53 protein-coding genes and 3 pseudogenes are annotated in these 53,226 nt (G+C 59.8%); 38 read left to right on the plus strand and 18 right to left on the minus strand.

The window, feature by feature from the left end; all coding sequences use genetic code 11:
* Positions 1–125: 125 nt before the first annotated feature.
* The 4 genes and pseudogenes from D4754_RS22195 to D4754_RS22210 all read right to left on the minus strand — a co-directional run.
* A pseudogene (locus tag D4754_RS22195) lies at positions 126–335 on the minus strand (transglutaminase-like domain-containing protein); the annotation flags it as partial.
* Between the two features lie 86 nt (positions 336–421).
* Positions 422–1,048, minus strand: coding sequence for a cation efflux transmembrane domain-containing protein (locus tag D4754_RS22200; protein WP_121068228.1), 627 nt, complete (start codon positions 1,046–1,048; stop codon positions 422–424).
* A 113-nt stretch (positions 1,049–1,161) separates the two neighbouring features.
* A complete protein-coding gene (locus D4754_RS22205) occupies positions 1,162–1,488 on the minus strand; it encodes a YnfA family protein (RefSeq protein ID WP_121068230.1) in 327 nt (108 codons plus the stop codon).
* On the minus strand, positions 1,485–1,913 hold the full coding sequence (locus tag D4754_RS22210) for a MerR family transcriptional regulator (RefSeq protein WP_024099356.1): 429 nt from the start codon (positions 1,911–1,913) through the stop codon (positions 1,485–1,487). Before D4754_RS22210 ends, D4754_RS22205 begins: the two co-directional genes overlap by 4 nt.
* 178 nt (positions 1,914–2,091) lie before the next feature.
* Between D4754_RS22210 and D4754_RS22215 the strand changes: the two genes are divergently transcribed.
* The 11 genes from D4754_RS22215 to D4754_RS24160 all read left to right on the plus strand — a co-directional run bounded on the left by D4754_RS22215 (position 2,092) and on the right by D4754_RS24160 (position 9,728).
* The gene (locus tag D4754_RS22215; RefSeq protein WP_420837228.1) at positions 2,092–2,700 is read left to right on the plus strand and encodes an SCO family protein; all 609 of its coding nucleotides are present in this window, start codon (positions 2,092–2,094) and stop codon (positions 2,698–2,700) included.
* Between the two features lie 38 nt (positions 2,701–2,738).
* Positions 2,739–3,140 carry a disulfide bond formation protein B gene (locus tag D4754_RS22220; RefSeq protein ID WP_121068275.1) on the plus strand — a complete coding sequence of 134 codons (402 nt, stop codon included), beginning with the start codon at positions 2,739–2,741 and terminating at the stop codon, positions 3,138–3,140.
* A complete protein-coding gene (locus tag D4754_RS22225) occupies positions 3,137–3,799 on the plus strand; it encodes a DsbA family protein (RefSeq protein ID WP_121068232.1) in 663 nt (220 codons plus the stop codon). The genes D4754_RS22220 and D4754_RS22225 overlap by 4 nt, the downstream gene beginning before the upstream one ends.
* A 70-nt stretch (positions 3,800–3,869) precedes the next feature.
* Positions 3,870–4,301, plus strand: coding sequence for a copper chaperone PCu(A)C (locus D4754_RS22230; RefSeq protein ID WP_121068277.1), 432 nt, complete (start codon positions 3,870–3,872; stop codon positions 4,299–4,301).
* A gap of 8 nt (positions 4,302–4,309) precedes the next feature.
* Entirely contained in the window at positions 4,310–4,933 is a 624-nt protein-coding gene (locus tag D4754_RS22235; RefSeq protein ID WP_093734376.1) for an SCO family protein, read from the plus strand.
* 29 nt (positions 4,934–4,962) lie between these two features.
* Entirely contained in the window at positions 4,963–6,279 is a 1,317-nt protein-coding gene (locus tag D4754_RS22240; RefSeq protein ID WP_114276235.1) for a M23 family metallopeptidase, read from the plus strand.
* A 20-nt stretch (positions 6,280–6,299) separates the two neighbouring features.
* Positions 6,300–6,752 (plus strand): DUF411 domain-containing protein, encoded by a 453-nt coding sequence (locus tag D4754_RS22245; RefSeq protein WP_114276236.1) that lies wholly within the window; start codon positions 6,300–6,302, stop codon positions 6,750–6,752.
* A gap of 10 nt (positions 6,753–6,762) precedes the next feature.
* The gene (locus tag D4754_RS22250; RefSeq protein WP_090270173.1) at positions 6,763–7,545 is read left to right on the plus strand and encodes a ZIP family metal transporter; all 783 of its coding nucleotides are present in this window, start codon (positions 6,763–6,765) and stop codon (positions 7,543–7,545) included.
* A gap of 3 nt (positions 7,546–7,548) precedes the next feature.
* A complete protein-coding gene (lspA, locus tag D4754_RS22255) occupies positions 7,549–8,025 on the plus strand; it encodes a signal peptidase II (protein WP_114276237.1) in 477 nt (158 codons plus the stop codon).
* A 45-nt stretch (positions 8,026–8,070) separates the two neighbouring features.
* Entirely contained in the window at positions 8,071–9,564 is a 1,494-nt protein-coding gene (lnt, locus tag D4754_RS22260; protein WP_240453980.1) for an apolipoprotein N-acyltransferase, read from the plus strand.
* A complete protein-coding gene (locus D4754_RS24160; RefSeq protein WP_163026031.1) occupies positions 9,564–9,728 on the plus strand; it encodes a hypothetical protein in 165 nt (54 codons plus the stop codon). The genes lnt and D4754_RS24160 overlap by 1 nt, the downstream gene beginning before the upstream one ends.
* Before the next feature lie 25 nt (positions 9,729–9,753).
* Here D4754_RS24160 and D4754_RS22265 read toward each other — a convergent pair whose 3' ends face one another.
* Positions 9,754–10,254 (minus strand): L,D-transpeptidase family protein, encoded by a 501-nt coding sequence (locus D4754_RS22265; protein WP_047998128.1) that lies wholly within the window; start codon positions 10,252–10,254, stop codon positions 9,754–9,756.
* A gap of 61 nt (positions 10,255–10,315) precedes the next feature.
* The gene (locus D4754_RS22270) at positions 10,316–12,667 is read right to left on the minus strand and encodes a heavy metal translocating P-type ATPase (RefSeq protein ID WP_240453981.1); all 2,352 of its coding nucleotides are present in this window, start codon (positions 12,665–12,667) and stop codon (positions 10,316–10,318) included.
* Positions 12,668–12,883: 216 nt separating this feature from the next.
* Here D4754_RS22270 and D4754_RS22275 point away from each other — a divergent pair, with 216 nt between their 5' ends.
* The 4 genes from D4754_RS22275 to D4754_RS22290 all read left to right on the plus strand — a co-directional run bounded on the left by D4754_RS22275 (position 12,884) and on the right by D4754_RS22290 (position 20,715).
* Positions 12,884–15,211 (plus strand): heavy metal translocating P-type ATPase, encoded by a 2,328-nt coding sequence (locus tag D4754_RS22275; protein WP_047997978.1) that lies wholly within the window; start codon positions 12,884–12,886, stop codon positions 15,209–15,211.
* A 487-nt stretch (positions 15,212–15,698) separates the two neighbouring features.
* A complete protein-coding gene (locus D4754_RS22280; RefSeq protein WP_205589693.1) occupies positions 15,699–16,136 on the plus strand; it encodes a FixH family protein in 438 nt (145 codons plus the stop codon).
* A complete protein-coding gene (locus D4754_RS22285; protein ID WP_007120879.1) occupies positions 16,133–17,569 on the plus strand; it encodes an efflux RND transporter periplasmic adaptor subunit in 1,437 nt (478 codons plus the stop codon). Before D4754_RS22280 ends, D4754_RS22285 begins: the two co-directional genes overlap by 4 nt.
* Complete coding sequence (locus tag D4754_RS22290; protein ID WP_114276240.1) at positions 17,566–20,715, plus strand: efflux RND transporter permease subunit; 3,150 nt, start codon at positions 17,566–17,568, stop codon at positions 20,713–20,715. Before D4754_RS22285 ends, D4754_RS22290 begins: the two co-directional genes overlap by 4 nt.
* Positions 20,716–20,765: 50 nt before the next feature.
* Here D4754_RS22290 and D4754_RS22295 read toward each other — a convergent pair whose 3' ends face one another.
* The 9 genes from D4754_RS22295 to D4754_RS22340 all read right to left on the minus strand — a co-directional run bounded on the left by D4754_RS22295 (position 20,766) and on the right by D4754_RS22340 (position 29,204).
* Positions 20,766–22,007: a sialidase family protein gene (locus tag D4754_RS22295; RefSeq protein WP_233501511.1), complete on the minus strand. Its 1,242-nt coding sequence runs from the start codon at positions 22,005–22,007 to the stop codon at positions 20,766–20,768.
* Positions 22,008–22,102: 95 nt separating this feature from the next.
* Positions 22,103–22,528 (minus strand): c-type cytochrome, encoded by a 426-nt coding sequence (locus D4754_RS22300; protein ID WP_338031164.1) that lies wholly within the window; start codon positions 22,526–22,528, stop codon positions 22,103–22,105.
* A gap of 29 nt (positions 22,529–22,557) precedes the next feature.
* Positions 22,558–23,862, minus strand: a complete 1,305-nt coding sequence (locus D4754_RS22305) for an ABC transporter transmembrane domain-containing protein (protein WP_121068234.1) — start codon at positions 23,860–23,862, stop codon at positions 22,558–22,560.
* 9 nt (positions 23,863–23,871) lie between these two features.
* On the minus strand, positions 23,872–24,405 hold the full coding sequence (locus tag D4754_RS22310; protein ID WP_121068236.1) for a cupredoxin domain-containing protein: 534 nt from the start codon (positions 24,403–24,405) through the stop codon (positions 23,872–23,874).
* Positions 24,406–24,514: 109 nt separating this feature from the next.
* A complete protein-coding gene (locus D4754_RS22315; protein WP_037929554.1) occupies positions 24,515–25,231 on the minus strand; it encodes a copper-binding protein in 717 nt (238 codons plus the stop codon).
* Between the two features lie 46 nt (positions 25,232–25,277).
* Positions 25,278–26,636, minus strand: a complete 1,359-nt coding sequence (locus D4754_RS22320) for a multicopper oxidase family protein (protein WP_007120886.1) — start codon at positions 26,634–26,636, stop codon at positions 25,278–25,280.
* Positions 26,637–26,647: 11 nt separating this feature from the next.
* Positions 26,648–28,111, minus strand: a complete 1,464-nt coding sequence (locus D4754_RS22325; protein WP_121068238.1) for a TolC family protein — start codon at positions 28,109–28,111, stop codon at positions 26,648–26,650.
* Positions 28,112–28,405: 294 nt separating this feature from the next.
* On the minus strand, positions 28,406–28,822 hold the full coding sequence (locus D4754_RS22335) for a hypothetical protein (RefSeq protein WP_037929545.1): 417 nt from the start codon (positions 28,820–28,822) through the stop codon (positions 28,406–28,408).
* A gap of 172 nt (positions 28,823–28,994) precedes the next feature.
* On the minus strand, positions 28,995–29,204 hold the full coding sequence (locus D4754_RS22340; protein WP_114512829.1) for a heavy-metal-associated domain-containing protein: 210 nt from the start codon (positions 29,202–29,204) through the stop codon (positions 28,995–28,997).
* Positions 29,205–29,342: 138 nt separating this feature from the next.
* Here D4754_RS22340 and D4754_RS22345 point away from each other — a divergent pair, with 138 nt between their 5' ends.
* The 8 genes from D4754_RS22345 (at position 29,343) to D4754_RS22380 (ending at position 38,023) form a co-directional block, all read left to right on the plus strand.
* On the plus strand, positions 29,343–31,853 hold the full coding sequence (locus tag D4754_RS22345; protein WP_121068242.1) for a heavy metal translocating P-type ATPase: 2,511 nt from the start codon (positions 29,343–29,345) through the stop codon (positions 31,851–31,853).
* Between the two features lie 19 nt (positions 31,854–31,872).
* A complete protein-coding gene (gene cueR, locus D4754_RS22350) occupies positions 31,873–32,292 on the plus strand; it encodes a Cu(I)-responsive transcriptional regulator (protein WP_037239910.1) in 420 nt (139 codons plus the stop codon).
* A 108-nt stretch (positions 32,293–32,400) separates the two neighbouring features.
* The gene (locus tag D4754_RS22355; RefSeq protein ID WP_121068244.1) at positions 32,401–33,270 is read left to right on the plus strand and encodes a DUF305 domain-containing protein; all 870 of its coding nucleotides are present in this window, start codon (positions 32,401–32,403) and stop codon (positions 33,268–33,270) included.
* Positions 33,271–33,292: 22 nt separating this feature from the next.
* Positions 33,293–34,057, plus strand: coding sequence for a MauE/DoxX family redox-associated membrane protein (locus D4754_RS22360; RefSeq protein WP_205589694.1), 765 nt, complete (start codon positions 33,293–33,295; stop codon positions 34,055–34,057).
* A gap of 86 nt (positions 34,058–34,143) precedes the next feature.
* Entirely contained in the window at positions 34,144–34,362 is a 219-nt protein-coding gene (locus D4754_RS22365) for a permease (RefSeq protein WP_240453983.1), read from the plus strand.
* Between the two features lie 112 nt (positions 34,363–34,474).
* On the plus strand, positions 34,475–36,109 hold the full coding sequence (locus D4754_RS22370; protein ID WP_121068248.1) for a Mu transposase C-terminal domain-containing protein: 1,635 nt from the start codon (positions 34,475–34,477) through the stop codon (positions 36,107–36,109).
* Between the two features lies 1 nt (position 36,110).
* Positions 36,111–36,992, plus strand: a complete 882-nt coding sequence (locus tag D4754_RS22375; RefSeq protein ID WP_054540544.1) for a TniB family NTP-binding protein — start codon at positions 36,111–36,113, stop codon at positions 36,990–36,992.
* Entirely contained in the window at positions 36,989–38,023 is a 1,035-nt protein-coding gene (locus D4754_RS22380) for a TniQ family protein (RefSeq protein WP_082386774.1), read from the plus strand. The genes D4754_RS22375 and D4754_RS22380 overlap by 4 nt, the downstream gene beginning before the upstream one ends.
* Here the strand turns inward: D4754_RS22380 and scpB are convergent.
* Positions 38,007–38,606 (minus strand): SMC-Scp complex subunit ScpB, encoded by a 600-nt coding sequence (scpB, locus tag D4754_RS22385; RefSeq protein WP_054540543.1) that lies wholly within the window; start codon positions 38,604–38,606, stop codon positions 38,007–38,009. The two genes, D4754_RS22380 and scpB, sit on opposite strands and share 17 nt — an antisense overlap.
* A gap of 2 nt (positions 38,607–38,608) precedes the next feature.
* A complete protein-coding gene (locus D4754_RS22390) occupies positions 38,609–39,499 on the minus strand; it encodes a DUF1403 family protein (RefSeq protein WP_121068250.1) in 891 nt (296 codons plus the stop codon).
* 126 nt (positions 39,500–39,625) lie between these two features.
* On the opposite strand from D4754_RS22390, the gene D4754_RS22395 reads away from it, so the two are divergent.
* The 8 genes and pseudogenes from D4754_RS22395 to D4754_RS22430 all read left to right on the plus strand — a co-directional run bounded on the left by D4754_RS22395 (position 39,626) and on the right by D4754_RS22430 (position 46,941).
* Positions 39,626–40,765, plus strand: a complete 1,140-nt coding sequence (locus D4754_RS22395) for a tyrosine-type recombinase/integrase (RefSeq protein WP_230802312.1) — start codon at positions 39,626–39,628, stop codon at positions 40,763–40,765.
* A gap of 88 nt (positions 40,766–40,853) precedes the next feature.
* Positions 40,854–41,456 (plus strand): annotated as a pseudogene (locus tag D4754_RS22400) (recombinase family protein); the annotation flags it as partial.
* Between the two features lie 293 nt (positions 41,457–41,749).
* A complete protein-coding gene (repA, locus tag D4754_RS22405) occupies positions 41,750–42,895 on the plus strand; it encodes a plasmid partitioning protein RepA (protein WP_157801980.1) in 1,146 nt (381 codons plus the stop codon).
* Complete coding sequence (locus D4754_RS22410) at positions 42,885–43,808, plus strand: ParB/RepB/Spo0J family partition protein (RefSeq protein WP_121068252.1); 924 nt, start codon at positions 42,885–42,887, stop codon at positions 43,806–43,808. Before repA ends, D4754_RS22410 begins: the two co-directional genes overlap by 11 nt.
* A 203-nt stretch (positions 43,809–44,011) precedes the next feature.
* Entirely contained in the window at positions 44,012–45,145 is a 1,134-nt protein-coding gene (locus tag D4754_RS22415) for a helix-turn-helix domain-containing protein (RefSeq protein ID WP_121068254.1), read from the plus strand.
* A gap of 113 nt (positions 45,146–45,258) precedes the next feature.
* Positions 45,259–46,113, plus strand: a pseudogene (locus tag D4754_RS22420) (ParB/Srx family N-terminal domain-containing protein); the annotation flags it as partial.
* 149 nt (positions 46,114–46,262) lie between these two features.
* Entirely contained in the window at positions 46,263–46,532 is a 270-nt protein-coding gene (locus D4754_RS22425; RefSeq protein WP_121068256.1) for a type II toxin-antitoxin system prevent-host-death family antitoxin, read from the plus strand.
* Positions 46,525–46,941 (plus strand): hypothetical protein, encoded by a 417-nt coding sequence (locus D4754_RS22430; protein ID WP_240453984.1) that lies wholly within the window; start codon positions 46,525–46,527, stop codon positions 46,939–46,941. The genes D4754_RS22425 and D4754_RS22430 overlap by 8 nt, the downstream gene beginning before the upstream one ends.
* A 28-nt stretch (positions 46,942–46,969) precedes the next feature.
* Here D4754_RS22430 and D4754_RS22435 read toward each other — a convergent pair whose 3' ends face one another.
* Positions 46,970–47,263 (minus strand): hypothetical protein, encoded by a 294-nt coding sequence (locus tag D4754_RS22435; RefSeq protein ID WP_099828099.1) that lies wholly within the window; start codon positions 47,261–47,263, stop codon positions 46,970–46,972.
* A 337-nt stretch (positions 47,264–47,600) separates the two neighbouring features.
* Here D4754_RS22435 and D4754_RS22440 point away from each other — a divergent pair, with 337 nt between their 5' ends.
* From D4754_RS22440 to D4754_RS22470, 7 genes are all read left to right on the plus strand, one after another.
* A complete protein-coding gene (locus D4754_RS22440; RefSeq protein WP_121068258.1) occupies positions 47,601–48,086 on the plus strand; it encodes a hypothetical protein in 486 nt (161 codons plus the stop codon).
* Positions 48,087–48,126: 40 nt separating this feature from the next.
* A complete protein-coding gene (locus D4754_RS22445; protein WP_121068261.1) occupies positions 48,127–49,065 on the plus strand; it encodes an ArdC family protein in 939 nt (312 codons plus the stop codon).
* A gap of 20 nt (positions 49,066–49,085) precedes the next feature.
* Positions 49,086–49,295, plus strand: coding sequence for a DUF6330 family protein (locus tag D4754_RS22450; protein ID WP_121068264.1), 210 nt, complete (start codon positions 49,086–49,088; stop codon positions 49,293–49,295).
* An 87-nt stretch (positions 49,296–49,382) separates the two neighbouring features.
* Complete coding sequence (locus D4754_RS22455) at positions 49,383–49,772, plus strand: DUF3768 domain-containing protein (protein ID WP_121068265.1); 390 nt, start codon at positions 49,383–49,385, stop codon at positions 49,770–49,772.
* 156 nt (positions 49,773–49,928) lie between these two features.
* Complete coding sequence (locus D4754_RS22460) at positions 49,929–51,911, plus strand: ParB/RepB/Spo0J family partition protein (RefSeq protein ID WP_121068267.1); 1,983 nt, start codon at positions 49,929–49,931, stop codon at positions 51,909–51,911.
* A 72-nt stretch (positions 51,912–51,983) separates the two neighbouring features.
* On the plus strand, positions 51,984–52,577 hold the full coding sequence (locus D4754_RS22465) for a regulator (RefSeq protein WP_121068269.1): 594 nt from the start codon (positions 51,984–51,986) through the stop codon (positions 52,575–52,577).
* Complete coding sequence (locus tag D4754_RS22470) at positions 52,577–53,197, plus strand: DUF6927 domain-containing protein (RefSeq protein WP_121068271.1); 621 nt, start codon at positions 52,577–52,579, stop codon at positions 53,195–53,197. Before D4754_RS22465 ends, D4754_RS22470 begins: the two co-directional genes overlap by 1 nt.
* Positions 53,198–53,226: the final 29 nt, after the last annotated feature.

Genomic DNA, 53,226 nt, shown 5'->3' on the forward strand with positions numbered 1-53,226 from the left:
CAATTCCACAGAATACATCTCCCGACCCTCAGCTTCCGCCTCGGGTGTCAGAATGGCGGAATTTTACTCCGCGACGGTCAGGTAATCCCACCGTTTCCGTGGCCCAGTTTGCCTCCGAGATTCACATATCTGTCTTCGAGCACTTCGGAGGCAGGAATGTCGTCGGCGCGGTTATAGCCAAAGTCGATCTCGTTTCGCACGAAGTCGTAGATTGCACCAATTCGATCATGCAGCGGCAAGGTTCCCCAGCCCCGGTCGGCGATCAGAGTGGCAAGTGAAGGATGCCTGAAATCCAAGAGTGGCGTGGACGAAAGCAGCGGGTCAACAGGGGTCACGAGCGTTTCCTAGAATCAACTATGCAAAGATGATAGTTTCTACAGTCACTGTAGCTTCAACCTTTATCTTGTCGCGACGCGAGAGACTATTCTGGTTGGTGATTGTGAACTGCCTTGTGATGCTCGTCATGCTCGTCATGCGCGTCCCGCAGGATGCCTATGCCGCCCCACGCAGCGATGCCGGCCACCGCGACCCCGACAACGAGGTCGGGCCAGTTGCTGCCCAACCACCAAACGAGACCGCCCGCGATCAGGATGCCGCCGTTCGATGCGAAATCGTTGAGGCTGAAGGTGTTGGCGGCCCGGATGTTCACGTCCGGTTCCTTCAGTCGCCCGAGCAGCCAGATGCAGGCGAGGTTGACGACCACAGCGACCAGCGACATTGCGATCATCAGAGTTCCGAGCGGTTCGGAACCGCCAACATAGCGCCGCCAAGCGTCAATCAGAATGCCAACCGCAAAGATCAGAAGCAATCCGCCGGATACGTTTGCGGCACCCCGCTTCCACTTCGACGACCGGGACAAGGCCAGAAGGCTGATGCCATAGACGAGGCTGTCGGATGTGTTGTCGAGACCATTGGCGATCAGGGCGCTGGAATCGCCGATGGCTCCCGTGGCGAAGAACCCCGCAGCGATTGCGAGATTGAGACCGAGAACAATCCAGAGCGTCTGGCGCTCTTTTTCATTCTTCCCGCTGAATTCGCTTTCGACCATCGAACTGGCAAACCTTCCGATTTCTAAGAAAGGGGGCAGAAACGCCCTCTTCGGATGCCGCTATCAAAAAGATATATAGAACCTCTAGCGACTGTAGATCCAAGAGAATTTATCTACGTCTCTCTCGGCACCGAAAGAATAATCGCGGCACCGATCAAACAGATAGACGTCCCTATGAAGTCCCATCTGTCAGGTCGCTGGCCCTCGACGAACCACATCCAGAACATGGAGGCCCCGATGTAGATGCCGCCGTAGGCTGCGAAAGCGCGGCCCGCTGCGCTGGTTTCGACCTGCGCCAGCAACCAGCCGAAAAGCGCGAGCGCGAATATGCCAGGTACGAGCCAGAGCGGTGATGCCCCAAGACGCCACCACGCCCAGATGGCGAAACACCCGCTGATCTCCGCGACAGCAGCCAGCGGATAGGCAATTGCGGCGTTCAAGCCCCAATCTCGTCGTGCTCGGTGAGACATTCCGCATGGTCTCGAAGGACCTCCAGAACCTTGCACTCCGCAACGCTGTCACCGTCGCACTCGGCGACCATGCGTTTCAATTCCTTCTTAAGCGCTTGCAGACGCTTGATCCGCTGTTCGACTTGGTGGAGTTGCCGACGCGCGATCGAATCCGCCTCCGCGCAGGATTGGGACGGGTTGTCCGAGAGGTCCAGCAGCTCCCGGATGGAGTCGAGCGAAAATCCGAGCTGGCGTGAGTGCCGGATGAAAGCCAGCCGGTCGAGGTCCTTTTCAAAGTACCGGCGCTGGCCGCCTGCGGTCCTTCCGGCCTCGTTCATCAAACCGATTTCTTCGTAGTAGCGGATCGTCTGAACCTTGGTTCCGGTTCTCCGCGAGAGTGTTCCAATTGCCAGCATGTGCGATCCTTCAATCTACAAAGACTGTAGCTTACTGAAGAGCCAACTCCATTGAAAAGACAAAGGTTTCACTTTGGTGTGACTTCGGACAACAAAAAGTAACTTTTCGCTTGAACCTCTATCTGCTGTAGCTTGTAGCCCGCGCACAGACAAACTGAACAGGTGGGTAGCGCAAGCAATGAAGAAGGTCCGGATAGTTCTCTGGTCGGCAGTGGTTTTCGCTGCGGCGGTGTCAGCCACGCTTTGGATGACTGAACGCAATCAGGGACCGGTCGCCGCGCGTGTCGATCCTGAGGCCGAGAGTTTCACTGCGGATTTTGAGCTGACGGACCATACCGGTATGGTGCAGACCGACGAGGATTTCCGAGGGCGCTGGATGCTCGTCTTTTTCGGATTTGCGAACTGCCCCGACGTGTGTCCCATGGGGCTCGCAACCATCGCGCAGGTCATGGACGAGCTCGGCACCCAAGGTTCCGCCGTCCAGCCCCTGTTCATCACGGTCGACCCTGAAAGGGATACGCCAAGCGCTCTGGCCAACTACGTTCCCCAGTTTGGTCAGGGAATCCTTGGGTTGAGCGGACCGCCGGACCAAATCGAACGCACTGCCGAGACCTTCAAGATCTACTACCAGAAGATCGAGGAAGCCTCGGCGCCCGACGGCTATACGATGGGGCATACGTCGTCCTTCCTCCTGTTCGATCCGGAAGGCGAATTTGTCCGCATCTACGAATACGACGAGGAACCCGGACTGATCGTTACTGATCTTCGCGAAAGGATCGGCGCGTGACAGCTGGCCCAGACGCAACGCCACGCGCCGCGAGCCCGATGGCTTTCCTCTTTGCGGCATGGTTCGTCGCCTTGTCCGCGTCGCTTGCCGTGCTCTTCATCGGAGAGGTTCTGGGGCAGACTCCCTGCAATCTATGCTGGTTCCAGCGTGCCTTCATGTTCCCGCTCGCGGTCATCCTGGGGGTGGCGGCGTGGCGCGCCGACCTCTCGATCTGGCGCTATGCCGCGCCTCTCGCGGTTCTGGGCGGTGCCGTCGCCCTCTACCATTCCCTGCTTTACGCCGGGATCGTGCCTGCGCCGATCGTGCCCTGCACCGCGTCCGGGCCCTCCTGCACCGATGATGCAATGCTGCTCGTCGGTATCCCGATCCCTCTGCTGTCCCTGCTGACGTTCGGGGCGATCCTTGTCCTTCTCATTCAACTTCGACGGATATCAATATGAACCGAAAGACACTTCTGCTCGCGATACTCACTCTGCTAATGGTCGTTTTCGTGGCTGGTGCTTGGTTCGTATCGCGTCCCGATCCGACCCCCGTGGCGACAGCCGCTCCACTGGAACAACAGGATCGTCTTGTTCGGTCCTATTCTCCCATACTCGGGCGTGAGGATGCGCCAGTGACCATCGTGGAGTTCTTCGACCCAGCCTGCGAGGCCTGCCGCGCCTTCCATCCCATCGTGAAGCAGATACTGACGCAATACCCCGACGATGTGCGCGTCGTCATGCGCTACACGCCGTTCCACGGCGAGGGGTCCGAGCTGGCAATCAAGGTGCTGGAAGCGGCCCGGTTGCAGGACGTTTTTGTTCCCGTGCTGGAAGCGCTGCTTGAAAATCAGCCCGCCTGGGCCTCTCACGGCGCTCCGGCAGCTGAGCGCATCATGGAGATCGCCGGAGCGGCGGGCTTGGACACAGACGCCGCCGCAAATCAGATCATGTCACCCAGCATCGTCGGCGTCCTCAATCAAGACCGGGCAGACGTCGAAGCTGTCGGAATCCAAGGCACACCGACGTTCTTCGTCAACGGTAAGCCTTTGCCAGAGTTCGGTGCGGAGCAGCTCTTGTCGCTCGTCCAAGCCGAAGTCGAGGCTGCGGCAACAAACTAGAACGAACAGGAGACCCAACGTGTTCAAAACCTTCGCAAAGGCAATCCAGAGCCTGTCTGTCGCTCTTCTGATGGGCTTGCCAATGGCATCCTCAGCGCAGCAGTTGTCAGAGAACGCATCGATTGTGGTCGAGAGCCCCTGGGCGCGCGCGAGCCTTGGAATGTCGCGGCCCGGCGGGGCCTATCTGACCGTTCGGAACGAGGGCAGCGATCAGATCTCCCTTATCGGTCTTCGCGCGGAGATCTCCGGCATGGCTTCGATCCACGAAACCAGAACCAATTCTGAGGGCGTCAGCATCATGGCTCCGGCGGACAATATCGTGATCCCGCCCGGGGGTATGTTCGCCCTTGAACCCGGCGGATATCACGCCATGCTGATGCAACTGCAATCTCCGCTCGTCGAGGGGGAGACCTTTCCGCTGACCCTGCTCTTTTCCGATGGAACAGAGCTTGAAATCACCGTCCCGGTCCTTGGCATCGGCGCACGCGGCCCCGAAGGCTGATCCGGCTGATGATGAGGGTGGCCAAAATCGCAGCGATCGGAGCGGCGGCGGTCTTTGCCGCCCTGTTTGTCGGCTGGTGGCAGGTAGATGGGCCTGGCGCTGACTCCGCGCCGGGCAAGCGGTCTCTACCGCTGACTGCTATGGAATTCAGCCTGACGGATCAGGATGGTCGGGATGTCGGCCCGGAAACCCTCATCGGCGAGCCGAGTCTGGTCTTCTTCGGATTCACCTATTGCCCCGACGTTTGCCCGACGACCCTCTCGGACATTTCCGGATGGCTCGACGAGATTGGGCCGGACGCCGAAGACCTGAATACCGTTTTCATCACCGTAGATCCGGACCGCGACACGGTCGAGGCCATGGCCGAGTATGTCTCGTATTTCCATCCGCAGATACAAGGATGGACGGGCTTGCCAGACCAGATCGCGGCCATCGCCGATGGTTTCCGTGCCACCTATGAGAAGGTTGAGGGGGAAAACGGCGAATATACGATGAACCACACGGCGGGTGTTTTCTTGTTCGATGCGACAGGTCGCTTCGTCACCACCATCGACTATCACGAACCACGCGAATTCGCCGTGCCGAAGATAAGGCGCGCGATGCAGAACAGAACCGAGAGGGCAGAATCTTGAAACTGAGACATATCGTTCTGGGAACGACAATGGCCGCGGCAGCGGTCAGCACGATAGCGAGCCGGGCTTTGATCCTGGAGGCGCCGTCCGAGTACATCTTTTCCGAGGCTCCGGTAGCCTTGGACAGTCCACCCGAACCTCTCGATGGACCAGGCGTCAACGCATCTGGCGAGACGATGCCGAATATGCTTCCGGCCGCTTTTCAGCCGCCTGAGTTTCCCGCACTCGAACGGGCCGAGCCAGATAATCTGATGGCGCTTGTTCAGGCCCTCGCCACGCCGCCTTGGGAGGCGACGGTCGAGGCGGGTGACACATTGGACGTGCTTCTCTCTCTCGCGGACATGGATGCGCAAACACGGACCGAAGTCGCACTGGCACTGACGGTTGAATACGACCTGCGCCGCCTTCGACCGGGCCATCGTCTCAGCGTCGACTTTCGCCCGGACGGAACGCCATCCGTTGTGACGTTGGCTGTCGATGACGGTGTGCGGATCGAAGTCACCCTGGACGACACCATTGCGAGTCGGACGGTAACGCCGAGCGCGTTGACAGTCGAGCGTGCGAGCCAGCTGCTGGTAAACGGGTCGATCTACGCTTCGCTGGATCGAGCAGGCGTCCCGGCCCGTTTTGCCGTCGATCTCGCACAAATCCTCGGGGAAACGGTCGACTTTCGCAGGGATCTTCAAGGCGGAGAGACCCTGAATATCCTTTGGGGTCAGACCGTCCTTCGCGATGGTTCAGAGGTCGGTCAACCGTCAATCTCCTATGCGGCCCTCGATCTGGCCGACGACCGCTTCGAAATCCTCTGGTCAGCCGAAGACAGCGGGCGGGCAACGGTCTATTTGAATGGTGAAATCCTGCGGACGGTCGCGCCGCCGGTGGAAGGCGCACGACTGTCGTCGGTCTTCGGGCAGCGCAAGCATCCGATCTACGGCAATATGCGGATGCACACAGGTGTCGATTATGCCGCCGCTGCGGGGACACCGATTGCAGCGACCGCACCCGGACGGGTCTCCTTCATCGGATGGCGGAGCGGGTATGGCCGGGTGGTCGAGATCGCGCACGGGTCAGACACAATGACCCGCTATGCGCACCTCAGCGCTGTGCCGGAGGGTCTGGCCGTCGGAAACCGCGTGGTCGCGGGCGAAACGATTGGCCAGGTCGGTGAGACAGGCACGGCGACAGCTCCGAACCTTCACTACGAAGTGCGCGTGGACGGCCGACCTATCGATCCGCTCGGGGAGGAATTGCTCGCCTCTGCGGAAAATTTCGACACTGCGGACGCCACTGAAATCCTTGAAGAGACGCGCACACGGTTCGCGACCTTTCTTCGCGAAGACACATGACTGATTTGAAAGGAATTCCGATGAAAAACAGGTTTCAAACCTTGGCCGCTGCGACCCTCATGATTGCTGCCGCGACGGCAGTAACCGCCCAGACCGCTATCCACGTCGGAAAGACGCGCGGCTGCGGTTGTTGCCTTGCCTGGATGGAAAAGCTGTCCGAGGCCGATTTTGCCCCTGAAGGTGAGAATATGGGCGGGGCGTTGATCCGTCTGAAGATGGATCGCGGTATTCCCGTCGATATGTTCTCCTGTCACACGGCGACCGTCGAAGGCTACACCATCGAGGGTCACGTTCCGCCAGCCGATATTACTCGACTGCTTGAAGAACGTCCCGATGCCATAGGCCTGGCCGTGCCCGGCATGCCCATCGGCTCGCCCGGCATGGATTTCGGCGACGATGCCGAAGCCTACGATGTCTTTCTGGTGAAATCCGACGGCTCCACTGAGATCTTTTCGTCCTATCCGGCGAGTTAAAGTGGAGCAAATCACAACACTCTCACCAGTCGCACTGGGCTTTCTAGGCAGCCTGGCCGCCGGTCTCATGACCGCCGTCGGGGCGACGCCCGTGCTTCTCGGCAAGACCCCGTCACGCAAATGGCGCGATATTTCGCTCGGCTTTGCCGCCGGGGTCATGCTTGCCGCGTCTTTCTTTTCTCTCATTATACCGGCACTCGACGCAGCGGAGGGCCGATACGGGGATGGCGCGATACCGGCGCTGATCGTCTGTGCTGCGATCCTGATGGGCATGGGCGCGGTCGCCATGATGAACGAAATGATCCCGCATGAGCATTTCAGCAGCGGGCGCGAAGGCCCGGAGGCGGTCTCGCTGCGCCGTGTCTGGCTCTTCATCATCGCCATCACGATCCACAATGCGCCGGAGGGTTTGGCCGTCGGCGTTGCGTTCGGAGCTGATGGTTTTACAGGCGGATTTCCCGTCGCTCTCGGGATCGGATTGCAGAATGCGCCTGAAGGGCTGGCTGTTGCAGTCGCCCTACTGGGCGAGCGATACTCGGCGGGCCGCGCGTTCGGCATCGCAGCACTGACTGGTTTGGTCGAACCCGTCACGGGCTTTCTTGGTGCCGCGGTGATCGTCGTGGCGCAGCCTCTCTTGCCCTGGGGTCTGGCTTTTGCGGCGGGCGCGATGCTCTATGTCATCAGCCACGAGATCATCCCGGAAACCCATCGCAGCGGCCACCAGAAGCAGGCGACGACCGGGCTCGCGATCGGCCTCGTCGTCATGCTGTTCCTAGATGTCTGGTTGGGGTGATTCATGGCAATTCGCTCCATTGGCATTTGCACAGCTGTCGCGGCGCTCGCCGCCGATCAGGCATCGAAGGCGTTCGTGCTCGCGAATGCGGAAACGCTCGCCCCCGGCGTCGCTGTGTTCCCCGGCTTCAACCTGATCTTCCACCGCAACTACGGCGTGACCTTTGGGTTCTTTCAAAATGTGCCGTGGTGGGTCCTTGCATTGGTCGCCACCGCCGTCGTTCTGTTCCTCGTCGTTTCACTGATCCGGGCAACGCAGGCAGCCGAGGCGGTTGCCTACGGCATGGTGATCGGCGGCGCTCTTGGGAATGTCGTGGATCGTTTTCGCTTTGGCGGTGTGACCGACTTTCTGGATTTCTATCTCGGAACGGCGCATTGGCCAGCGTTCAACCTCGCGGATGTCTTCGTGGTCTGCGGCGTGGGGATTTTACTGATCTTCTCGGGGCGCGAAAAGGTCGCTGCGTCCGAAACCTCAAGATAGATCTCGGTGATTTCAATCGGCATCACTGTTCTCCGCATTTCCAGAATGTCAGGTATCATCCTCACATTCTGTGCATTCGGTCTCGGCGCTTTGGCGGTTCTCGCTCTGCCACCATTCTCGATGCCGGTGCTTTTGCCCGTCGCGTTTGGCGCGCTGTATCTCCTCACGGTCGGAGAGAGCCGCATGCGGGCCGGACTTGCCGGATGGGCGTTCGGCGTTGGCTTCTTCCTGTTCGGATTGTCCTGGATCGCGGAAAGCTTTTTCGTCGACGCGGAGCGGTTCGGCTGGATGGCCGTTCCTGCGGTGGCTGGACTGGCCGCCGGCCTTGCGCTGTTCCCGGCGGCGGCAATGGCAGCGTTCGCATGGAGCAGGACGAAAGGTGTCTCCGGCGCATTGATCTTCGCGGTCTGCTGGTCGGTTTCTGAATGGCTGCGCGGCACCATGCTGACAGGCTTCCCCTGGAACCTGATTGCCTATGCATGGGCCGACTACGATATTCCACGCCAAATGGCCGCATGGGTTGGCAGCTACGGACTTGGCCTCCTCACAGTTCTGCTGTCGGTCTTGCCCGTAACGCTCCTCATGCGGAATCGTCGGCAAAATGCGTTCGCCGCATTTGTTTTCATGTCGGTGGTGGGGGGTGCCGGAACCCTCGGTACGGTTCGCCTTATGGCCACCACACCGCCAACAGACACAACCGTCAGGATCGTTCAGGGAAACATTCCTCAGACGGAGAAATGGGACCCCGCGTTCCGCGAACGGAACATATCCCGCTATCTGGACCTGTCTGCGCAGTCTGGCAGCTTCGACGTCCTTCTCTGGCCTGAAAGTGCATTTCCCGGTTATCTTGATGAGAATCCTGAAATGTTGGGTCGAATTGCCGAACGTCTGCCTGAGGGCCGCGTTCTTCTGACCGGTGCACAGACGCGCGAGTCGGACGGCACTGGCACACGCTACAGAAATTCGATCCTCGCGGTCGATCAGACCGGACAGATCGTCACGAGATACGCCAAGCATCATCTCGTGCCGTTCGGGGAATACGTTCCCCTGCGGAGTTTTCTTCCGATCCAGCGATTGACCGCAGGGCTTGGGGACTTCACGCCCGGTCCCGGCCCCCAGACCGTTGAGCTACCCGGTTTATCTCCGGTCGGCCTTTCGATCTGCTACGAGGCCATTTTTCCGGGACGTGTCGTAGACGCCGCTTCGCGTCCGGACTGGATATTCAACGCCACCAATGACGCTTGGTTCGGTGCGTCTCTCGGTCCCCGGCAACATCTGGCCTCTGCCAGGATGCGCGCGGTTGAAGAGGGGCTGCCGATGGTTCGCGCGGCCAACACGGGCATTTCAGCAGTTATCGATGGGTACGGCCGGATCGTCGCCCGCCTCGGGCTGGACGAGACCGGCGTGCTGGACGCCCGCTTGCCAGCTGCGCTCCCGGCCACGCCATTCGCGAAATGCGGGCAGATGATGTTCCTGCTCGTTTTGGCAGCGTGCATCGCGGGTGCCATTGGATTGACTGTCGGAAAGGAAAACGCGTAATGATCGTAGTCTTTGGAGCAGTGGCGGGAGCCGCATGGGGCGGATATCTCGCCAAGAAGCGTGGCGGCAACAGGCTGGACATCGCCCAGTACGCGGCAAGTTCCGCGATCGCATTCGGACTCCTGGCGTTGTTCGCCTCGATCGTTCTTGCACGGGTTCTATGAACCGCCGTCCAAGGCCGGATAGGCGCTAGGCGAATATGTCGATCGGCGTCCCGTCCCGCACCATCGCGTAGATATCCTCAATTTCGCGGTCCGACACCGCGATGCAACCCGCCGTCCAGTCTGGCTTGATCGCGTCGATCCCGGGTCGTGGCCCGCCATGGATGAAGATGTCGCCGCCTGGCTCACGTCCCTGTGCAGCGGCGAAGGCGATATCGGCCTCGTTCGGATAAGAGATTCCGATGGAGAGATGGAACAGACTGTCGGGATTGCGTCGGTCGACGGTGTAAGCCCCTTCGGGTGTTTTCCCGTCACCCTCGAACTGCTTGGGCCCCTCGGGCGCGAAACCGAGGTCTATCCTGTAGGCTTTCAGGACCGAGGTATTGTTGAACAGGAACAGGTTCCGGTCACCTTTGAACATCTGCAACCGGGTGACCTCGGGCCCATCGTAGGTTCGGAATTTGCTGGCGCACCCTGCAAGGCCAAGTGCAAGTCCGCCCAAGAGTGCCGTTCGTCGTGTCGTTTTCATCATGTCGTCCGCTCGATCTTTTTACCTGTCCACTCATATCGGTATCGGTATGCCTGATCAATCAATGGCCGTGGGCCAGGGCTCCCTGCGCCATCTTCTCTCCCACTTGCTCTCCCCCGGACCCGTCCGGCCGGTCCTTCTTGGCCCGGAGCAGCCTGAGCGCGTTGGCGACTACCAGTAGCGAAACGCCGACATCCGCAGCGATGGCACCCCACATTGTTGCCATGCCGAACGCTGTCAGCCCGACGAACAGCGCCTTCGTCGCAAGCGCAATAGCGATGTTCTGATGGATGACGTTCATGGTGCGGCGGGAATGGCCTATCAGCCATGGCACCTTGGCGATGTCGTCCGTCATTAGGGCGATATCGGCGGTCTCAATGGCGGCATCCGATCCGACCGCACCCATGGCGATGGCGAAATGCGCCCGCGCCATGGCAGGTGCATCGTTTACACCGTCGCCAATCATTGCCACGATATCATAGTTGGCAACGAGTTCCTCGATTGCCGTCACCTTGTCTTCGGGCAGCAGTTCCGCGCGCACCTCGTCAATGCCGACTTCCGCCGCCACGGCGCGCGCCGTGCGTTCATTGTCGCCGGTCAGCATGATGATCTTTTTTACGCCCTGGGCATGCAGGCGTGCCACGACCCCCTTCGCATCCGGGCGGATGCGGTCGCGCAGTTCGATCAGGCCCAGCAGGCGGTCTGCGGAGCCTACGGCAACGAGTGTGCTGCCAGCCCCTTCGATCCGTTCCAGCAGATCGCGGGGGATCGCTTCGCCAAGCCCCTTCTCGGTCGCAAATCGATCCGAGCCGAGCCAGACGGGCTGACCCTCCCAGGTTCCCTCGACACCGCGGCCCGGCACCGTTTTGGTGTCGGTAGCCGCCGACTGCTTAAACCCGTCGCGTTCGCCGCGCGCCAGGATGGCCCGCGCCAGAGGATGCGAAGAGCGGGCTTCCAACGCGACAGCGGCGCTCAGAAGGTCGCGTTCGACCGTGCCGCCTAAAGGATGCAGGCCCGCGACCTCCGGTTCTCCCATGGTGATCGTCCCGGTCTTGTCCATTGCCAGAGCTGTCAGGCGTGACGGAGCCTCCACATAGGCACCGCCCTTGATCAGCACGCCATTGCGTGCCGAGGCCGCGAGCGAAGCGACGATGGAGACCGGCGTAGAAATCACGAGCGCACAGGGGCAAGCGATTACCAGAAGAACCAGCGCATTGTAGAACCAGTAATTCCATGCCCCCGCGAACAGCAGCGGCGGAACGACGGCGATTAGAATCGCCAGCGCCATCACGATGGGCGTGTAGATGCGGGCGAATTTCGTGACCCATTGCTCGACATCGGCGCGGCGCGAATGGGCGTCGCCTACCATACGGATGATTTTCGAGAGCACGGTATCGCCTGCGGCCTTGGTGGCCCTGACCGTCAGTGTGCCGTCGCCGTTGATCGTTCCGGCATACACTTCATCGCCAGTTTCCTTTGCCACAAGAGCACTTTCCCCGGTAATCGGAGCCTGATCAACATCGCCGCGACCCTCGGTCACCTCTCCGTCGAGCGGGATACGGTCTCCGCCGCGCACCACGAAGCGGTCACCGATCGCAACCTGAGCCGCAGGAACATCGGTCTCCGATCCGTCGTCACGAATGACGCGCGCCGTGGGTGGTGCTAGGTCCAACAGGGCCGAGACCGCGTTGCGCGCACGCCCCACGCTCCAGGATTCGAGAGCGAGGGACAGAGCAAAGAAGAATGCGACCGTTGCCGCCTCGAAAAACTCGCCCAGACCGATCGCCCCGGCCACGGCGACGATCATCAGCAAATTCATGTCAGGCGAAAATCTACGCGCGGCGGACCATGCTTTGGGGGCGACCAGCCAGGCTCCGAACACCACCGCCAGCATGAACAGCCCCATCTCGACCAGAGGCATAGACGTCTCGCCATGACCGGAGAAGAGCCGCAGCGCGCCGCCCGCCCCCGTCTCGACGATGTGGTAAAGGAACCCCGCGGCCCAGAAGCCGCCGCTGAGCCCGGTGAAGAGGCGTTGACGTGCGAAATGGGCCGCCTGGTCCGCTTCGGCGCTTTCAGCATCCCACATCTTCGCGCTCATCCCAGTCGACCCGACGATCTTGATGATCTTATCGTCGCTGAGCGGTTTGGCGCTTTTGAGGATGGTCATGCGCCCGTTGATCACATCGAAGGCCAGATGCTCGCTGCCGCCGACTTCCGGCCCGACGACCTTGTTCAGGATCGCGACCTCTTCCGCACAATCCAGCCCGTTAACGCGAAAACTGCGTCCGGAGGATGGTGGAGGTGCTGCCACCTGCGCGGTGTCTTCGGCCGTCTGGCCGCAGCAAGCCTTTGTGTCTTTGCGATCATCCTGATGACCGTGCGGATGCGTGTCTGGACCGTGGTGGGACATGGGAAACCTCTGAGAATAAGCGTTGAGCCAAAGATAGGAGCTTCAGTTGCTAGAGGTTCAAGAAGTTTCTTGGGATGTTCTGTGCTTAAGGCCATCACAATCAGCACTGTACCTCCTCTGAACTGTTCGGGCGCGACAGCGAGGCGATTGGACTTGACCTTCCATCTACGGGAAGCACTATTTGCGGACCCAGTGTAGTTTTTGAAAGGCTGGGAAATGGATCAGATAGTAGGCAAGGATGCGTCAGAGCGGTCGTCGGATCATGCCGTGGATCCGGTGTGCGGCATGTCCGTCACAATTTCTCCGGACGCACGCCGTGCAGACTATGACGGTGAAATTTTCTATTTCTGCTCCGACAGGTGCCACACCAAGTTCAAGGCTGATCCAGTTTACTACGCCTCTGGCAAGGCATCGGATCGTCGCATGACCTCACAAGCAGGCGCGCAGTATACATGCCCGATGCACCCTGAAATCGTACGTGATGAACCCGGATCTTGCCCGATCTGTGGCATGGCGCTTGAACCGATGTTACCGTCGGATGAACCCAGTGAGGAACTGACCGACTTCACCCGCCGCATGTGGATCAGTGCCGCCGCGGCCGTTCCCTTGGTCATCCTAACCATGGGTGAGTTGGTCGGTCTGCCCGTCCGAGACTGGATCGGGCATCAACTGGCGACCTATGTCGAGTTCGCGTTGGCGACACCAATCGTCCTATGGGCGGCGAAACCCTTCTTCGAGCGGGGATGGGCGTCGATCGTGAACCGCTCGCCCAACATGTGGACACTGATCTCCATCGGTGTCGGTGCGGCCTACATCTATTCGCTGGTGGCTACGTTCCTTCCGGGCGTGTTTCCGGAGGTCTACCGGATGGGCGCGGGGGTCGGCACCTACTTTGAGGCCGCCGTTGTCATCATCACCCTGATTTTTGTTGGGCAGGTTCTGGAGCTGAGGGCGCGGGAACGGACCGGCGATGCCATTCGGGCACTACTCGACCTGGCCCCGAAAACTGCGCGACGTATCCTGCCCGACGGCACAGAGTATGACGCGCCGCTGGAAAACATCGTTGAGGGGGATCGTCTGCGGGTCCGCCCAGGCGACGCGATCCCCGTCGACGCCACGGTCATGGACGGTACGTCGTCCATCGACGAGAGCATGATCACCGGCGAACCCCTGCCGGTCGAAAAAGGTCCCGGCGATACCGTCACCGGCGGCACGATCAACAAGAACGGATCCCTTGTCATCGAGGCCGCGCGCGTGGGTGCCGACACGATGCTGAGCCAGATCGTCGAGATGGTTTCGAACGCGCGTAGGTCCCGCGCGCCGATTCAGGGTCTTGCCGACAAGGTCTCATCCTACTTCGTGCCGACCGTTGTCCTGATCGCGCTGCTCGCATTCGTCGCGTGGCTGAGCTTCGGACCCGAACCTGCTCTGGTCTTTGCCATTGCCTCGGCGGTGTCGGTGCTGATCATCGCCTGCCCCTGTGCTCTGGGTCTGGCGACCCCGATTTCGATCACGACGGCCGCGGGGCGCGGTGCACAGGCGGGTGTGCTGATCAAGGACGCCGAAGCTCTGGAACGCATGGCCAAGGTCGATACGCTGATCGTGGACAAGACGGGTACCCTGACCGAGGGGAAGCCGAAGCTGACCGATGTGGCCGCTCTGGGCGACGAAAGCGAGGAAACCATTCTAACCCTAGCTGCCGCCCTGGAAAAAGGCTCGGAGCACCCGTTGGCGGAGGCCATCGTGGAGGGTGCGATGGAGAAGGGCATCAAGGTCGGCAATGCCGAAAACTTCGAGGCGGTGACCGGAAAAGGCGTGCGCGGAACTGTCTTGGGGCGGGCTGTCGCACTTGGAAATACCGCAATGATGCGCGACATGTCTCTCGACACATCTACGGCGGAGGAAGCGGCAGATGTTCTACGGGCCGAGGGTAAGACCGCCATGTTCGTAGCCATTGAAGGTAAGCTGTCCGGCATCGTCGCAGTGGCCGACCCGATCAAGGAGTCGACTGCCGAAGCCATCAAGGTACTGCACGAGGCAGGTCTGCGGATCATCATGGCGACAGGTGACAACGAACGCACCGCCAGCGCCGTGGCGCAGCGGCTTGGAATCGACGAGGTTCGGGCCGGCGTTCTGCCGGAAGATAAGAAGGCGCTGGTCGACGAGCTGCACGCCGAAGGCAGAAAGGTCGCGATGGCGGGTGATGGTGTCAACGACGCGCCAGCCCTAGCCGCAGCGGACGTCGGCCTTGCCATGGGTACGGGCGCGGACGTGGCGGTTGAAAGTGCGGGCATCACGCTGTTGCGCGGGGATCTGAACGGCATCGTCAAGGCGCGGACACTGGCGGTGGCGACGATCCGCAACATTCGCCAGAACCTGTTCTGGGCGTTTGCCTATAACACGCTCGGTGTTCCAATCGCGGCAGGGGTCCTCTACCCGGTCTTCGGCCTATTAATGTCACCAATGATCGCCGCAGCCGCGATGAGCCTTTCTTCAGTCTCGGTCATCGCAAACGCTCTCAGGCTGAGGCGATTGAAGCTTTAGCGGGTCCGCGTTTTGAACGTGAAGTAGGTCAATTATCCATTTCAGCAAAACGTGTATTGCTGGTCTGTCAGAAATCCAACATAGCTGACCGATGATACTCAAAACGCGCCTTTTTGTGCTTACTCTTTTGATTGGCGTTGTTCTGGCGCAAATCAGTCATGCGTCCATTTCAAGCGTGGATTCAGGGTCTTCGATGGTCATGCAAAGCGATTGCTGTCCAGATGACTGCCCGGACATGCCGGAATGCGATGCTGCTTGCATTTCGACGATGCAATGTCGGGTAGCCCCGATTGTGCTGGGGCTGAAACGAGCAACTCTAGCGAGCTTGCCGAGCCCCGGAAACGCAGAGTTCTCACGGGCCGAGGCGGCAGCGCACCGACAACATGCGGACATTGAGCTTCAAAGACCGCCCAAGGCATGACGGGTCAGGTGTCTTTCGCACCAAAATCCACGCGCCGATGTAACGTATAGACTCAGGGTCGATACGATGGCTGGCGTTCCCGTTGCCCGTCAAAATAGGCGTATCATGCTCCGTTATATCCCCACCTTTCTTGCGACCCTCGTGGTTGCGACCCAGCTCTCCGTGCCGATAGCACAGGCGGCTGCATCTGATTACAACCTTGTTCTCGTCGAAACGACCTATCCCTTCGGAGACGGCGCGGTTCTGGAGCTTCGTCTGATTGATACCCGCACCAATGCGCCCGTCGAAGGCGCCGTCATCTTTGCCACAAGGCTGGATATGGAGCCGGACGGCATGGAGACGATGACTTCGACGGTCTTGGCGTTGCCCGGCGAAGAGCCGGGTCTCTATCGCTTTTCCGCCGATCTGACGATGGACGGAAACTGGCGGTTTTCCGTTGCGGCCAAGGTGCAGGGCGAACCTGAAACTGTTCAGGCGCAAATCGTGCTCGAGGTGCTGCCATGAGCGTCTTTGGCAAATTGGTGCTTATCGGCGTGGTTGGCGGCGCGGCTGGATGGGCGGGCCTCGCGGCAGGCGTCAAGGGTTGGACGCCTGCTATGCTGGCAAATGTGGCGCAGACGCAATTCACCGCGCTGATGGGACGGCAAGCTGAAGCAATGCCAGCCGCAACCCGAACGCCGACAGGCCCGGTCATCTACTACCGACACCCTGACGGTCTCGCCGAATGGTCCGCCGCGTCGACCGAGACTGCCGATGGAAAGTCCTTTTTGCCGGTCCTGGCGAACGAAGACGTATCGTTTGATCCAGAGGCGATCACGCCTCTAGAGGCAGAGAGTGGCGAACGAACCCTACTCTACTACCGCCACCCGATGGGCCTGCCTGATACGTCGCCGGTGCCAAAGCTGGATTCCATGGGGATGGACTACCTGCCCGTCTATGCCGACGAGGTAAGCGATGCCGGATCAGTGACCGTATCGCCCGGCAAGCTGCAACGCACGGGCGTGCGTACGTCAATTGCAGTGTTTGATCCCATGGCAACAACAGTGCGTGCGCCGGGGATCGTCGCGCTGGACGACCGTAGAGTCAGCGTCATTTCATTGCGTGCGGATGCGTTCATCGAAGAAGTTGAGGATGTAACGACCGGATCAATCGTTGAAGCGGGCGAACCGCTGGCGATGCTCTATTCCCCAGAGGTCGTCGCCGCTGCGGCGCAATATGTTTCCGACCTTCGGGGCGGTGAAGGGAGGGTCGAAGGCAGCCGCCAAAGGCTGGCAAATCTGGGCGTCCCAGCAGCCGTCATCGACAAGATCGCGGCGGAAAGGCGTACGCCGGTGCAAATCACTCTGATGGCACCGCGGTCGGGCGTGGTACTCGAACGGATGGCCGTCGAAGGCATGATGTCAGAGGCTGGAGAAACGCTGTTTCGTATTGCCGATACATCGGTTGTCTGGGTCATGGCGGACGTGCCGGAATCTGCGCTCGCGGGCCTTTCGGATGGAAACGCTGCGACGATCACCTTCCCAGGCCTGCCGGGCGAGACCTTCAGCGGCCTGATCGACAAGATATACCCTGAAGTCGATATGCAGACCCGGACTGCACGCGTCCGCATCGATCTGTCCAACCCCGAGGGTCGCTTGCTGGTCAACATGTTCGCGGATGTGGTTTTGGCGACGGGCGACGGTGCGCCCGTGGTGCAGGTGCCGGAAACGGCGGTGATCGACACCGGCGATCGCCAGGTGGTGATCCGCGATATGGGAGAGGGGAAATTTGTGCCGCAGGATGTGGTGCTGGGGCGGCAGGCCGCCGGGATGGTGGAAGTCCGCGAAGGTATTGCCGAGGGCGACCGGATCGTCACCACCTCGACCTTTCTGATCGACGCGGAGAGCAACCTGAACGCAGCCCTGGCTGCGCTGACCGCCCCGGAGGCAGTCGAATGATCGCGCGTGTCATCGAATGGTCCGCCCGCAACCTTGTTCTGGTGTTCTTTGCCACGGCCCTGATCATCGCCGCAGGGGTCTGGTCACTGCGCAACTTGCCGATCGACGCTATTCCCGACCTGTCTGACGTGCAGGTGATCGTGCTGACCGATTATCCGGGCCAGGCTCCGCAGGTCGTCGAGGATCAGGTCACCTATCCGCTGACTTCGGCGATGCTGACGGTGCCGCGATCCCGCGTCGTGCGGGGGTTTTCGTTCTTCGGCATTTCCTTTGTCTACATTATCTTCGAGGACGGCGTAGACCCCTATTGGGCACGGTCTCGCGTTCTGGAATACCTGAACGCCGCGGCAGCCCGCCTGCCGGACGGCGTGACGCCCACGCTCGGTCCCGATGCGACCGGGGTCGGATGGGTTTACCAATACGCGATCACCGGAGAAAATCTGTCGCTGGCCGAATTGCGGTCGTTGCAGGATTGGGTCGTCCGCTTTGGTGCAAGCCGTGCCGAGGGCGTGTCCGAAGTGGCCAGCGTCGGCGGCTTCGTCAAGCAATACTCGGTCACGGTGGATCCGGTGCGGATGCGGGCGCAGGGGTTCACGCTGTCCGACATCGGCAAGGCCATCTCTGAAAGCAACATGGACACCGGCGGGCGCACGGTAGAGCTTTCCGAGTTCGAATTCATGGTACGCGGACGGGGCTATCTGTCGGGGACCGAGGATATCGGCAACATCACCCTGCGCAGTATCGGCGGCGTCCCGATCAGCCTGCGCGACGTGGCGCGGGTCGAAATCGTCCCCAATGAACGCCGCGGCATCGCCGAGTTGAACGGTGAGGGCGAGGTGGCCAGCGGCATCGTGCTGCAACGGGTGGGCGCCAATGCACTGGACGTGATCGAAAACGCCAAGTCAGAACTGGATGTGGTTGCTCAAAGCCTGCCGGACGGGGTCGACATCGTGCCGGTCTATGACAGGTCCAACCTGATCCTGTCGGCAATAGAGACGCTGAAAACAACGCTTCTCGAAGAAAGTCTCGTTGTGGCCGGGGTCACGATCATTTTTCTGTTGCACGTCCGGTCGGCCCTCGTAGCGATCATCATGCTGCCTATCGGATTGCTCATGGCTTTCACCGCGATGAAATTCCTCGGGATCGGGGCCAATATCATGAGCCTCGGCGGCATTGCCATCGCCATCGGCGCAATGATCGACGCCGCCATCGTGATGATCGAGAACGCGCACAAGCAACTGGAACGTGCTGCCCCCGACAAGCCCCGCATCGAGGTGCTGATCGAAGCCGCAAGCGAGGTCGGCCCGGCACTGTTCTTCAGCCTGCTGATCATCACCGTATCGTTCCTGCCGATCTTTGCACTGGAAGGACAGGAGGGACGCATGTTCGGCCCGCTGGCCTATACCAAGACGTTTTCGATGGCGGCGGCGGCGTTCCTGTCGGTGACGCTGGTGCCTGCGCTGATGGTGGTCTTCGTGCGCGGCCGGATCATCCCTGAACACAGGAATCCGGTGAATCGGGCACTCATCGCCGTTTACCGCCCAATCATCCGCGCCGTGCTGAAGGCCAAAAGTCTCACGATCATAGTGGCTCTCGCCGCACTGGTGGTCACGATCTGGCCCGCGCGGCAGTTGGGGTCAGAGTTCATGCCCGTCCTGAACGAGGGCACGCTGATGTATATGCCGACCACTTTGCCCGGTCTGTCAGTCACCAAGGCCGCCGAGTTGATGCAGACGCAAGACCGCATCATCAAGACCTTTCCCGAGGTCCTGACCGTCTTCGGCAAGGCGGGCCGCGCCCTGACCGCGACCGATCCCGCGCCGACCGAGATGTTTGAGACGATCATCCAGCTCCGGCCGGAAGACGAATGGCGGCCCGGTGTGACGACCGAAAGCCTGCGGCAGGAAATGGATGCCGCCCTGCAATTTCCCGGCGTATCGAACGCTTGGACTATGCCGATCCGCGCCCGGATCGACATGCTGTCCACCGGTATCCGCACGCCGGTCGGTATCAAGGTTTATGGCACGAGTCTGACCGAGATGGAGAAAGTGGCTCGTGAGGTCGAAGCCGTGGTACGCACGGTGCCGGGAACGACCAGCGCCTATGCCGAACGGGTGATCGGCGGCTATTACCTCGACATCACCCCAGACCGTACAGCGCTTGGCCGCTACGGTCTGTCGGTGCAGGATGTGCAAGAGGTAATCGGCATGGCGTTGGGGGCCAAGGCCATCACGCAGACCGTCGAGGGGCGCGAGCGCTACGACGTCGCAGTGCGCTATCCGGCGACACTGCGGTCTGATCCGGAGACGATTGGGCGCGAGGTTCAGGTTGCACTACCGGGCGGTGGCACCATTCCGCTGGGGGACGTGGCCACCATTGAACGCACCCGCGGAGCTACGTCGATCCGCACCGAGAACGGACAGCTTGCCGTATATATCTTTGTCGATATCGTCGGACGCGATCTGGGCGGCTATGTGGCCGAAGCTCAGGCGGCGGTCGCGGCCTCCGTCACTCTGCCACCCGGCTATTCTTTGGGCTGGAGCGGTCAGTTCGAATACCTTGAACGCGCGAAACAGCGGCTGGCCACTGTTGTGCCGCTGACGCTGGCGCTGATCTTTCTGCTGCTTTACCTAAACTTCCGCCGCCTGACGGAAACCTTGATCGTGATGCTGTCGCTGCCTTTCGCTCTGGTCGGTGGCATTTGGCTCATGTGGTTCATGGGCTTCAACATGTCGGTTGCGGTGGCCGTCGGGTTTATCGCGCTGGCCGGGGTGGCGGCTGAAACCGGAGTGATCATGTTGATCTATCTCGATCAGGCGTTGAATGAAGCGCGTGCCCGCGCGGGCGACAGGGACCTGACCCGCGACGAGCTCCACGCCGCGATCATGGTGGGTGCAGTAGACCGCGTGCGCCCCAAGATGATGACAGTTGTCGCAATCATGGCCGGCCTAATGCCGATCCTTTGGGCGCATGGCACCGGGTCCGAGATCATGCAGCGCATCGCAGTGCCCATGATCGGGGGAATGGTGTCGTCAACCTTGCTGACCCTGATCGTCATTCCGGCGGTTTATGCCATCATCAAAGGGTGGAGCCTGAAGCAAGCCGGTACAGTGCCTGATTTGGCCCTCGGGCGGGCCGCAGAATAAGGGCAACGGCGTCAAGCAAGCAATAGGATATTGAGATGTATGCTCGAAACCTATGGAGTCACCGCGACTTCGACCATGCGGATTGTAGTGTCCCCGTCCCCGCCGCCGGTCGGCTGCGTCCAGGCCACAAACGTACCGGCGTCTCCGCGCGCCATTCGGGGAAAACCGATCGATCCGCCGCCCCGATTGATATGGAGCGCCTGAGGCGCTGCGCATCCGGTACTTCGCGATATGTGGCACATGACGATCGCTTCACTGCCTCCCACATATTCAATCCAGAGCGCCAATGCGCTTCCATCCGGCATTTGCAGAACATCCACCCGTCCCGCGGCTGTGCCGAGGTCAATGCGGAGCGGTTCGTCAAACTGCGCGCCGCCATCGTCCGAAAACGCGATATAAACCTCCGGTTTATTCTCAGCTGCAGTGAACCAGATGACGGACACCTTGTCGTCCATCGTATCAACAGCTGGGCCATTTACGGGGCAGCCGGCAATTTCCCATCCGTCGTCGTGAACAGTGAGGGGTTGCGTCCAGTCCCCTCCGGTAGATCGAACAATCGAAATGTCGCGGATTTCATCGGCGGTTCGATCACGATAGACCACCACGATATCGCCCGAAGCGGTCCGCGCTGCGGACGTCTGACAACAAGTACAAGCGCGCGCGTCCAACAGGCTTTCTGGCTTCATCGTTCCGTCAGAGTTGATCTGTCGTGCGCGCAGCTGCATCGCATTCTCGAAGTTTTCGCCTTCTGTTTGACTGTCATACTCCCGGCCATCCAGCCACAGCGCCGTCAACCCACCAAACTGATCGGGAACCAACGAAACAAAACCGTGCTCGCGTTGTGATCTGTCATCATGGGGAACAAGCGGTTCCGTCCAGCTTCTGCCTTCATCTTTAGAAAAAGCGATATTGACGTCATATTGGTAATCACCCTCCCCATTCAGTTTAAGCCATTGTGCCGCCAGGCCGCCATCAGCCAGCACCGCTACCGATGGAAAATCGGCCCAGTTGATGTAAATCTTTGACGATTTATGAATTGTGCGAGCGTCCGACCACTCACTGCCATCGAGGATGGCCATGCGAACTTCAGATTCGGCTCCTTTTTCTTCTGTCCAGCTCAATATGATCCGGCCATCCGGCAAGGTTGCAAGTGATGGTTCACGGGCGCCGATGCCGACCGGTGCTGCGCGGTCGGTCAATCTAAAGAGGCCGGTTTCCTCGGCATGAGTTGCGGTGGAAGATCCGAAAAATGCAGCAAGGATCAGAATCGATGCAGCGAGACACTTACTCATCTAGAGAATTTTCCCCAACAGTTGTCGCCATGTCGCAGCGAACAGAATGGTAGTTACCCGCGAACCAATTCCACCCTTTTGACCGTCGAAACGGCTCAATATATCCCGTTGGCACGCTGCAATGCACGAATGTAAGACACGATATCGAGAATATCTGATCGCGTCACGCCTTCAACCGCTGGCATGTTACCAAATTTCCAATGATGCGCCCGAACTCCATTTTGAGCCGCGAGGACAAACGCCATGTCGCCGTGATGGCTCGGCTCATAGATCTTGTGTACGAGCGGTGGAGCGACGCCATCCTGACCCTGTCCATTCAGGCCGTGGCAGGCGGCACAGACCGCATCATAAGCACTTGCGCCAATTTGCTCCTGCTCGGTCAAGCTGCTTGGCAGCTTGACAGTTGCAAGCGCACCTGCAGGGAGCACCCTGCCCTCCTCCGTCCGGGTGCCCGTTTGGGAGTCTGTTTGCTGCTTGAAATACCATCCCGCCGCAGCAATGGCGACCAGAGCAAAAAATATCGCGGCCCATCACATTCTATCAGACTCCTTCATGATGTTGCGATCGCCCCCTGTCTCTTCACAGACAAAGCCGGGTAACTCAGTGTAGCTTCCTCGAATTGGCTGACCTCTTCCAGCTTGGGGTTGTCTGCCTGAGCTTTCCCCGATCGCTGAATCGATCCAGTGAAAAAGGTCGTGATTTCCTGGTACCGGATCCGCGTGTCTTCCAGCGTCTGATAGTAACTGAAGAGCTCTTTCAGCGGTGCCGAGAAGTCCTTGTGTGCTGCCAGGACGGCCACCAACGCGCCGAGTGTAATGCGACCTTCGATGACAAAATATCCACCCAAAGAGTAGAACAGGAATGGCGTCAGCGCGGTCAGAAAATTGTTGAGGGCCTTGATGAAGAACTTCAGGCGGAAAATCTTCCTGCGCACGTGCTCAAGTTCTCTGAAGCTTGCACTCGCTGGGAGCAGCCCGGCCGGATAGACCTGACGTTCGCGCAATTGATCGCTGAGCTGCCTGCCAAGCTGTCGGACTTCCTTGATCCTGGTGCGCGAAAGCGCGTTGACCCGGCGCTGCAGCTTGGGCAGCAACACGAGCTGAATTGGCAGTACCGTCAGTGCGGCGGCACCCAAGACAGGGTCTTGAACGAACATGAAAAACAAGATCGTCAAAAGCGTACCGCCCTGCAGGATTGGCAGCGTAAGGACATCTGCCGCGAAGCCTCCGATGGGCTCGACTTCCTGTGCGAGAATAGGAACGATTTCACTCTGGTTTCCGAAGTCTGGATCGCTGCGCCATTGCCGATAGACCAGTAGGCGAAAGCGCCGCAGAAAACGCTCAGCGACATACCCTTTGAAGACGTTAAGGCCATATTTGTTGAGCCCATTCAGGATGATAGCCAAAAGGTAGAGACCGCAAAGAAGCATGAGGAAAGCGACCTGATCGAACTCTTGTCCCAGTATGACAATGGGGAAATGGCCTGAATCCAGAGCGTTGTTTACGATCTGTTTTGGCAGTTCCAGGGTCAGATAGAGAATAGGCATCGCGATGAGGCTAACCACGATCATCAACGCCTGCTGCCTTCTTGAATAGCGCAAGACGGTGCTGAAAAGACTTCCTTCGAGCCCTCGTATGGGCTCTGGGTGGATCGCAGGCGTGCTGCGGTACTTCCAAAGCTTCAGAATGCCGCGAATAGCAAGATATGAGCCAACGGTGATCAGCAGCGCAGGCGCCAAGACCAGTATGAGATGAATGAACGGGTGCACCCAGTCTGGCGTGACATCGTTGTAGTCGTACCCAAAGGCGGCAGCTACGTCGTGTACAAGCAGGTGATACCTGTCCGAGAGTGACATTGAAAATGTCTAACCCTTGGATTTCGGTGCGAGGTGATCGTGGACGATGATGACGCCCCACATGCCCGCTTCCCGGTGGCCGGGGATCAAGCATACGAACTCCAGGTTAGTCATATCGGAGAACTCCCAGATCAACTCGGCATTTTGTCCACTAGGGATCGAAACCGAGTTGGCGCTGTCATGCTGCATATCGGGATGTTCGCGCATCCATTGCTGATGTTTTGCGACCTCGTCAAAGGAACCGAGGAAAAACTCGTGATCCAGTCCGCCCAGATTGCTGATCAAAAAGCGGACAACTGAACCGCTCTCGATGTGGAGTGCGTCCGGCTCGAAAAGCATGTAGCCGCTTTCCGTCTCCCGTATGGATATTTCAATCGTCCTGTCGATCGAGGAACCATCACCGGGTTTCCCGATCGGATCATGGCCAGGCACTTCGAAGGCTCGCGCGTGAGGCTGCTGGCCCTTGCCACTGGAAGCGCCCACTGAAAAAGCCGGAAGGACAAGCGCAAGGGCGATGGTGCAGGTTCTCAGGAAATTCTTCATGCTCGGCTACCTCCGTAGCGCTTGATTTTATGGGATCTTCTTGCTTGCTTGGGCTAAGCGATCAAGGCGATGGGGCCGGAGTGTTTACCCCCGGCCCCATTGTTAGTAGTTACTTCATCTGCGTGACGGTCAGTTTACCCTTGACCCGGTCGGCAACGAACTCGATGTCCTGACCTTCCGCCATCTTGGCCACCATCGCCTCGTCGGCGCGGAACACCATGGTCATTGCCGGCATATCCAGGTTGACGAGAGGGCCGTGGATAATTGTGACCTTGCCGGCCTTTGCGTCGATTTTCTTGATGGTGCCGCTTGTGTATTCCACGTCAGCCTGAGCCATCTGGTCACCGACTGCGACCTCACGGTGCATTCCCGATTCGTAGTGGCCCGGGATCAGGCACGCTGCTTCGAATGTGCCAGAATTTGCGAAAGTCCAGACAACCTCGCCCGAGGCGCCCGCATCGAGACGGATACGGTTCGGATCGTCATGTTCCATGTCCATCTTGGCCATTTCGATCTTGTGCTCGGCATTACGCTCTACCGTGTCGAGGACGAATTCATGCTCCAGCTCACCCTTGTTGGTGATGTTGAAGCGGATGGTTTCGCCCTCCTTGATATCCATCGGCTCACTCTCGATCAGCATCTGGCCCTCATCGTTTTCGAGCAAAGTGACGTCGATTGTACGATCCACCTTGGCGGCGTCACCCGGCATGCCGACCATCATTGCGGCCGGCTTGTTCTCCCCATGCCCACCGTCGTGTGTACCTGCAGCAAAGGCCGGTGCTGATAACGCGATCGCAAAGCTTGTCGTCAAAAGAAGATTTCTCATTTTATTGTCCTGTAGGTTGGTTTGGTTGGAGTTGACGAAGGGCCGCTCAGCCCTTCGAGGTTGGTTTCGGTGTGAGAATGGTCTTGGGGCTGTTGTTGGAGGCAAATTCGGGTAATTCGCCGGTCCATTCGTAGGCCATCTCGCCCGGAGGATTTTCGTACCAGCCGGGATCGGAGTAATCGTCCGCGTCGATGCCGTCTCGCACCTTCACGACCGAAAACATGCCGCCCATCTCGATGGGTCCGTACGGGCCCCAACCCGTCATCATCGGGATGGTATTGTCAGGCAGCGGCATTTCCATTTTTGCCATGTCCCCCATGCCGGACATGCCCATCGGCATGTATTCCGGCTGGAATTGACGTATCTTCTGGGTCAGCGGCTTCTTGTTCACCCCGATGAACGTCGGCACGTCATGGCCCATAGCGTTCATCGTATGGTGAGATTTGTGGCAATGGATCGCCCAATCTCCCAGATGATCGGCGACGAATTCGTAGGCGCGCATCGCACCTACGGGAATGTCGATGCTGACCTCCGGCCACTGCGCTTCAGGCGGCACCCAGCCGCCATCCGTGCAGGTGACCTTGAAGTCATAGCCGTGCATATGGATCGGGTGGTTCGTCATCGTAAGGTTCCCAACCCGTACTCGCACCCGGTCGCCCTTGTTCACGACCAGCGGATCGATGTCGGGGAAGATCCGGCTGTTCCAGGTCCAAAGGTTGAAATCCGTCATCGTCATGATGCGGGGTACATAGGTACCCGGATCGATGTCGAAGGCATTCAGCATGATCAGGAAATCACGATCTACCGGCATGAATGTGGGATCCTTGGGGTGGACCACGAACATGCCCATCATCCCCATCGCCATCTGGGTCATTTCATCGCCGTGGGGGTGGTACATGAACGTTCCGGACTTCACCAAGTCGAATTCGTAGACGAAGGTTTTGCCCGGCGGGATGCTGGGATGGCTCAACCCGGAGACCCCATCCATGCCCGACGGAAGAATCAGCCCGTGCCAGTGTACCGTTGTGCCTTCCGGTAGCTTATTGGTGACGTAGATGCGCACCCGGTCGCCTTCGACAGCTTCGATCGTCGGGCCGGTGGATTGGCCGTTGTAGCCCCACAAATGCGCGATCATGCCGTCGGCAAGCTCGCGTTCTACCGGTTCGGCCACGAGGTGAAATTCCTTCACGCCGTTGTTCATCCGGTGTGGCAGGGTCCATCCGTTCAATGTGACCACAGGTGTGTAGTCCGGCCCGGAATTGGGACGCGCCGTGATCGCCGTTGCCGCACTGTCCATTTGCGCGGCTTCGGGCAATCCCATGTTCAAGGTTTGACCCCAGGCTTTCGAAGAGACCAGCGTTGCACCTGCCGCACCGGCTCCGAGTAATTGACGTCTGTTCAACATGTCAGTTCCTTTCAGTGCCCTGCGCCGCCACCGGCGGCAAGTGTTGCGCCTTCTCCACCGGCACCGGCACTGCCTGCACCACCGCCGTAAATGGCAGCGGTCAGGTCAGCTTGGGCCAAGTAGAATTCGCGTTTTGCATTTGCCGCTTCGAGAGACGTACTTAGCTTCTCACGCACGTCCTGAAGCAGTTCGAATGTGTTGGTGATCATACCGTTGTAAGACAGCAAACCTTGTTCCTCGACAGTGGTACGAAGTGGAACAAGAACATCTCGGTAATGTCGCGCAATCCGGTAGGATGCGTGATAGGCGGTTTCTGCTCCACGCGCTTCTGAGCGAACGTTGACCGCCTTTTCGGCCAACACGTTTGCAGATTGCAGATACATCAGCTCTGCTTTTCGCATGCGCGCCTGCCCAGTATCATAAATTGGAATTGCAAATTCCAATTCGAGTTGCGGTAAGGTTTCGGTTTCAGTGTTGCCGTCCTCGCGTTCCCGCTCAGCTTCAAACCCGGCAACAAGTTCAAGATCGCTCACAATCCGTGTCTTGTCCGTAAGGCCGAAAGCACGGGCTTGAGCCTCCAGTCCTAACTGAGCAACGCGCAGATCAACTCGATTTGCCAAAGCCTTGGCTTCGATGTTTGAGACACGGCCAATCGATCCCGGAAGCGGCGGCAAAGCATCAGGTACGAAATACTCAAGGTCTGATCCCCATAGCCCCATCAATCTCGTTAGGTTCTCCTTAGACCGGGCGGCGTTGAGGCGCGCCTGAGCCAATTGGCCGGCAAGCTCGGCATTAAAGGCTTGCTCCCGCGCTTGGCCCGCCTTGTTCAATGCCCCTGTCTCTCCCAATCGAAGGGCCAATTCAGAGCCAGCATCGGAGGTCGCCTTTGCTTGTCTGAGATAACTGACCGTCTCAAAAGCGGACACGGTATCAATCCAGGCGGCCCGCGTTTCAGCGGCCAGAGAAAGCGTATCGTTCACGGCTGTCAATTGGGCCTGCTGGAATGCGGCTTCTGCGATCGCCATACGCTGCTTTCGGGTCGTCGCATCCAGGATATTCGTTCGGATCAGACCTTCGATACTACGATACACTCCCAGCTCCGGAGCACCCAAGCCGAACAGTCCAATTGAAACTACTGGGTTCTCGGGCGTCGCCTGTTGCCATGCCTCAGCAGCAGACAATCCGACGTTTGCATAAGCCGCCTGTAAACCCTTGTTGTTGAGTAGAGCTACCTGAACCGCAGTTTCCGCGGAAATAGTTTTACGATAAACCATGCTCTTTACTTCACGAGTCAACGCTACGTTTTCCGCTTGGGTCTGAGCAAATGCGGTGCGTTTTCCGATCGCCGCAGCGGTTTGGCTCGACACGTTGGAAAACCCGGCTTTTTGCTCGGTATAGGCTCCGGGAACGGCTGTCGCGCAGGCGCCCAAGAGTAACGGAAACCCAACGATCACCGGGTATTTTGAAACGCGCATCAGTTGCCCTCCGTCTGTTCTTCGTTGACTGAGCGCCAATCACGTGGGCCGGTGGGGCCACGATAGGTGTAGCCGGCAAGCGGATCTTGATACCTGATTGGTGATGCGACCGCAGTATTTGTAACAGCCTGTTGGGCCGTCACGATGGGCAGTGGCGTAGGCTCGTAAGCACATGCGCCAAGTGCGAGGGCCGAAGCCCCCATAAGTAGATGAGTTTTCATGAAAGTAACCTGATTGGTGAACGTTGTCTCACGCAGAATCTGCGCAAGGCTCACACCCGATTTGGGCGCCGGTTCAGATCAGGAATCGAGGGGGCCGCAGGAACCCTGCTGTTTCCACCGAATACGTTTGACCGTCGAGAATGACATATTCACTTGTACCAACCGGCTCTGCTTCGATCTTGGTGTCTTCGAGGAAGACGACAGAAATACAGATACCGTTGCAACACTCTTGGGATTGTTGCTCTTTGCCATCCTTGTCGGACGCTGCGATGTCGCTTGCGACCCTAAGCTTCTCATGCGCGTGATGCGCATCGCTTCCGGTGTCATGAGTCATGGCGGCACCAACGACAACAATAGACTTGGCTTGATGTCCGTCATGCATGCCGGACGCCGCGTGAGCGGCAGAAGGTGGTGACAATACCAATGCCAGCGCAAACGCAATGCACGTAAACGCCCTTGACCAGCTTGATATGAAAACTCGAAAGCTCATGCCGCGAATATCGGAGAGCGATGCAGTACAGTCAATCCGTCCTGCGCAGGAAGGTTTGTCGCTTTTTTTGAAACAGGCGAGTTTTGGCCGCTGCTGTCAGAGAGTGTTGCACATCAGCGACATAGAGAGAGCCACTATCTCCGTCCAGCGGAGCGTTGCTGACGCATTTTGGCTACTGAACCTCTGCCAGCTTCTCAGACCTGTAGCCCGCATCGCGGATCGCTGCGGCCAATGCAGTTTCATCCAGAGTGCTGTCGACGTCGACGATACGTCCAGTCAGATCGCACGAAACCGTTGCATCTGGGTCGGCCGCCATAATGGCCTTTTGGATGGAAGCGGTACAATGGCCGCAACTCATGTTCGGTACGCTGAATTTGAACATCGCAATCTCCTTTGACGACATGCATGTAAGGCGTTCCGGCGCGGGAAGGTCAATGGCCAGAATTTTATTCTACATGCCTGTTGACCTTCCAGTAACTGGAGGCCCTATCTGCAGGAGTATCAGAACAAGGAGATTCTCATGTCGGATCCGCGCACCCTTCGGCTTTCCCTGCAAAACATGTCCTGCGCTTCCTGCGTCGGGCGCGTGGAACGTGGCCTCACGGCTCTGCCGGGGGTCAGCGATGTCCGTGTCAATCTCGCCAACGAGACCGCCCAGGCGCAGATCGACGCAGCGGAGCGCATCGCCGAAATCGCCACGACCCTTCAGGAGATCGGCTATCCGGCCCGAACCCGGAGCGTACGTCTGAACATTTCATCCATGTCCTGTGCCTCGTGTGTCGGTCGGGTGGACAAGGCACTGGCAGTGCTGCCGGGCGTGCTGGACGTGAACGTCAACCTGGCCTCGGAAACCGCTACGGTCACCTATCTGGAGGGCGCGGTCGCGGTTGTCGACCTCATCAAGGCGGCCAGCGACGCAGGTTACCCCGCTACTCAGGCCGAAGATAGTTCATCGCAAGACGCAGGAGCCCGCAAGAACGAAGAGGCGCGGGTTCTGGCACGACGGACTGTCGTGGCAGCGACCCTACTAGCCCTGCCGGTGTTTCTACTTGAGATGGGCGCACATCTGATCCCCGGCATGCACGGTCTGATCGGTGACACCATCGGCCACTGGAGCAGCTGGATGATCCAGTTCGTGTTGACCACAGCAGTCCTGCTCTGGCCAGGACGTACTTTTTACACACGCGGTTTCCCGGCACTGTTGAAAGGCGCGCCGGACATGAACAGCCTTGTCGCGGTTGGCACATCGGCGGCCTACATCTATTCACTTGTGGCGCTTTTCGCACCGACGCTGCTGCCCGCGGGATCGCGCGCGGTCTATTTCGAGGCGGCGGCGGTGATCGTGGTGTTGATCCTTCTGGGCCGCTGGCTGGAGGCCCGCGCCAAGGGCCGGACCGGGGCTGCGATCCAGAAGCTGATGGGCCTTCAGGCAAAGACGGCCCGTGTGCTGGTTGACGGAGAGCCGCAGGATGTGGCCATCGACCGCATCGTCGCTGGCGACATTCTGATCGTGCGCCCCGGCGAGCGGATTGCAGTGGATGGTGAGCTGACCGAAGGCAGTGCCCGTGTGGACGAGAGCATGATCACCGGCGAACCGGTGCCGGTCGCCAAATCCGTGGGCGATCCCGTCACCGGCGGCACGGTCAACGGCAGCGGTGCCTTCCGGTTCCGCGCGACGCGTGTTGGCGCCGACACGACGCTGGCCCAGATCATCCGGATGGTCGAAGAGGCGCAGGGCGCCAAGCTGCCGATCCAAGGGCTGGTGGACCGGATCACGCTCTGGTTCGTGCCCGCAGTCATGGCATTGGCGCTGTTGACGGTGATTGTCTGGCTGTTGGTCGGTCCTTCGCCCGCGCTGTCCTTTGCTTTGGTGGCCGGCGTCTCCGTGCTGATCATCGCCTGCCCCTGCGCGATGGGGCTCGCCACGCCCACGTCGATCATGGTTGGCACGGGACGTGCCGCCGAGATGGGCGTGCTCTTCCGCAAGGGCGATGCCTTGCAACAGCTTTCAAGCGTGGATGTGGTGGCGCTGGACAAGACCGGAACGGTCACCCAGGGCCGCCCGGAACTGACAGATCTCGTGCTTGCGGACGGCTTTGACCGCGCCGAGGTGCTGGCATTGGTCGCCGCTGTCGAGGCGCAATCGGAACACCCGATCGCCGAGGCAATCGTGCGCGCGGCAAAGGTCGAGGGCGTCGCGCGGCATGACGCCAAGGATTTTGAATCCATCACCGGCCACGGCGTGCGGGCAAAAGTGGCGGGCCGCGAGGTGCTTGTCGGGGCCGACCGCCTGATGACCCGCGAGGGGCTGACAATCGGCGATCTGGCCGACGAGGAGCGTCGGCTGGCCGAACAGGGCCGCACCGCACTTTTCGCTGCAATTGACGGTCGTGTCGCCGCCGTCATTGCAGTAGCCGATCCCGTGAAGCCGTCCAGCGCCGCTGCAATCCGCGCCTTGCACGCACAGGGACTGAAGGTTGCCATGATCACCGGTGACAAGCGCGAAACGGCAGAAGCTATTGCCCGCGAAACCGGCATCGACCATGTGATCGCTGGCGTTCTCCCCGACGGCAAGGTGGCGGCGCTGGAAGATTTGCGCGGCGCGGGCAAGCGCATCGCGTTCGTTGGCGACGGGATCAACGACGCACCCGCGCTTGCCCATTCGGACGTGGGTATCGCGATCGGCACCGGTACAGACGTGGCCATCGAATCCGCAGATGTGGTGCTGATGTCAGGCGATCTGCGCGGCGTCGTGAACGCCCTCGAGGTGTCGCGGAGCACCATGCGCAACATCCGCCAGAACCTTTTCTGGGCATTTGGATACAACGTCGCCCTGATCCCGGTTGCGGCGGGCGTGCTTTATCCGGTGTCAGGACTTCTGCTCTCACCCGTTCTGGCAGCAGGTGCGATGGCACTCAGCTCTGTCTTCGTGCTGACGAATGCGCTGCGGCTGCGCCGCCTGCGCCCGGCGATGGACGAAACGGTGCGCCCCGTCTCCGAAGCCTCGGCATCCCCTGTTCCAGCTGAATGAACTCCAGGAGGAAACGATCATGAACATCGGAGATGTGGCCGACCTTTCCGGCCTTCCCGCCAAAACGATCCGCTACTACGAAGACATCGGTCTTGTCGAACCGCTGCGCAGTTCAAATGGCTATCGCAGCTTTCGGCAAAGCGACGTGCACAAGCTGGCCTTTCTCGGCCGGGCACGGGCCCTTGGATTCACCATCGAGGATTGCCGGAGCCTGCTGAAGCTCTATGCCGATACTGACCGCGCCAGTGCCGAGGTAAAGCAGATTGCCGAAGAGCACCTTGATCGGATTGACAGCAAGATCGCCGAACTGACCGAGATGCGCGCTACTCTGTCGCATCTTGTGGATGCATGCGCGGGTGATCACCGCCCCGATTGCCCCATCTTGGCCGATCTGGCGATGGAACATAAGGCGGGCAGTATCAGCAAGGCGTCCGGGTAGCTCTGACGTCTGCAAAAGCCGGACTTTCCCGAAAAGCCACGGAACATTCCAGCGCAGTAAAGTTGTTCCTCCTTTAGGTCATCAATTTTTCGAGACTGGAGGTCGCCAATGACATACCTACGCTTTTTCGCGATGATCACCACATCCACGGCGGTGATGTTCATCCTGATGTATCTCAACACCTATCTGCTGAGCCATATCTTCTGGTCCGAAACGCGGGCCTATATGGCCGTGCTGATGGGAGCCACAATGGCGATCATCATGCTGGGCTTCATGCTGTCGATGTACTCCAGCAAGGCGATCAACGCTGCCATCTTTATTGGCGGTGCCGTGGTGTTTGCCGGATCCCTCTGGCTGGTCCGGAGCCAGGTGACCGTGGGCGATACCAGCTACATGAAGGCAATGATCCCGCACCATTCGATCGCGATCATGACGTCGAGCCGCGCCAACATTTCTGACCCGAGGGTGCGCAAACTGGCCGACGAGATCATCTTTGCCCAGGACAAGGAAATCGCCGAGATGCGGTATCTGGTGAATGACATCGACGCGAATGGTGACGCGGCCGATGAGGGCCCGGATCGTCCGGCCCGCATCGTCGATCTGAACGAGGCACTCTCATCCGCTGAAATCGCCATCCTCGATCTGGAATTCCTGACCGGCGATGAGATCGCGCAGCTTTTCCCGGATGGGGCCATCTGCACCTTCAAGTATACCGCGACCAGCAACCCTGTGCTTGCCGCGGGAGAGATCGACGGCGCCCCGGCGGCGCTGGCCAAGATCAGCGGCGATCTGGTGCGACTTGGTTCAACCGACGGCACCGGCACCCTGAGCGCCGAAGGAATGTCCGTGGCCCTCAGTGCCCCGGACGGGGATGCGGCGCTGCAAAACAGCGGTGAAATGCAGGACGCCAACCTCGTTCTCGAACTCGATGCCGGCCTGCGGGCAGGCTATCGCGGCTTTTATGGCTGCGACGCCTGAACCCTGAAACGGAGGATATGACATGCCAAAGGACACAACCCAGACTGCCAGGCTTTACCGGATGGTGATGCCCGACCACCTCTGTCCCTATGGACTCAAATCCAAGGACCTGTTGGAGCGCGAGGGTTTCGAGGTCGAGGATCACCCTTTGACAACGCGTGAGGAAACCGACGCGTTCATGGAAGAGCACGGCGTCGAAACAACCCCGCAAACCTGGATCGGGGACGAGCGGATCGGCGGATATGACGACCTTCGGGTCCATTTCGGCATCGATGCGCCGGAAGACGAACGCTCGGACACGTCCTACCAGCCGGTGATCACGATCTTTGCCGTCGCGTTCCTGATGGCGCTCGGTTTGTCGTGGTACAGCTTCGAGAACATTTTCACCCTGCGCGCCCTGGAATGGTTCATTTCCATCTCGATGTGCTTTCTGGCCGTACAGAAACTTCAGGATGTCGAAAGTTTTTCGACCATGTTCCTGAACTACGACCTGCTGGCGCGTCGGTGGGTGCGATATGGCAAGATCTATCCGTTCGGAGAGGCGTTCGCAGGCATCCTCATGGTCGCCGGGGCGCTGACTTGGCTTTCGGCACCGGTGGCCCTGTTCATCGGCACTGTTGGCGCAGTATCGGTTTTCAAGGCGGTCTATATCGACAAGCGTGAATTGAAATGCGCCTGCGTCGGCGGCGACAGCAACGTACCGCTCGGCTTTGTCTCGCTCACAGAGAACCTGATGATGATGGTCATGGGGATTTGGATGCCGATCAGGGTGTATCTGATCGGCTGAAAGGCGGGCTCCTTTTTCACATCCCTCAGACCCGTTCTCCCGACAGGTGCACAGGTCAGACAGCACTGCGAAAAAGGTTAGGCTGAATGGACCAGATGATCGAAGCATTCACGACCGGGGCGGGCATGCTCTGGAAAGCGCTCTGGGCGCTGATCTTTGGCTATATCATCTCCGCAGGCATCCAGATCTTCGTGACACGGGATCAGATGGCGCGTGTTCTGGGTGATCGTGGTGCCAGGAAGGCAGGCTGTCGCAATTGCTTTGCCGTTTCATCAAAAAGTTCTTACAGGATTCCAGTAGGATGAAGCGTAATCCGACGTGGTATTTTACGTTTCGATTTCAATTTTTAGCTCGCGTTTCAACAAGCGAGAACATGGGGCAGAAGATGGGGTTTAGAAACCGTGGAGCGGCGGGTTCATGACGCTGCGCGAAAACGAAGCGTCTGACGAGGCTTGGGCCAAGGCAACGCGTATCGCGCGAGAGCTGGATCGCATTTTGGACGGGCAAGAGCCTATGCGCACCGCAGTTTCTCGGGCCGCATCCGAATTGCGTCTCTCGACGCGCCAAGTCTACAACCACCTGCGCCGATATCGTACCGAACATCGGGTGTCTTCGCTGTTGCCAAAGACAGGTGGAGCTAGGCGCGCGAGGATCAGCCCGGCTGTTGAGGAAATCATTTCGGCAACCCTTCGGGAGATGTGGCTTCAGCCCGAGCAACCGGACCTTGCGCCGATTGTCGATGAAATCCGCACCCGTTGTGACAGCGAGGGTCTTGATCCGCCTGCCTATGTCACCGTTTCCAAGCGTATCCCACGACTGTTCACGCCCGAGGAGATTGCACGACGGCGACATTCAGGAGGAAAAAACCTACGGCGCCTGAAACCCCGCCCAGGTTATATCCGGGCCAACCACGCACTCGATGTCGTCCAGATAGACCATACCCCCGCCGACATCCAGTTTGTGGAAGTCATCGATGGTCAGGGCATCTATGTTGGACGCCCCTATCTCACCATCGCAGCTGATGTTGCAACAAGCGCGATTATCGGCTTCTGCCTGACCCTTGAGCAGCCCTCACGCTTGTCGGTCGCCCTCTGTCTGGCGCAGGCGATGTGCCGCAAGGAGGACTGGCTGGCAGCGCGCGACATCAATCATTCCTGGCCGATGTTTGGCCGCCCGAAGATGGTCGTCGTGGATTCCGCCATGGAATTCAGAAGCACCAGTTTCATCCTGGGTTGTGCCGAGTACGGGATTGCAATTCAAAGCCGGAACAAGGGGACCGTCCATCGTGGCGGGGTTGTCGAACGACTTCTAGGCAAGGTGAATACGGTGCTGCGCTCCCTGCCTGGCAAGACCGGGCGTTCCATCGCGGATCGGGGTGAGTATCTGTCCGAAGACCGTGCGAGGCTCAACTTTGCAGACCTCGAACGCTGTATCGCGCTGGCGATTATCGATCACAATCTTAGCCAGAATGAACGCAAGCTGACAGTCCCGACCAATGAATGGGAACGAAAATGCCGTCAGCCGGACGGCCCGGAAGACAACCCTTTCGACGTTCTGCTCAGCTTTCTCCCGAACAAGACACGCAGGATTTCACCTCAAGGTGTCAGCCTGTTTGCCAACGACTATTTCGATCCATGGTTGGGCCCGTTGGTCGCCCGCCGTGATCGATTGGGTGCTCTCGATGTTCGTTATGATCCTCGGGACATTAGTCACATCTACATCAAGGATCCCGATACAGGAGCCTGGCGCCCTGTGGAGCGGCGGGATGGACTGCTTGAGGCGGTCACCGTCTGGCAGCACAGGGCCGAGAGAAGCCGAGCGCGCGAAACCGGCCGACGCCCGATCGAGGAGAAGACCGCGATCCGCCGCGAAATCGCGGCGACGGTAGATGCCTCGGCATCGAAGAAGCAAAGGCTGAAGGAAGTCGCACGGGCCAGGCATGCGGCTCATGCGCCGAAACCCTACCAGAGCCTCACTTCTTCCCCGACACCAATCCGCGAAACACCTGACCCTGAGCGCCCGCGCCGCGTCTTTCCGGTTGAGGATTGGTGAAATGACGGATCACCTCCTGGACTCCGCCGCATCACTTCTCGATGCCGGTGACGCGTGCCGCATCGCCCATATCCGGACGGCCCGTTGGATCAGCCATCCTGTTGCAAGTCGCGCCCATAACGCCATGCGTCTGCTACTCGATCGGCCAGTAACTTTGCGCCCCAGAGGGCTCTTGCTGACGGGCCCTTATCACAATGGCAAGACGATGATCGCCGAACGCTTCGCGATTGAACATTTGCGTCAGTCAGAACGTCAAAGGATCTGGGTGATCCAGACCCGAGAAGGTGCCGGACTGTCTCACTTCTATGCCAGCATTCTTGCCGGGTTGCGCGCGCCTCAGGCCTCTGGTTGGCGAAGCCTGTCGCGCGCGGGCGAGCAGGTGGATCATTTGCTGGACAGCTTGAAACCCCGCCTGCTCATCTTCGATGAGTTTCACAGCGCCCTTCGAGGGCGCCGACAGGACGTGAAATCTATCTTTTCGTTCCTGCGCCGCATCGCAAGTGTCCACGATATCTCGCCCGTACTGGTCGGCGAGGTTGCGGTCTATGACGCGGTACACGACACCGAGGAGATGGGATCGCGGTTCGATACGATCCCTGTTCCCAGATGGGCGTATGACGAGGATTTCGCGACGCTCCTCGATAGTCTTGAAACCTGCATGCCTCTCGCCCGCGCCTCGGACCTGTCGCGACCGTCACTGGCTGAGATCATCCATGAATTGTCAGAGGGCTTGATCGGAGAGGTCGTCGATATCGTGAGCAACGCGGCTATCACGGCGATAAGGAACGGCGAGGAACACATTTCTGAAGCGACCATCGCCTCGCTTGGTTACACGCCCCTGTCGAAACGCCGAAATGCTCCTTTGCGCCGCGAAATGATGTGACCCAGTCTGCGTCCGAGATCACAGTCACACCTGCGCGCGACTACGGCAATGAGGTGGGGCAAGGCTGGCCCGTCGTTGTTGAACCGGCACCCGGAGAGCTGCTGTCGAGCTGGCTGCATCGGCTGGCCATGGCCAATGGAATTCCACCTCAATATTTTGGGCGGGTTCTGGATGTCGCAGGTGGAGATTGGTCTGCGAAGCTTGACCGTGACCTTCCCGGGCGAATCCTCAATTTGCTGGTCGAGCGAACGCGGTTGCCTACCGAGGATATTGATGGCTTGGCTTTGAACCGCGACCCGCTGACCCGGTTGCGCATGCGGCAGACCACAGGATCAGGAGATGCCCGCGCATCGACCGCCCGGGTCAATCGGCTGCAATATTGCCCGGCATGCCTGAAAGAGGATCGCGCACCGTTCTTCCGGCGCGGCTGGACTTTGGCGACGCGCGTTTCCTGCTTTCGGCATGGATGCAGCTTGCGCGACCAATGCCCTGCCTGCGGCGGCGGCATTGCGCCTTCACGACAAAACCGGCTTCTGCGGCAACAATTCTGCGTCTGGTGTGATGCTGATCTCCGAAAACCCACCCTGCCCGCCGAGTATGATGTGCAGCGTCTCGAACGGCTCATCGACGATTTGCTTCGAATGCATGTTGCGGGACATGGACGGCATGGAAAGACATCCCTGCCCGCCATGCTTGGGGCGGCTTGTTTCACGTTCAATGGCCAGCCGACGTCAATTTCGCGCTTGCCGCACCGGGTCCGCTACGTATTGTTCCGCCAGTTGGCCGATGGAATGACGCACCTCCAAAAACGTTCCGTGCATCCTGCAATTGATCTCTGGACCCGCATTGCACGGGCTGCGCCCAAGCATTCCGACTTGGTGGCGTTATTGAGTGCAGAGATCACGTCACAGATCACACCGGGAACAAAGACGCGCTCCAGACATCCTGATTTGGCGGACTTACAACAGGTCATCGTTCGCCTTCATTCAAACCGCCGCACATCATTGGCAACGGCTATGCCTGCGAATTGATGACCCCTGCATCCTCCATCTGCTCCCGATCGGGCAGGTCCTGCAGCGACTCCAGATCGAACGCGACCAGGAACTGCTCCGTCGTCACATAGGTATAGGGTGCCCCGCGCCGCGGCGACCGTGGCCCGGTGACGATCAATCCACGCGCATGCAATCTTCCGATCAGATCTCGGCTGATCTCTTTGCCGAAGATGTCTTTCAGGCCGTCCCGTGTGATCGGCTGGTGGTAGGCGATGGCGGCCAGGACAGCGACATCGTATTCGCGCAGATCGAGATCCTGATCGCCGACATCTGCGGCCGTCCTGATCACCGCCGCATAGGCCGGTCTCGTCCGCAGCATCCAGCCGCCGGCCACCTGCGCCACTTCGAAGGATCGTCCTTCGAGATCGGCGACCAGGTCTTCGACCAACAGATCGACCGAAGCCCCCTGCCCCACCACGCGCGCGAGGTCCTCGCGCGGCACCGGCGATGCGCTGGCGAAGAGAACGGCTTCAATCCGCCGCATCCATTCGCGCCAGCGCAATTCGGTTGGCAGATCGTCCAATTCCCGGTCGAGGTCGGTTTCGGCGTGATCTTTGACCATGCCTAGATCCCGTAAAGGCGGAAGGTGTCACGCCCGGTGAGCTCTCGGGCGACCCCTAACGCCACCAGCCGGTCGCAAAAGCGGCGCGCTGCCCGGTCGGACCGCAGTGAGGTAAGCGCGGTAGGGGCAATGGCATCCCGTGCCAGAAAATGGGCCACTGCCTTGTCAGAACCCCTGGCTCGCAGTTTCGGTGCGGCCTCTTTGAGCCGTGCAGCGCGTCGTTTCAGATCGATGGCCTGGTGCGTTGTCTCAACTGCTGCCGTCCCAATTGCCTGATGACAGGTCAACCGCAACTCCTCGCCGGTTTTTCGAAGATCACCGCGCTTGAGGCCGAGTGCCAGAAGCGGCAGGACATGGCTCCACCCGAGCGCCTGCGCCAAAGTTGCATCCGCAAGAAGCAGTGCGGCGGCGAAGTCGCGGGGTCGATCTCCAAGAACGGCCTCCAGGACGGTGGCCGCTTGAGTCACCGGAGCCGCCTTCACCACTTCGAGCCAGGTTGCGATCTGTTCCGGTTCCAAAGTCGGCAGCGCCCGGTTCAATGCCTTGGCCGCCACCGGCCGTTCCACCGCGCGCCGCCAAGAAAGATAACTCTCGCCCGCTGGCCCCGGGCTGTCACCCGGCTGCAGAAACGCCAACGCATCCCGCAAGTCTGCCACCCTTTCCGGCCGCCCCGAATGTACCACACAAGCCTCCGCCGCGCGCAGCGCCAAACTTTCCCGCAACAAGGCTTGGGGGACGTCATCGCGCCCGATCACCAGATGCAGATGCGCGAGCGCCGCGCCCGACAAAAACGCCACATCTTCATGGGTTTCGGGGCGTGCGGAAGTGACCCAGGGCGGCATCCGAGGTAAGATATCAGGGTCGTCAATGAAGGTCGCTCGAGCATATGCCATGCCACAACACTATCCGATGGCGGCGCTTTGTTCTACCACATACTGTGCTAACCGCCCCGCTTTGCCGTATCCAGTTTTGTCCAATAACATTGCCTTATCGGACATAAAAATGATATGCTGGGAAGCATGGGTAATCTCACAAATAACAGCACCAAAATCGAGGGTTCGGGCGGATCTGAGTCCGGGATTTCGAGCTCAGCACCCCATACCGCGCCGAACAGTGACGAGCGCGACGAGAGAACCTCTCGGGACGGAACCTCAATCGCTCTGCCCGCCCATGTGGCCGGCTCCGGCGCACTCGACCGGCTGATCGACACCGCGCGCGACTACGCCGAGGCCTCTACAGCTGAGAACACCAACAAGGCCTACTCGGCCGACTGGAAACACTTCACCCGTTGGTGCCGGTTGAAAGGGACGGATCCCCTGCCCCCCTCGCCCGAGATGGTCGGGCTCTATGTGGCGGACCTGGCCGCCGCGACCGGGGCGTCCCCTGCTCTCTCGGTCTCCACTATTGAGCGCCGCCTCTCCGGCCTCGCTTGGAACTACAGGCAGCGGGGGTTCACTCTTGATCGCAAGGACCGCCATGTCGCCACCGTCCTGGCCGGGATTAAGCGCAAGCATGCGCGCCCACCGATTCAGAAAGAAGCAATCCTGCCTGAGGACATCCAGGCCATGGTGGCCACCCTTCCCTACGATCTCCGCGGGCTCCGAGACCGGGCGATCTTGCTCTTGGGCTATGCAGGTGGCCTGCGCCGTTCAGAGGTGGTCTGCCTCGATGTGCATAAGGACGATACACCGGACTCCGGCGGTTGGGTCGAAGTCTTCGACGGCGGCGCCCTGCTCACCCTCAATGCCAAGACCGGATGGCGCGAGGTTGAGGTCGGGCGTGGCTCAAGCGACCAGACCTGTCCCGTCCACGCGCTTGAGCAATGGCTACACTTTGCGAAGATCGACTTTGGGCCGGTCTTCGTGCGCACCTCGCGGGACGGCAAGCGTGCCCTCGAGTCCCGCCTCTCCGACAAGCACATAGCGCGACTGATCAAGGCAACCGTTATGAAGAGTGGCATCAGATCCGATTTGCCGGAAGCCAAACGGTTGGCAATGTTCTCGGGGCATTCCTTGCGTGCCGGGCTCGCCTCGTCGGCAGAGGTTGATGAGCGCTATGTTCAAAAGCAACTCGGACATGCGTCGGCCGAGATGACCCGGCGCTACCAGCGCAGGCGCGACAGGTTCAGGGTGAACCTGACCAAAGCCGCAGGGCTGTGAAGCTCAGGAATCTTGACGCGTTGGTGAAGCGCTAAGATGAAATTCCAGCGCCTCAGTTTCAGCTTACGGCTACAATTGAAATCGGGAATTAAACGCGACATCCCCGCAAGGCAAGTTCACGCTGCAGGTCCTGGGCGCTGCGGCCGAGTTCGAGCGCGCCCTGATCCGGGAACGCACCAAGGCCGGCCTCGCCAGCGCGCGCACAAAGGGCCGTGTGGGCGGGAACCCAGGGCTGCGGGCCAAAGACCCTGCCGCTCTTCGCAAGGTGCGGCTGGCGCGACAGGACGGCTACATTGAGCGTCTGAACGAAACGGCACAAGATTGGGTGCCCCATGTGCGCCGGTTGCGCCCCGACTTGGCCTGGGAAGACGTGTTGCGCATCATCAACGGCCCCCTGCCCGAGGTGCGTCGCTGGAACCAAAGCCGCCTTCTACGCGCCGTGAAGGCCTATGTCCGCGACGGCTTCCTGCCCGAGTCAGTTTTGGCCCGCGCCGGCCGCCGCGAAACCGACGACCGCCTGCCCGCCATTGTCGCCGCCATCAAGGGCGCGGATCCCGGCATTACGCTCCAGGCGATCTGCACCCGGCTGGAAGCGATGCGCGAGCGCACGCCCCGCGGGCGGACAAGCTGGCAGCCTTCGTCGGTGAAGATGCTGCTGGAGCGGGCCGAGAGGCTGGGGTTGCTTGATTGAGATTCCCGAGAATCGCCCATCCGATTCTGCCGACTGATTTCTGTACGCACTCACAATACATCTTGTGGTCACTTCGTAGCTGGCAACGAGGTGTTGAAGTAGAGTGAGAGCGCAGTCGCCCAAGACGCTGATTTTTAACAGTTTACCGTCGACAGAAATCGGTGCCTTCAACGCCCTCAGGCCGCTCAACGGTTTGGTCTGGATTTATCCACAATATCTGTTAAGCTTTGCAAAACAATAAAGACTTGAGGGCAGTGATGAACGGGATACGGGCCTCCCAGAGATTTGAAGTCATGTCCAAGCGGCTTGGTAGTCGGTTGCGTGAACATGCGCAGGAAACCTTCCCACCGGACGCTCAGAAGGGCCTCCGACGCTTCGCCATGCGGGAAGCGGCTGAACTGCTTCGCATTAATCAGAATACCTTTCGCCATCATGTGTCAAACCTCGAAGGCTTTCCCGAAGGTGTCCTGGAGGGCGGCAACCGCCGTAGCTTCTCTGCAGAGGAGATGGTCGAGGCACAACGCGTACTTCTCGAGACTGGAAGGATCAAGCCAGAAGAACACCCGCACAGAAGACCGGGAGAGGCTTGTCAGGTCTTGACGATCTTCAACCTGAAGGGTGGCTCCGCCAAGACGTCATCTGTTGCCCATGTAGGGCAACTACTGGGTCTGCGCGGCTACCGGGTGTTACTGATCGACCTCGACAGCCAGGCAAGTCTGACAAACCTATTCGGGGTTACTCCCGAGCTGGATCCGGATATGCCGACGTCATACGATCTTATCCGATCCGACGATCCACTGCCCGCAACAGAGATCATTCGCAAAACAAACTTCCCGACCGTGGATCTGATCCCGGCATCCATGGACATCATGGAGTACGAGTTCGAGGTCGCCCTGAGCTTCAGACACGGCGCCACCACGTTCCATAGCCGCATCCGGGAGGCGCTTGAGCCCGTCCTCAACCGATATGATGTGGTGATATTTGACACCCCACCGCAGCTGAACTTCTCGGTGATCTCTGCCCTATTTGCATCGACCGGGGTCCTGATCCCGCTCAACGCGTCGATGCTCGATGTCATGTCGCTGGCGAGCTTTCTGGGCATGGCGAGCAACCTGATGGGCGTCGTCGAGGCACACGCCCCGGAACATGGACTGAACTTCGTGCGAGTTCTGATCACCCGCTACGAAAATACGGATGGTCCGCAGGTGCAGATTTCGTCTCTGCTTCGGACAGTCCTCGGGGATGCCGTGCTGTCTGCCGAGTTCCTGAAATCAACAGCCGTGGGTGATGCTGCGAACACCCAGCAGAGCATCTTCGAGGTCGAACCTCGCGACGTAAACCGCAGAACTTACGAGCGCGCGATCGAGTCCGTCTCGCGCGTGACCGACGAAGTCGAACGCGAAATCCTGAAAGCATGGGGGCGTAGCCATGGCGCGTAAGGTCTTCGGGGACTCACTCAAGAACGCGATGAGCAAAACGCCGCCTTCGGACGACGATCTGGATGTGAAACGGACGAGCCCGACTGTAGCTCGCGCTCAAGCATCTGTGCTCGAAGAGGATAAACACGCCACGCGGCTGATCGACCCGACCGCCATACGGATGTCCGCGGTCATGGACCGCATCGATCCAAGCGATGGTCTGGATGAGCTTGTCTCGTCGATCCGCGAGCACGGTCAAAAGGTTCCAGTGCTGGTTCGCCGAACCGAGGACGGTGCGCTTGAAATCGTCTATGGACGCCGTCGGCTTCTCGCTTGTCGCCAACTTGGTCAGAAAGTGCGCGCCACGGTCATGGAGATGACCGACGAGGAAGCTCTCATTGCCCAAGGCGTAGAGAATAATGCGCGCCAAGATCCATCGTTCATCGAAAGGGCTCTGTTTGTCGCCGGGATCATTCGAGAACTTGGGAAAACCGACGAAACGCGCAAGAACGCTCAAACGATCGCGTATCGGGCACTTCAGATCGATGAATCGCTCGTCTCGCGGATGAACCGTATCGCTACGGGCATCCCGATCGAACTGATCCAGGCTATCGGACCTGCACACGGCGTTGGTCGACGGGTTTGGGAAAAGCTTTTCAGGCTGTGTGAGAAAGACGTTGCGAGAGCCCGAGAAGTTGCCAGCGAAATCCCTCGCAACATACCGGGCCCCGACCGTCTCGAAGCGGCGGTCACCTTGCTGACAGCCACCAAACCATCGACGCAGAAGACATACCCCAGTGAGCGCGTGAAGATCGGCCGAAAGGGCAACCGCATCACCATCGATGTGGACGCTGATCTTATCCCTCGTGTTGAGGAGGCAGTCCGGAAGCTGGTCACGGAGCTTCTTGACCGCGGTCAAGACGGGCCAGAGTGACGATCCCGTGTCTTGACCGCGGTCAAGACATCAAAAGCAACGAGCAGAAAACGAAAGGAGGACCGGCTAGAAAAAGAAAGACCCCCCGAAAGCGATGCTTCCGAAGGGCCTCAATCAGTCTCGACACCTGATTGATACCCCCAAAACGAATCGATTTCAACACCGCTCGCGGTGAACGGGGAAGCTTTTTCTTCCGAAACACCATGAGACATGCAACTGAAACAACAACCGCCCTGGCGGAACGGACATCTCTGCCCTGCCCTAACCCCTATGAGCTTCTGGGCCCAGTTCGCGTACTGAGGAAGGAGCTCGGTCTCACAACCAATGACCTCGCCGTTCTGACCGCGCTCATTAGCTTCCTACCCCGCAAAGAACGTGAGATTCAGGACAGCCAGCGACTTACGCTCACTGTCGTGTTCCCATCGAACGCTTCTCTGTCAGAGCGCACCAATGGACTCGATGAGAGAACACTTCGACGCAGCCTGGGACGCCTCTCAGCTGCTGAACTGATCGAACGCAAGAATTCAGCAAATGGCAAACGCTTTCCGCTGCGGTATGGAGGCGTTATCAGAGATGCCTTCGGTATCGACCTGAAGCCCTTGATCCAGAGGTACGGCTCGCTCGCGACACAAGCCTTGCAGCTCACCGAAGAACGCGAGCGCTTGCGCTCACTGAAGGCTGAGGCGTTGGCCCTACGTGCCTCGCTACTCCACCAGACACGCTTCGATGAAACAAAGCTCTCTACCCTCAACATGATCAGAAATGTCCTGCGTCGAGCAACATTAACCGTTGATGCAGTCCTGAGCGTTATCTCGGAACTTAGAGCCCTCGGAGCCGATACCGACGCAAGCTACGGTGAACACCATGCCGCAGAAAAAGCTGGTACCGCAGATAATTTACAAACTATCGAACACCGACCTCATTCACCAGATTCCAACGATCTGCCCGCCACAAACGGACAAAATGTCCGGCACATAGAGTCTATAAAAAAAGATATTAAAAAGGTTGTTCCCGCTACGGACAATCACGGTGAACAAAACGCACAAACCAAACCCACGATGAACCGAGATCCAGCACGCATGGCATGGGAAGACTTCACCTACGTTTCGGGATTTTTCCCAGAACCACCGCGCACAGGAGAAGCCCTCACCGGCATTCTATACGACCTCGGTCGATTGCTTAGAATAAGCCAAGACGAACTGCGGCGTGGCATCCAGAAAGCTGGCGCTGGAAAGCTGCTTCTCATCTTCGACTACCTGATAGCAAGAGCAGACACGATCAAACACCCTGACGCCTATTTTGAAAGGGTTCTACGCACCCAACTTGCTCCCACATGAACTTCTTGACCGCGGTCAAGAACCACCGAGAGAGGGAAAAGAGTGTTGGTTTGAGGGTGACCGGAAATGAGATCGGAAGAGTGGCTTCCCACGCCCGCCGTGGAGAGTATCTGATGACGGAAGCTGTCCAGAAAATCACCCTGCTTCCGTCCCGGGATATCCCTTTCGACAAACCGATGTTAATGCAGTCCAACGTGCAGCGCATCAAGGCCGGCGTGTCCGTCGAGGACCTGGCCGAAGACATCGCTCGCCGCGGCCTCATGCAGAGCCTGAGCGTGCGGCCCGTGTTGGCTGACGATGGTACCGAAACCGGCAAGTTCGAGATCCCAACCGGGGGCCGCCGGTTCCTAGCATTGTCCTTGCTGGTGAAGCAGAAGCGGTTGGCGAAGACCACGCCCATTCCCTGCATCGTGCGGGGTTCGAGATTCTGGCCGAGGACGGTTCCCTTGCGGAAAACATGCAGCGCGTCACTCTGCACTCGTTCTACCAGTTGCGCGCGTTTATGTCCCTGCCTGACAAGGGTCAGACCGATGCTGCATGACCTCTTCCAGGGCGATGGCGACAGTTCGCTCGAGGACCCTGCCTTGCTCGATCGACTGGTGACGGAAAAACTCCAGGCTGAGACGGTTGCGGTTGAGGGCTGGAAGTGGATCGAGGTCGCAGTCGACCTGCCCTACGGCTACGGCTATAGCCACAGCTTGCGGTCCTTGTCCTGCGATCCGGCACATATGACGGATGAAGAAGAAGCGGTTCATACCAAACGGCTCTCCGAGTATCAGGCGCTGGAAGAAGAACACGCGGGGCAGGATGAGACCCCCGCCGAGATTGATAAGCGGCTTCGCGTGTCGGAAGCGGAGATGGAAAAGATCGAGGCCCTGCCGTTAGTCTTCAATCCGACAGACATCAGGCGGGCAGGGGCGTTCGTCACGCTCGATCGCTACGGCGCGCTGGCAGTCTATCGCGGCTACGACCATCTGACCTCGGACGAGTCCATCGAGAACGGCATCACCGCCAATGTGTACATCTACGCTGAGACCGTGCAGCGGTTCGGATGACATATGGGAGGGCACAACCCATCTCTTGCAGAATATCCAGAATGTATGTATATTCTGCATAAATGGAGACCCAGATCATGCAAGAGCTTCCCGAGTTCAAGGCGGCCAACCTGACGCGGCACACCAGTGACCTGTTCGACGCGGCCATTCGGTCGCCGATTGCGATCACCAAGCACCGCAAGCCTAAATTCGTGCTGATGAGCATGGATCAGTATCAGCAACTTACCCGGGGGGCTACGCAGCAGGCTCATATGGTTGACGAGATGCCCGAGGATCTCAAGGCGCTGATGATTGAAGGGCTCGAGCGGGACTTGACGCGGGCGGATGACTAAGCCTGCCGCTGGAGAGGTTTTCCGCTATCCGTTCCTGTGGAAACGCGAACAGATGGCGGGCGAGACCGAGGGCCGCAAGACGCGGCCTGTCTGTATCGCCGTCACTGTCGCCAAGTCCGATAGCGAGACCGTGGTGTTCATCCTGCCGATCACCACGCAGCCGCCCTTGCCATCGCGCAAGTTCATCGAGGTGCCACAGATCGAGTCGCAGCGCGTGGGGTTGGAAACCCATGTTCGCAAATGGGTCATGCTGGACGAGATCAACACCGATATTCTGGAGCGGTCCTATGTCTGGGAGGACCGCACGCCCATCGGCACGTTCAGTTCAGTCTTCACATCCAAAATCCAGTCCAGCCTGATCGCGCTTGCCAGGTCGGGCGGGGCATCCGTTGTCGATCGGCTGAAGTAATCTCGATCACTGCAGGGTCTGCCCAGCTTCACTTGTTCCCATCGATCCACTTCGACATCAGCTCCTTGTCGCGGAAGCATTCGTCCGGCACGGCGCGGCGCTTGATGCGGGCGAGGCGCTCGGCAAAGGCGACCTGCTTTGATGTCGGGCGGCTGTCCTGCGCGCCTGGGTTCAGTTTGGCTTGTGCGTCGATCCAGGCGCTCAGGGACCGCCGATCTTGCTGAACCTCCCACGGCAGAAGCGTCTGGTTGCGCAGGGCCAGCGACCGCGCATAGGCAATCTGCTTTGGCGTCGCGGGCAGGGCGTAAGTGGTGCTTTCCATCAGGGAACTCCCTTCTTAGCTGGGCTTTCAGTATAGAACATAACGGGAACAAATACAAGCCGCCTGCGGAAATCATGGGGTTTGAGAGGAAGAGGAGGGCCGGGGGAGGTCAGGCCTGAGGATGCCCGAAAGAGGGTGTCCGGGCCTGATCCTGTTCCTCATTGGGGTCTGATGCCGGAAAGTGGAGGATCCTACGTTCTCATGAGCTTTGCATTTAACAATCTCCGGCATCAGATCCCTAAAGAGTGAAAGTGTCCTTCGGGTTTTGTGACTGACGGTTGAGGGCCTTTGGGGTCCCTCAGATGGGTCCGGGCCGGGTTCCGGTCTGCCGTTCCTGATGAAGGGCATTCCGATGCAAACAGGTGTATTGCGCGTGTTGCGCGCGACCGCTGCCTCGTGGTGGCGACACAAGGAACTACGCCGATCCGGCCAGTCATTGCTGGCACAACGGCTCGAGCGCGAGGCTGTCCTGCGTGATCTCGGCTATCTGAAGCAGGCGGCGTTATTGCCAAACGCGCATGTGATCTGCGGGGAGGGTGGGACATTCCTCCATCTCGGTTGGACCACCGTGTCGACCTTCGCGCCGATCGAGCGCTTTCCCTTGGCCGCCCTCGCGGTCGCACGAGGAACCCCGTTCATCGATATCCGACCCGTCACCGATGTCACCGCCTTCGCGAACCTGCCGCGGGTGGCGCAGGATGGGTCGGTCGACCCTGAACCTTGGGGTCCTGGCAAGTCCGTCTCGCTGACCACCTACATCGACATGGTCGAAGGGCTCGGCGCGAGGATTCTCAACGATCCGCGGTCCCATCAGTCAGCCTAATCACCACTTACTCTCACCAAAACTCGAAAGGAGGCCAGCCATGGCCCGATCCCGCACGCCCAAATTCGATGCCTCCGAGGTCATCACGAACGAAATCATCCGCATCATCGAGCGCGGCGTCCTGCCGTGGCGCAAGCCCTGGACCACAGGCGGCAGCTCACGCCCCCTGCGCGTGGGCGGTGAACCCTACCAGGGAGTGAACAACTTCCTGCTGACGATGCGGACCGTGATGGCGGGCCACAGCTCACCCTTCTGGATGACGTTGCCGCAAGCCAATGCCTTGGACGCAAAGGTCCGCAAGGGCGAGAAGTCCTCTGTCGTCGTTTACTACGGTCAAAGCCGGAGGGACGCCGGCGATGAGGACGACCGCAGCGATGGTGATGATCGCTCCGAGGAAGCCCGTATCTTCCGTTTCCAGAAATCCTACCGCGTGTTCAATGCCTGCCAGATCGAGGGCTTGCCCGACAGCTTCTACCCTGACCCGGAGCCCGCGCTCGAGCATCCGCAGTCCGAGCCCATCCCGCACATGCAGGCGTTTTTCGATGCCATCGACATCACAACTGTCTTCACGGGTACGGAGGCGTACTATTTGCCCCCCGTGGACAAGGTCTACATGCCATCCATCACGCGGTTTCAGGACCCGCGCAATTTCTACGGGGTCTGGGCCCATGAGCTGGCCCATGCCACGAAAGCCCCCCATCGACTAAACCGCGATTTTGGGTACTCGAAGTTTGGCAACACGTCCTATGCGCGCGAGGAGATCGTCGCGGAATTGACCTCGGTGTTCCTGGGTCAGACGCTCGGTTTCACGGCGCATACGCTCGAGATGAATGCCGCCTACCTGCACAACTGGTTGCGCGTTCTTCGGTCGGACAAGGGTGCGATCTTCCGGCATGCCGCGGACGCGCAGCGCGCCTGCGACTATCTGATCGTCAGATCGGAGACGGGCAGGGCAGGGCGCAGCGCCGAGGCCGCCTGACCACACGAACGGAGACGCCCATGTCACGCAAGGAACCCAAGACGCTGCGGGTGGCCTGCTTCGAAGACGGCCGCCGCAAAATCATCACCTTCAAGGGCGGTGCCTATTGGTGGAGCCAGTCCGAGGGCGCTTATCCGTTCTCGGCAGCGCTCGAGAGCATCAAAGAACAAGGCGGCTGGATCGAAACCATCCCCAACCCGAATTACAAACCCAAAGGGCTGTTCGGGTAGGGCGCCTTCGGCCTCGATTCATCCGCCAAGCGGAAAAGAAAAAGCGGGCTTTGAGAAGGGTGTTTAAACTTCTCAAAGGAGATCCCCATGTCCATGACCGTTCAACCCCTGCCAGACCGTCCGGATCCGAGTGTGATCGCGACGCAGAACGACGCGTTTCGCAAGCTCGCATGCCTTGGGGTGTCGCCCGCGCAGCCCATCCAGGGCCGGATGCATGTCACCCGCGCGCTTATGGAGGCCGGTGACGGCTTCATGGCCGAGGCGGTGAAGGCGACCGGTGAGTTTGCCACATTCGAGCCTGAGAATGATCCCGAGGGATGGCACGATTTCGGGGCGGTCGAGATCCGGGGCGAGACCGTGTTCTGGAAGATCGATCTCTATGAGGCGGGTTCGGATTTCCGCTTCGGGGCTGAGACCCCGGACAATCCCGCCACCACCATGCGCGTGCTGACCATCATGCTGGCGCGCGACTGGTAGGGGAGGGGACTCCTCCCCCCTGACATCTGAGACGATGAAGGCCCGCTGCCCCTCAAAAGGGAAAGCGGGCCTTTTGTCGTGGTGATCCCTGAAGCCGGGGATTGGTTACGCGCGTGAAGGCGCGGGCCACACCTCACCCACCTGGAAGGATATCCCATGACCACAAGCTTTGCCCCTCTCACCGTCGCCATCGGCGATCTGGTCCCGCATCCAGCCAACGTGCGCAGCAACGCGCCGGAAACCTATGACCCCGAGAACATCGCGCATCTGAAGGCCAGCATCGCTGTGCTGGGCCTGCTCCAGCCGCTCTTGGTCCAGAAGCTCGACGGCAAATATGCTGTCCTCGCCGGTGGCCGGCGCCATGCCGCGCTGAAGGAGCTGATCCCCGACAAGGCCACCAAAGGGTTCACGGCGAAAACCAAGGTGGACTGCCGTCTTGTGCCGGAGGAGTGCGACGTCACCACGGCGCTGTCGCTCGCCGAGAACATCACCCAGGCACCGATGAATGCCATCGACGAGTTCGAGGCCTTCGCCCGAATGATGGAGGTCGACGGCCAGACGCCCGAGACCATCGCAAAGACCTTTGGCACCACGGTGGCGGCCGTGAAAGGCCGGTTGCGCTATGGCCTTATCCACCCCGACATCCGCGCCGCGGCCCGGGCCAAGGTGATTACGCTCGACACGATGAAGGCCTTTGCCGAGCATCCAAGCCAGGAGGCACAGCGCGAGGTCTTCGAGGCGCTCACGAAAGACGGCGGCTATCTGCAGGCCTATACGGTCCGTCAGGCCCTCAAATCCCGCGGGGTGCAGGTCAGCGACGATATCGGGGCTTTCGTACGCGAAGACTACGAGGCGCGGGGCGGCGCCGTTGCGGCTGACCTTCTGGAAGAGCATTCCGTGCTGGAGGATGCGGCGCTGGTGGAAACCATCCTGCTCGAGAAGCTCGGTGTCGCTGCCGAAGAGGCCCGTATGAGGCTGGGCTTTGCCTGGGCCGATGCAATGGTCCGCTATGATTACGCGACCATGGCCGACTACGGCCGCGTCTATCCCGGCCCGATCGAGCCCGATGAGGCTGCCCGGAAGCGCATCGATGAGATCACCGCCGAACTCGAGAAACTGCAGCTCGAGATGGAGGATGAGGGGCTCGAGGACGGTGCCTACAACGCGCTTTACGAGCGCGTGGACGCCTTGGAAGAGGAAGCCCGCGACCTGCAGGAGGCCTACAGCGCCGAGGACCTCGCGCGGTCTGGGGTAATCGCGTCCTGGTCGGGCGAGCAGGTGACCCTCCATGTTGGCCTCGTCCGCCCGGAAGACACCGTTAAGGAGGAGGGCGCGCGCGGCTCCTCGGCTAGCCCGACGGGGGAGGAGGCCCCAGACGCCGGCGAAATCACCTATCCAGCCTCACTGGCTGAGGACCTTAAGACCGAGCGAGCCATGGCGCTTGGGGCCGCGATGGCGCTGCATCCGGAAGCCACGCTCGATCTGACGCTCTTCAAGCTGGTCAGTGATGTTCTGGCCAGCGGCATGAGTGTTACGCAGGCGATCAAGGTCGAGGCCCGCAAGGAATACCGCAGCCATGCCAAGATGGACGAGATCGACGAGACCTCGCTCGAGCAGGTAGCGGCGGCGCATGATGTACTTGACCTCTCCTGGCTCGATGACACCCGCGCGCCCGCCGATCAGTTCGCGGCGTTTCGCGCGCTGAAGGCCGGCGAGAAGGCCAAGCTCGTCGCCTATGCCACCGCCAGCACCACGCAGTCCTGCTTCGCGCGGGACCGATCGCGCGACAGCCTGATGCAGGCGTTCGAGATCGAGATCATGCCCGACATTCGCGCCCACTGGACACCGAATGCGGCGCTCTTCAACCGCTTCAAGAAGGCCTGGCTCCTGAAGATCCTCGGCGAGGATCTAGGTCTCGCCCAGGAGGCGGTGACGCTCGCCTCAGCGAGCAAGAAGGAGATCGTCGCCTTCTGCGACAAGCTCTTCGCTGAACCCTTCGCCACACTGACGGACGCGCAGCGCGCTGCCGTGGCCGCCTGGTGCCCGCCGATGATGCAGACCGCCGGTGTCGCCTGTGATGAGGCGGAGCCCACTGCGGAAACCCCCGAGCCTGACAGCGAGGTCGCGCAAGCGGCCTGAGCCATCACGCGGCCCGCGCGAGGCATTCCCCGCGCGGGTCGACCCTTCCAAACCGAACAGAAAGACATCCCCATGGCTATTCTCAAGTTCTCTGCCTCCGCTGTTGCGGCGCAGATCGCCCATGCACGCGCCTGCAAAACCTTCCTGCCCAACTGGAACGGGCCCGTGGACAGGCCCGCCCTGATCCTCATCGTCGGCAATGGCGTGCATCTGCGCTCAAACGGCATCGATGGCACGACCACCCGTATCGTCACCACCGAGCAGGCCGATCCGTCCTTTGCTTTCGCCAATGGCATGAACCCGTTTCGGGATACCGACTGGATGGCGCAGCGCCGCATGGCGTTTCGCGATCTGACCGGCCAGTTTTACACCGACATCCTGGATGACGTGCAGGTGCTCATCGACCGGGGGCGAGGGGCCATCCGGCTCGCCACCGATGGCCACAGCATCCGCGTCTTCGTGCGCCGGGCCTCGGACTATCTCATCGGCGGGACCTACGAAGTGCCCTCGGGCCTCGGTGGCACCTTCAGGGTCATCCTCAAGGATGCCTGCGACACCTTTGCGATCGTGCAGAACTGTGGCAATTGCGAGGATTTTGACGCCATGCAGCCCTACCGCGTGCCGCTCGATGCGCTGATGGAAATCGATGACCGGAGGGCGGCGTGATGGGTTGGCTCTTCTACACCGACGGCCGCGTCCAGACCTACGCGGATGAGAAAGCGGAGATTGCTCGGCTGTGCACCTTCGAGGGCGAAAGGCGCAAGACGGAACTGGTCAAAGCCTGCAAGGTGGGTTCGACTTGGTACGCGGCGGCAAAGGTCACAAATATCGACGGCACCCCTGTCGAAGACACGACCTATGTCACCGATGCGGATGGCTCCATCACTTTCGCCGCCGTATTCCTTACCCGATATGATGACGGCTGCTGGGGCTACAAGGACATGGAGGAAAGCGCGGGACCGGTCGAATCCCGCGCGCCACTGAGCCTATTGGCCCTGCTGTCCGAGCTGAAAGACCCAGACAGCTATGCTCATGCCTGGCGCCAGCGCTGCCAGGACTGGGCTGCGATCCCGGACTACGAGGAAGGCGACAAGATCAAGCTCGCCACCCCTGTGACGCTCACCGATGGCAGTACCTGCCAGATTGTCACCGCGACCCACTACAGGCGCGGGCGGCAAAAGCGCCGCCTTGTCAATCTCGGCGACAAAATGGGCCATTTACCGGCGCAAAAAGGGGCCAAGGTTCGGGATAGCGGTGGCGCTCTGGCGCGTGTGCTCATCATATAGCTAACGCGTGTCAGAGCGCGCTGGCCGCA

It is taken from the genome of Chachezhania antarctica (assembly GCF_003646465.1).
GTDB classification, from domain to species: Bacteria; Pseudomonadota; Alphaproteobacteria; order Rhodobacterales; family Rhodobacteraceae; genus Chachezhania; species Chachezhania antarctica.

Bases quoted from the DNA above. Each gene is read 5' to 3' on its own strand.
- D4754_RS22200 (WP_121068228.1), bottom strand. From the start codon at position 1,048: ATGGTCGAAAGCGAATTCAGCGGGAAGAATGAAAAAGAGCGCCAGACG.
- D4754_RS22210 (WP_024099356.1), bottom strand. From the start codon at position 1,913: ATGCTGGCAATTGGAACACTCTCGCGGAGAACCGGAACCAAGGTTCAG.
- D4754_RS22215 (WP_420837228.1), top strand. From the start codon at position 2,092: ATGAAGAAGGTCCGGATAGTTCTCTGGTCGGCAGTGGTTTTCGCTGCG.
- D4754_RS22220 (WP_121068275.1), top strand. From the start codon at position 2,739: ATGGCTTTCCTCTTTGCGGCATGGTTCGTCGCCTTGTCCGCGTCGCTT.
- D4754_RS22225 (WP_121068232.1), top strand. From the start codon at position 3,137: ATGAACCGAAAGACACTTCTGCTCGCGATACTCACTCTGCTAATGGTC.
- D4754_RS22230 (WP_121068277.1), top strand. From the start codon at position 3,870: ATGGGCTTGCCAATGGCATCCTCAGCGCAGCAGTTGTCAGAGAACGCA.
- D4754_RS22235 (WP_093734376.1), top strand. From the start codon at position 4,310: ATGATGAGGGTGGCCAAAATCGCAGCGATCGGAGCGGCGGCGGTCTTT.
- D4754_RS22240 (WP_114276235.1), top strand. From the start codon at position 4,963: ATGGCCGCGGCAGCGGTCAGCACGATAGCGAGCCGGGCTTTGATCCTG.
- D4754_RS22245 (WP_114276236.1), top strand. From the start codon at position 6,300: ATGAAAAACAGGTTTCAAACCTTGGCCGCTGCGACCCTCATGATTGCT.
- lspA (WP_114276237.1), top strand. From the start codon at position 7,549: ATGGCAATTCGCTCCATTGGCATTTGCACAGCTGTCGCGGCGCTCGCC.
- lnt (WP_240453980.1), top strand. From the start codon at position 8,071: ATGTCAGGTATCATCCTCACATTCTGTGCATTCGGTCTCGGCGCTTTG.
- D4754_RS24160 (WP_163026031.1), top strand. From the start codon at position 9,564: ATGATCGTAGTCTTTGGAGCAGTGGCGGGAGCCGCATGGGGCGGATAT.
- D4754_RS22265 (WP_047998128.1), bottom strand. From the start codon at position 10,254: ATGAAAACGACACGACGAACGGCACTCTTGGGCGGACTTGCACTTGGC.
- D4754_RS22270 (WP_240453981.1), bottom strand. From the start codon at position 12,667: ATGTCCCACCACGGTCCAGACACGCATCCGCACGGTCATCAGGATGAT.
- D4754_RS22275 (WP_047997978.1), top strand. From the start codon at position 12,884: ATGGATCAGATAGTAGGCAAGGATGCGTCAGAGCGGTCGTCGGATCAT.
- D4754_RS22280 (WP_205589693.1), top strand. From the start codon at position 15,699: ATGGCTGGCGTTCCCGTTGCCCGTCAAAATAGGCGTATCATGCTCCGT.
- D4754_RS22285 (WP_007120879.1), top strand. From the start codon at position 16,133: ATGAGCGTCTTTGGCAAATTGGTGCTTATCGGCGTGGTTGGCGGCGCG.
- D4754_RS22290 (WP_114276240.1), top strand. From the start codon at position 17,566: ATGATCGCGCGTGTCATCGAATGGTCCGCCCGCAACCTTGTTCTGGTG.
- D4754_RS22295 (WP_233501511.1), bottom strand. From the start codon at position 22,007: ATGAGTAAGTGTCTCGCTGCATCGATTCTGATCCTTGCTGCATTTTTC.
- D4754_RS22305 (WP_121068234.1), bottom strand. From the start codon at position 23,862: ATGTCACTCTCGGACAGGTATCACCTGCTTGTACACGACGTAGCTGCC.
- D4754_RS22310 (WP_121068236.1), bottom strand. From the start codon at position 24,405: ATGAAGAATTTCCTGAGAACCTGCACCATCGCCCTTGCGCTTGTCCTT.
- D4754_RS22315 (WP_037929554.1), bottom strand. From the start codon at position 25,231: ATGAGAAATCTTCTTTTGACGACAAGCTTTGCGATCGCGTTATCAGCA.
- D4754_RS22320 (WP_007120886.1), bottom strand. From the start codon at position 26,636: ATGTTGAACAGACGTCAATTACTCGGAGCCGGTGCGGCAGGTGCAACG.
- D4754_RS22325 (WP_121068238.1), bottom strand. From the start codon at position 28,111: ATGCGCGTTTCAAAATACCCGGTGATCGTTGGGTTTCCGTTACTCTTG.
- D4754_RS22335 (WP_037929545.1), bottom strand. From the start codon at position 28,822: ATGAGCTTTCGAGTTTTCATATCAAGCTGGTCAAGGGCGTTTACGTGC.
- D4754_RS22340 (WP_114512829.1), bottom strand. From the start codon at position 29,204: ATGTTCAAATTCAGCGTACCGAACATGAGTTGCGGCCATTGTACCGCT.
- D4754_RS22345 (WP_121068242.1), top strand. From the start codon at position 29,343: ATGTCGGATCCGCGCACCCTTCGGCTTTCCCTGCAAAACATGTCCTGC.
- cueR (WP_037239910.1), top strand. From the start codon at position 31,873: ATGAACATCGGAGATGTGGCCGACCTTTCCGGCCTTCCCGCCAAAACG.
- D4754_RS22355 (WP_121068244.1), top strand. From the start codon at position 32,401: ATGACATACCTACGCTTTTTCGCGATGATCACCACATCCACGGCGGTG.
- D4754_RS22360 (WP_205589694.1), top strand. From the start codon at position 33,293: ATGCCAAAGGACACAACCCAGACTGCCAGGCTTTACCGGATGGTGATG.
- D4754_RS22365 (WP_240453983.1), top strand. From the start codon at position 34,144: ATGGACCAGATGATCGAAGCATTCACGACCGGGGCGGGCATGCTCTGG.
- D4754_RS22370 (WP_121068248.1), top strand. From the start codon at position 34,475: ATGACGCTGCGCGAAAACGAAGCGTCTGACGAGGCTTGGGCCAAGGCA.
- D4754_RS22375 (WP_054540544.1), top strand. From the start codon at position 36,111: ATGACGGATCACCTCCTGGACTCCGCCGCATCACTTCTCGATGCCGGT.
- scpB (WP_054540543.1), bottom strand. From the start codon at position 38,606: ATGGTCAAAGATCACGCCGAAACCGACCTCGACCGGGAATTGGACGAT.
- D4754_RS22390 (WP_121068250.1), bottom strand. From the start codon at position 39,499: ATGGCATATGCTCGAGCGACCTTCATTGACGACCCTGATATCTTACCT.
- D4754_RS22395 (WP_230802312.1), top strand. From the start codon at position 39,626: ATGGGTAATCTCACAAATAACAGCACCAAAATCGAGGGTTCGGGCGGA.
- repA (WP_157801980.1), top strand. From the start codon at position 41,750: ATGTCCAAGCGGCTTGGTAGTCGGTTGCGTGAACATGCGCAGGAAACC.
- D4754_RS22410 (WP_121068252.1), top strand. From the start codon at position 42,885: ATGGCGCGTAAGGTCTTCGGGGACTCACTCAAGAACGCGATGAGCAAA.
- D4754_RS22415 (WP_121068254.1), top strand. From the start codon at position 44,012: ATGAGACATGCAACTGAAACAACAACCGCCCTGGCGGAACGGACATCT.
- D4754_RS22425 (WP_121068256.1), top strand. From the start codon at position 46,263: ATGGAGACCCAGATCATGCAAGAGCTTCCCGAGTTCAAGGCGGCCAAC.
- D4754_RS22430 (WP_240453984.1), top strand. From the start codon at position 46,525: ATGACTAAGCCTGCCGCTGGAGAGGTTTTCCGCTATCCGTTCCTGTGG.
- D4754_RS22435 (WP_099828099.1), bottom strand. From the start codon at position 47,263: ATGGAAAGCACCACTTACGCCCTGCCCGCGACGCCAAAGCAGATTGCC.
- D4754_RS22440 (WP_121068258.1), top strand. From the start codon at position 47,601: ATGAAGGGCATTCCGATGCAAACAGGTGTATTGCGCGTGTTGCGCGCG.
- D4754_RS22445 (WP_121068261.1), top strand. From the start codon at position 48,127: ATGGCCCGATCCCGCACGCCCAAATTCGATGCCTCCGAGGTCATCACG.
- D4754_RS22450 (WP_121068264.1), top strand. From the start codon at position 49,086: ATGTCACGCAAGGAACCCAAGACGCTGCGGGTGGCCTGCTTCGAAGAC.
- D4754_RS22455 (WP_121068265.1), top strand. From the start codon at position 49,383: ATGTCCATGACCGTTCAACCCCTGCCAGACCGTCCGGATCCGAGTGTG.
- D4754_RS22460 (WP_121068267.1), top strand. From the start codon at position 49,929: ATGACCACAAGCTTTGCCCCTCTCACCGTCGCCATCGGCGATCTGGTC.
- D4754_RS22465 (WP_121068269.1), top strand. From the start codon at position 51,984: ATGGCTATTCTCAAGTTCTCTGCCTCCGCTGTTGCGGCGCAGATCGCC.
- D4754_RS22470 (WP_121068271.1), top strand. From the start codon at position 52,577: ATGGGTTGGCTCTTCTACACCGACGGCCGCGTCCAGACCTACGCGGAT.